Source organism: Micromonospora sp. LOL_025 (assembly GCF_048060285.1).
Lineage (GTDB): Bacteria > Actinomycetota > Actinomycetes > Mycobacteriales > Micromonosporaceae > Micromonospora.
This window is the reverse complement of record NZ_JBHMIR010000003.1, coordinates 170,013-226,780: the sequence shown is the minus strand read 5'-3', so window position 1 is coordinate 226,780 and position 56,768 is coordinate 170,013. Positions and strand designations below refer to the sequence as shown.

49 protein-coding genes and 2 tRNA genes (2 of these 51 cut by a window edge) are annotated in these 56,768 nt (G+C 74.4%); 19 read left to right on the top strand and 32 right to left on the bottom strand.

Features of this window, described 5'->3' with window-relative positions; genetic code table 11:
• Nucleotides 1-159, top strand: the 3' portion of a protein-coding gene (glpK, locus tag ACFHW0_RS05960; RefSeq protein ID WP_416605983.1) for a glycerol kinase GlpK. 1,326 nt of this gene lie to the left of the window's left edge; 159 of the gene's 1,485 nt are visible here — the last part of the coding sequence; its start codon lies off the left edge, out of view; it ends in the stop codon at nt 157-159.
• Nucleotides 160-228: 69 nt separating this feature from the next.
• Here the strand turns inward: glpK and ACFHW0_RS05955 are convergent, their stop codons facing one another.
• A complete protein-coding gene (locus tag ACFHW0_RS05955) occupies nt 229-1,062 on the bottom strand; it encodes a phosphoribosylaminoimidazolesuccinocarboxamide synthase (RefSeq protein WP_416605982.1) in 834 nt (277 codons plus the stop codon).
• A 166-nt stretch (nt 1,063-1,228) separates the two neighbouring features.
• Here ACFHW0_RS05955 and ACFHW0_RS05950 point away from each other — a divergent pair, with 166 nt between their 5' ends.
• Complete coding sequence (locus ACFHW0_RS05950; RefSeq protein WP_416605981.1) at nt 1,229-2,560, top strand: ABC transporter substrate-binding protein; 1,332 nt, start codon at nt 1,229-1,231, stop codon at nt 2,558-2,560.
• Nucleotides 2,561-2,670: 110 nt separating this feature from the next.
• Here ACFHW0_RS05950 and ACFHW0_RS05945 read toward each other — a convergent pair whose 3' ends face one another.
• The 7 genes from ACFHW0_RS05945 to ACFHW0_RS05915 form a co-directional block, all read right to left on the bottom strand.
• Nucleotides 2,671-2,919: a hypothetical protein gene (locus ACFHW0_RS05945; protein WP_416605979.1), complete on the bottom strand. Its 249-nt coding sequence runs from the start codon at nt 2,917-2,919 to the stop codon at nt 2,671-2,673.
• Between the two features lie 261 nt (nt 2,920-3,180).
• Nucleotides 3,181-3,257, bottom strand: a tRNA-Met gene (locus tag ACFHW0_RS05940).
• A gap of 613 nt (nt 3,258-3,870) precedes the next feature.
• A tRNA-Met gene (locus tag ACFHW0_RS05935) sits at nt 3,871-3,947 on the bottom strand.
• Between the two features lie 96 nt (nt 3,948-4,043).
• On the bottom strand, nt 4,044-4,982 hold the full coding sequence (locus ACFHW0_RS05930) for a hypothetical protein (protein WP_416605978.1): 939 nt from the start codon (nt 4,980-4,982) through the stop codon (nt 4,044-4,046).
• Nucleotides 4,972-5,481, bottom strand: a complete 510-nt coding sequence (locus ACFHW0_RS05925; protein WP_416605977.1) for a SigE family RNA polymerase sigma factor — start codon at nt 5,479-5,481, stop codon at nt 4,972-4,974. Before ACFHW0_RS05925 ends, ACFHW0_RS05930 begins: the two co-directional genes overlap by 11 nt.
• Nucleotides 5,482-5,645: 164 nt before the next feature.
• On the bottom strand, nt 5,646-8,672 hold the full coding sequence (locus tag ACFHW0_RS05920) for a UPF0182 family protein (protein WP_416605975.1): 3,027 nt from the start codon (nt 8,670-8,672) through the stop codon (nt 5,646-5,648).
• Between the two features lie 178 nt (nt 8,673-8,850).
• Nucleotides 8,851-9,864, bottom strand: coding sequence for a PDZ domain-containing protein (locus ACFHW0_RS05915; RefSeq protein WP_416605974.1), 1,014 nt, complete (start codon nt 9,862-9,864; stop codon nt 8,851-8,853).
• 182 nt (nt 9,865-10,046) lie between these two features.
• Between ACFHW0_RS05915 and ACFHW0_RS05910 the strand changes: the two genes are divergently transcribed.
• Nucleotides 10,047-11,282: a zinc-dependent metalloprotease gene (locus ACFHW0_RS05910; protein WP_416605973.1), complete on the top strand. Its 1,236-nt coding sequence runs from the start codon at nt 10,047-10,049 to the stop codon at nt 11,280-11,282.
• Nucleotides 11,283-11,534: 252 nt separating this feature from the next.
• Here the strand turns inward: ACFHW0_RS05910 and ACFHW0_RS05905 are convergent, their stop codons facing one another.
• Nucleotides 11,535-12,149 (bottom strand): hypothetical protein, encoded by a 615-nt coding sequence (locus ACFHW0_RS05905; protein WP_416605971.1) that lies wholly within the window; start codon nt 12,147-12,149, stop codon nt 11,535-11,537.
• 226 nt (nt 12,150-12,375) lie between these two features.
• Nucleotides 12,376-12,906, bottom strand: coding sequence for a M48 family metallopeptidase (locus ACFHW0_RS05900; protein WP_416605970.1), 531 nt, complete (start codon nt 12,904-12,906; stop codon nt 12,376-12,378).
• A gap of 551 nt (nt 12,907-13,457) precedes the next feature.
• On the opposite strand from ACFHW0_RS05900, the gene ACFHW0_RS05895 reads away from it, so the two are divergent.
• From ACFHW0_RS05895 to ACFHW0_RS05885, 3 genes are all read left to right on the top strand, one after another.
• Complete coding sequence (locus ACFHW0_RS05895) at nt 13,458-13,625, top strand: DUF5679 domain-containing protein (protein WP_012014940.1); 168 nt, start codon at nt 13,458-13,460, stop codon at nt 13,623-13,625.
• 218 nt (nt 13,626-13,843) lie between these two features.
• Nucleotides 13,844-14,896, top strand: coding sequence for a TOMM precursor leader peptide-binding protein (locus ACFHW0_RS05890; RefSeq protein WP_416606150.1), 1,053 nt, complete (start codon nt 13,844-13,846; stop codon nt 14,894-14,896).
• A gap of 78 nt (nt 14,897-14,974) precedes the next feature.
• Entirely contained in the window at nt 14,975-16,342 is a 1,368-nt protein-coding gene (locus tag ACFHW0_RS05885; protein WP_416605969.1) for an ABC1 kinase family protein, read from the top strand.
• Nucleotides 16,343-16,699: 357 nt separating this feature from the next.
• Here the strand turns inward: ACFHW0_RS05885 and ACFHW0_RS05880 are convergent, their stop codons facing one another.
• The 3 genes from ACFHW0_RS05880 to ACFHW0_RS05870 form a co-directional block, all read right to left on the bottom strand.
• Nucleotides 16,700-17,065 carry a WhiB family transcriptional regulator gene (locus ACFHW0_RS05880; RefSeq protein ID WP_088998544.1) on the bottom strand — a complete coding sequence of 122 codons (366 nt, stop codon included), beginning with the start codon at nt 17,063-17,065 and terminating at the stop codon, nt 16,700-16,702.
• 129 nt (nt 17,066-17,194) lie between these two features.
• Nucleotides 17,195-17,452, bottom strand: coding sequence for a hypothetical protein (locus ACFHW0_RS05875; RefSeq protein WP_416605968.1), 258 nt, complete (start codon nt 17,450-17,452; stop codon nt 17,195-17,197).
• Between the two features lie 127 nt (nt 17,453-17,579).
• Complete coding sequence (locus ACFHW0_RS05870) at nt 17,580-19,742, bottom strand: ATP-dependent DNA helicase UvrD2 (RefSeq protein ID WP_416605967.1); 2,163 nt, start codon at nt 19,740-19,742, stop codon at nt 17,580-17,582.
• A gap of 92 nt (nt 19,743-19,834) precedes the next feature.
• Between ACFHW0_RS05870 and ACFHW0_RS05865 the strand changes: the two genes are divergently transcribed.
• Nucleotides 19,835-20,077: a mycoredoxin gene (locus ACFHW0_RS05865; protein WP_121399716.1), complete on the top strand. Its 243-nt coding sequence runs from the start codon at nt 19,835-19,837 to the stop codon at nt 20,075-20,077.
• 148 nt (nt 20,078-20,225) lie between these two features.
• Here ACFHW0_RS05865 and ACFHW0_RS05860 read toward each other — a convergent pair whose 3' ends face one another.
• Nucleotides 20,226-21,521 (bottom strand): MFS transporter, encoded by a 1,296-nt coding sequence (locus ACFHW0_RS05860; protein ID WP_416605966.1) that lies wholly within the window; start codon nt 21,519-21,521, stop codon nt 20,226-20,228.
• A 227-nt stretch (nt 21,522-21,748) separates the two neighbouring features.
• On the opposite strand from ACFHW0_RS05860, the gene ACFHW0_RS05855 reads away from it, so the two are divergent.
• From ACFHW0_RS05855 to ACFHW0_RS05845, 3 genes are all read left to right on the top strand, one after another.
• Nucleotides 21,749-22,729, top strand: coding sequence for a helix-turn-helix domain-containing protein (locus tag ACFHW0_RS05855; protein WP_416605964.1), 981 nt, complete (start codon nt 21,749-21,751; stop codon nt 22,727-22,729).
• A gap of 72 nt (nt 22,730-22,801) precedes the next feature.
• On the top strand, nt 22,802-23,038 hold the full coding sequence (locus tag ACFHW0_RS05850) for a DUF397 domain-containing protein (RefSeq protein WP_416605962.1): 237 nt from the start codon (nt 22,802-22,804) through the stop codon (nt 23,036-23,038).
• A 214-nt stretch (nt 23,039-23,252) separates the two neighbouring features.
• Complete coding sequence (locus ACFHW0_RS05845) at nt 23,253-23,528, top strand: hypothetical protein (RefSeq protein WP_416606148.1); 276 nt, start codon at nt 23,253-23,255, stop codon at nt 23,526-23,528.
• A gap of 171 nt (nt 23,529-23,699) precedes the next feature.
• Here the strand turns inward: ACFHW0_RS05845 and nudC are convergent, their stop codons facing one another.
• The 3 genes from nudC to ACFHW0_RS05830 are packed head-to-tail and all read right to left on the bottom strand — an operon-like array spanning nt 23,700 to nt 27,285.
• Nucleotides 23,700-24,638 (bottom strand): NAD(+) diphosphatase, encoded by a 939-nt coding sequence (nudC, locus tag ACFHW0_RS05840; RefSeq protein WP_416605961.1) that lies wholly within the window; start codon nt 24,636-24,638, stop codon nt 23,700-23,702.
• Nucleotides 24,635-25,978, bottom strand: coding sequence for a M16 family metallopeptidase (locus ACFHW0_RS05835; RefSeq protein WP_416605960.1), 1,344 nt, complete (start codon nt 25,976-25,978; stop codon nt 24,635-24,637). Before ACFHW0_RS05835 ends, nudC begins: the two co-directional genes overlap by 4 nt.
• A complete protein-coding gene (locus ACFHW0_RS05830) occupies nt 25,975-27,285 on the bottom strand; it encodes a M16 family metallopeptidase (protein WP_416605959.1) in 1,311 nt (436 codons plus the stop codon). The genes ACFHW0_RS05835 and ACFHW0_RS05830 overlap by 4 nt, the downstream gene beginning before the upstream one ends.
• Before the next feature lie 263 nt (nt 27,286-27,548).
• Here ACFHW0_RS05830 and ACFHW0_RS05825 point away from each other — a divergent pair, with 263 nt between their 5' ends.
• The 4 genes from ACFHW0_RS05825 to ACFHW0_RS05810 are packed head-to-tail and all read left to right on the top strand — an operon-like array spanning nt 27,549 to nt 30,714.
• Nucleotides 27,549-28,613: an ABC transporter substrate-binding protein gene (locus ACFHW0_RS05825; RefSeq protein WP_416605958.1), complete on the top strand. Its 1,065-nt coding sequence runs from the start codon at nt 27,549-27,551 to the stop codon at nt 28,611-28,613.
• A complete protein-coding gene (locus ACFHW0_RS05820) occupies nt 28,610-29,389 on the top strand; it encodes an ABC transporter ATP-binding protein (protein ID WP_416605957.1) in 780 nt (259 codons plus the stop codon). Before ACFHW0_RS05825 ends, ACFHW0_RS05820 begins: the two co-directional genes overlap by 4 nt.
• A complete protein-coding gene (locus ACFHW0_RS05815) occupies nt 29,379-30,263 on the top strand; it encodes an ABC transporter permease (protein WP_416605956.1) in 885 nt (294 codons plus the stop codon). The genes ACFHW0_RS05820 and ACFHW0_RS05815 overlap by 11 nt, the downstream gene beginning before the upstream one ends.
• A gap of 1 nt (nt 30,264) precedes the next feature.
• The gene (locus ACFHW0_RS05810; RefSeq protein ID WP_416605954.1) at nt 30,265-30,714 is read left to right on the top strand and encodes an RrF2 family transcriptional regulator; all 450 of its coding nucleotides are present in this window, start codon (nt 30,265-30,267) and stop codon (nt 30,712-30,714) included.
• 49 nt (nt 30,715-30,763) lie between these two features.
• On the opposite strand, the gene ACFHW0_RS05805 is transcribed toward ACFHW0_RS05810, so the two are convergent.
• The 7 genes from ACFHW0_RS05805 to ACFHW0_RS05775 form a co-directional block, all read right to left on the bottom strand.
• The gene (locus ACFHW0_RS05805) at nt 30,764-30,952 is read right to left on the bottom strand and encodes a hypothetical protein (protein WP_416605953.1); all 189 of its coding nucleotides are present in this window, start codon (nt 30,950-30,952) and stop codon (nt 30,764-30,766) included.
• Nucleotides 30,953-31,131: 179 nt separating this feature from the next.
• Complete coding sequence (locus ACFHW0_RS05800; RefSeq protein WP_416605952.1) at nt 31,132-32,463, bottom strand: DEAD/DEAH box helicase; 1,332 nt, start codon at nt 32,461-32,463, stop codon at nt 31,132-31,134.
• Between the two features lie 221 nt (nt 32,464-32,684).
• Nucleotides 32,685-32,888, bottom strand: a complete 204-nt coding sequence (locus ACFHW0_RS05795; protein ID WP_007464836.1) for a cold-shock protein — start codon at nt 32,886-32,888, stop codon at nt 32,685-32,687.
• A gap of 205 nt (nt 32,889-33,093) precedes the next feature.
• Complete coding sequence (locus tag ACFHW0_RS05790; RefSeq protein ID WP_416605950.1) at nt 33,094-36,549, bottom strand: ATP-dependent helicase; 3,456 nt, start codon at nt 36,547-36,549, stop codon at nt 33,094-33,096.
• Nucleotides 36,550-36,599: 50 nt separating this feature from the next.
• Entirely contained in the window at nt 36,600-40,193 is a 3,594-nt protein-coding gene (locus tag ACFHW0_RS05785; RefSeq protein ID WP_416605949.1) for an ATP-dependent helicase, read from the bottom strand.
• 193 nt (nt 40,194-40,386) lie between these two features.
• Nucleotides 40,387-40,932 (bottom strand): TIGR00730 family Rossman fold protein, encoded by a 546-nt coding sequence (locus ACFHW0_RS05780; protein WP_121399730.1) that lies wholly within the window; start codon nt 40,930-40,932, stop codon nt 40,387-40,389.
• Nucleotide 40,933: 1 nt separating this feature from the next.
• Nucleotides 40,934-41,794 (bottom strand): TIGR00730 family Rossman fold protein, encoded by an 861-nt coding sequence (locus tag ACFHW0_RS05775; protein WP_416605948.1) that lies wholly within the window; start codon nt 41,792-41,794, stop codon nt 40,934-40,936.
• A 246-nt stretch (nt 41,795-42,040) separates the two neighbouring features.
• On the opposite strand from ACFHW0_RS05775, the gene ACFHW0_RS05770 reads away from it, so the two are divergent.
• Nucleotides 42,041-42,202 (top strand): hypothetical protein, encoded by a 162-nt coding sequence (locus tag ACFHW0_RS05770; protein WP_199729509.1) that lies wholly within the window; start codon nt 42,041-42,043, stop codon nt 42,200-42,202.
• Nucleotides 42,203-42,290: 88 nt separating this feature from the next.
• Here ACFHW0_RS05770 and dapE read toward each other — a convergent pair whose 3' ends face one another.
• Nucleotides 42,291-43,364, bottom strand: a complete 1,074-nt coding sequence (dapE, locus tag ACFHW0_RS05765; RefSeq protein WP_416605946.1) for a succinyl-diaminopimelate desuccinylase — start codon at nt 43,362-43,364, stop codon at nt 42,291-42,293.
• A 118-nt stretch (nt 43,365-43,482) separates the two neighbouring features.
• On the opposite strand from dapE, the gene dapD reads away from it, so the two are divergent.
• Nucleotides 43,483-44,439: a 2,3,4,5-tetrahydropyridine-2,6-dicarboxylate N-succinyltransferase gene (dapD, locus tag ACFHW0_RS05760; protein ID WP_416605944.1), complete on the top strand. Its 957-nt coding sequence runs from the start codon at nt 43,483-43,485 to the stop codon at nt 44,437-44,439.
• Between the two features lie 51 nt (nt 44,440-44,490).
• On the opposite strand, the gene ACFHW0_RS05755 is transcribed toward dapD, so the two are convergent.
• Complete coding sequence (locus tag ACFHW0_RS05755; protein WP_416605942.1) at nt 44,491-47,859, bottom strand: S8 family serine peptidase; 3,369 nt, start codon at nt 47,857-47,859, stop codon at nt 44,491-44,493.
• Nucleotides 47,860-47,957: 98 nt separating this feature from the next.
• Here ACFHW0_RS05755 and ACFHW0_RS05750 point away from each other — a divergent pair, with 98 nt between their 5' ends.
• Both ACFHW0_RS05750 and ACFHW0_RS05745 read left to right on the top strand, forming a co-directional pair.
• Nucleotides 47,958-48,515 (top strand): sugar O-acetyltransferase, encoded by a 558-nt coding sequence (locus ACFHW0_RS05750; RefSeq protein WP_416605940.1) that lies wholly within the window; start codon nt 47,958-47,960, stop codon nt 48,513-48,515.
• Between the two features lie 102 nt (nt 48,516-48,617).
• Nucleotides 48,618-51,239 (top strand): hypothetical protein, encoded by a 2,622-nt coding sequence (locus ACFHW0_RS05745; RefSeq protein ID WP_416605938.1) that lies wholly within the window; start codon nt 48,618-48,620, stop codon nt 51,237-51,239.
• Nucleotides 51,240-51,282: 43 nt separating this feature from the next.
• Here the strand turns inward: ACFHW0_RS05745 and ACFHW0_RS05740 are convergent, their stop codons facing one another.
• From ACFHW0_RS05740 to fdxA, 5 genes are all read right to left on the bottom strand, one after another.
• Nucleotides 51,283-51,933 (bottom strand): nucleoside/nucleotide kinase family protein, encoded by a 651-nt coding sequence (locus ACFHW0_RS05740; RefSeq protein ID WP_416605937.1) that lies wholly within the window; start codon nt 51,931-51,933, stop codon nt 51,283-51,285.
• A complete protein-coding gene (locus ACFHW0_RS05735) occupies nt 51,933-52,580 on the bottom strand; it encodes an SIMPL domain-containing protein (protein WP_416605935.1) in 648 nt (215 codons plus the stop codon). Before ACFHW0_RS05735 ends, ACFHW0_RS05740 begins: the two co-directional genes overlap by 1 nt.
• Before the next feature lie 89 nt (nt 52,581-52,669).
• On the bottom strand, nt 52,670-53,695 hold the full coding sequence (locus ACFHW0_RS05730; RefSeq protein ID WP_416605933.1) for a prephenate dehydrogenase: 1,026 nt from the start codon (nt 53,693-53,695) through the stop codon (nt 52,670-52,672).
• Between the two features lie 19 nt (nt 53,696-53,714).
• Nucleotides 53,715-54,821, bottom strand: coding sequence for a succinyldiaminopimelate transaminase (gene dapC, locus ACFHW0_RS05725; RefSeq protein WP_357577850.1), 1,107 nt, complete (start codon nt 54,819-54,821; stop codon nt 53,715-53,717).
• Nucleotides 54,818-55,144 carry a ferredoxin gene (gene fdxA / locus ACFHW0_RS05720; protein ID WP_091422126.1) on the bottom strand — a complete coding sequence of 109 codons (327 nt, stop codon included), beginning with the start codon at nt 55,142-55,144 and terminating at the stop codon, nt 54,818-54,820. Before fdxA ends, dapC begins: the two co-directional genes overlap by 4 nt.
• 79 nt (nt 55,145-55,223) lie before the next feature.
• On the opposite strand from fdxA, the gene ACFHW0_RS05715 reads away from it, so the two are divergent.
• On the top strand, nt 55,224-56,183 hold the full coding sequence (locus ACFHW0_RS05715) for a GNAT family N-acetyltransferase (RefSeq protein ID WP_416605930.1): 960 nt from the start codon (nt 55,224-55,226) through the stop codon (nt 56,181-56,183).
• A gap of 194 nt (nt 56,184-56,377) precedes the next feature.
• Here the strand turns inward: ACFHW0_RS05715 and ACFHW0_RS05710 are convergent, their stop codons facing one another.
• Nucleotides 56,378-56,768 carry the 3' portion of a hypothetical protein gene (locus ACFHW0_RS05710; RefSeq protein ID WP_416605928.1) on the bottom strand. Its footprint extends 77 nt past the window's final position, so the window shows 391 of its 468 coding nt (coding positions 78-468); its start codon lies beyond the right edge, outside the window; its stop codon occupies nt 56,378-56,380.

Sequence of the window (56,768 nt, the reverse complement as noted above, 5' to 3'; positions counted from 1 at the left end):
GCCGGCCTGGCGGTCGGCTTCTGGCCGGACCTGGCGACACTGCGCGCCCAGTGGCGCTCCGACGCGCAGTGGGAGTCGACGATGGAACCGGCGCACCGGGAGCGGGAGCTGCGCAACTGGCGCAAGGCCGTCCAGCGCACCCTCGACTGGGTGGACTGACCGCCGCGCCGCCCGCCCGCCCGGCTGGCCGCGAACGTCGTCGCGCCCCCGGTGTGGCGGCCCCGGGGATCAGTCCCAGCGGTTGCCGGTCAGCTTCTCGTAGACGTCGACGTAGCGGGCCCGGGTCGCCTCGACCACCTCGGCCGGCACCTCGGGCGCCGGGGTCTGCTTGTCCCAGCCGCTCTCCACCGCCCAGTCCCGGACGTACTGCTTGTCGTAGGAGAACTGCGCCCGACCCGGCTGGTACGACTCCGCCGGCCAGAACCGCGACGAGTCGGAGGTGAGCAGCTCGTCGCCGACGGTCAGCGTGCCGTCCGGCGCCCAGCCCAGCTCAATCTTGGTGTCGGCGATCAGGATGCCCCGGTCGGCGGCCAGCTCGGCCCCCCGGCGGTAGACGTCCAGCGTGATCCGGCGCAGCCGCTCGGCGGTCTCGGCGCCGACCTTGTCCACCACCTCGGCGAAGGTGATCGGCTCGTCGTGCTCCCCCACCGGCGCCTTGGTCGACGGGGTGAAGATCGGCTCGGGCAGGATGGACGCCTCGACCAGCCCGCGCGGCAGCTCGACGCCGGAGACCGCGCCGGTGCGCTGGTACTCCTTCAGGCCGCCTCCGGTCAGGTAGCCCCGGGCGACGCACTCCACCGCGACCATCTCCAGCCGCCGGCAGCGGATCGCCCGACCGGCGAACTCCGCCGGCACGTCGGTGGCGGAGATGACGTGGTTCGGCACCAGATCGGCCAGCTGCTCGAACCACCACAGCGAGAGCGCGGTGAGCAGCTTGCCCTTGTCGGGGATCGGCGTCGGCAGCACCACGTCGTAGATCGAGATGCGGTCGGAGGCGACCAGGATCAGGTCCTCGCCGTCGGCGTAGACGTCCCTGACCTTGCCCGAGTGCAGAAGTTCCACGCGCCCTAGTACACCATGCGGGCCGCGTACGGCCTCCGCCGGTGGCTGCGGGCATCGATGCGTACGCCTGGGGTGTGCTGGTGTGGCCGGACGTACGTTGACACCCTTCCGCGCGCCTGCGTGAATGATCCGGCCGCCCGCCCCACCGGTCCGCCAGGAGTTCTTCGTGCCCGTCGCCCGATCCCCGCTGTCCCGCGCCGAGGCGGACCCGGGCCGGCGTCGGGTGCTCGCCGCGATGCTGGGTGCGCCGGTGCTCGTGACCGGCGGGCTCACCGGGTGCACCGAGGGCCAAGCGGCCCCGGTGGAGACCGGGCCGGTCGAGCTGTCGGTGTTCTGGTACGGCGGGGCGAAGCGGGCCGAACTCACCGAACGGGTGCTGCGGCTCTACACCGACCGCAATCCCCGCGTCGGTTTCCGGGTCACCTGGCAGGGCGCCGGCGGCTACTACGACCGGCTGGCCACCCAGGCCGCGGGCGGCAACGTGCCCGACCTGATCCAGCTCGACGACAGCATGCTCACCGAGTACGCCCGCCGCGAGATCGTCCTGGACCTCAGCGGGTACGTCGCCGACCACCGCCTGGACCTGCGCACCCTGCCCCCGGGTCTGGTCCGGTACGGGCAGGTCGACGGCCGTACGGTCGGCGTCGCCGCGGCACAGACGGCCGCCGCCGTGGTCTACGACCGCACGCTGCTGCGCCGCCTGCGGCTGCCCGAGCCGCGCACGGGAATGTCCTGGGCGGAGTACGTCGCCTGGGCGCGGCGGGTCACCCGGGTGAGCGAGGGCCGGGTGGCCGGCACGATGGACCCGTCCGGCGACTCCCGGGCGTTCTGGCTCTGGCTGCGCGGCCGGGGCGGTGAGTTCTACCGCGGTCGACAGCTCGGCTTCGACGCCGACTCCCTCGTCGAGTGGTTCGAGCTGTGGCGGCGGGCCCGGTCCGGCCGGGCGACCCCGAGCGCCGCCCTGGTGGAGCAGGCCGACGGCGGCGAACTGACCCGGCAGCTCGTGGTCACCGGCGCGACGGCCGCCTCCTTCGCCTGGTCGCACCAGTTGCCGGAACTCCAGCGCCTCACCGACGCCGAACTCGGCATGGCCGCCATGCCGGGTCCCCCGGAGGCACAGTGGCACCGGGCGTCGATGTACTGGACGGCCTTCCGGGGCACCCGGCATCCCGCCCTGGTCGCGGACGTGATCAACTTCCTGACCGGCAACGGCGAGGCGGGGAGCGTGCTCGGCCACGAACGCGGGCTCAGCCCCAGCCTCGCCGTACGCAGCTACGTCGAGGGCAACATCACCGATCCGGCGCAGCGGCGCGCGGCGGCCCTCGGCACCGCGCTGGCCGCCCGGCTGGGACCCGCGCCCAGCCCACCGCCGCAGGGCCACCCCCGGGTGCGGGCGCTGCTGCTGGAGGCCGCCGAGAGCATTCGCGGCGGCGACACCGGCCCCCGGGCGGCGACGGCCCGCTTCATGGCCCAGGCGAACGCCGCGCTGGCCGGCTAGGGCCGGTCACCGCGAGGCTGCCTCCGGCGGGGATGCCGGGTGGGCTGCTCCGGCCTCCACCGAGGCGGGACACCGTCACGCAAGCGGCCGCCTCAGCGCGGCGGGCCGCCTCAGCGCGGCGGGCCGCCCCGGCGGTTGCGCATCATGCGCATCAGGAGGAAGACGACGCCGGCGACCACGACCAGGCAGCAGAGCAGGCCGATGAAGCCGAAGCCGCCACCGCGTCGCCGCCGTGCGGCCTCCACCACGAGCTCACCAGTGCCGGTGGACGCCCAGGCCGCGACAGGCACGAACACCGACAGCACGACCGCACCGAGGACGGCGGTCAACCGGCCCCACCACTTACCGAAGGAAGACATGTCCACATCTTCGCCGACAACTGCAACCTCGGCACGTCGGTCGACGAGGAACGCACCTTGCCCAGGCGCGCCCGGCGCCGTTCCTTCGGTCGACCCGCGCCCGGCATCCTTCCGCCGATCGGGCGGCGTCCGGGTGCCGCTCCGCCGGGGCGGTCCGTCCGGGCGCACCTCGACGGGGGCGCGTCGACCGGTGCGACACGGCGACGCCGGGGGCCGAGATGCGGAGAGGCCCCGGAGACAATCTCCGGGGCCTCTCCGACGTGGTAGCGGGGACAGGATTTGAACCTGCGACCTCTGGGTTATGAGCCCAGCGAGCTACCGAGCTGCTCCACCCCGCGTCGGCTCGTTAACTCTAGCGCACTTGGTGCCACGATGATCAGCGGACCCCCCGATCCCGCGGTGGCTCCCGTCCTGACCAGCGCAAACCGACTCCGGAGGCCGGCGCGAGGCGCCCGGCACCCGGCGTCCGGCGTCCCGCGTCGGCGGCCGGCGTCCGTCGCACCCGACGCCCCAGCCGGGCTCCCGCCGCGCCCGACCGCGGTGGCGGTGATGGAACATCTCGGTCTGCTTCCGAGCTACCTCCTTCGGCGCGAACGCGTCGCCTTCTCTCGCCCGAGCGCCCGGTGATCAGGACGCCATGGACGTTATCCAGGCTCTTTAGGGTCCATGACGTCCTGATCACCGTTGGCTGGACCGGCGCTCGCGGGTTGTGGCGGTGGACGCGCCGTGTCCCGGACGTCCACCGTGCCGGTGATCGGGCGGAGTGGCCGGCGTCACGCGATCCGTCCGGCCCACACCGGGCGGGGGCGGCATCACCGACGGCGAGAACCGCGAGCGGTCACGCCGGGACGCGAACGGCCACCACGGCGACGGACGCACGCCCGGACGGCGGACGGCGGGTGGCCCGAAATTCGGAACGGCCCCGGATTGAAGTCCGGGGCCGTTCCGACGTGGTAGCGGGGACAGGATTTGAACCTGCGACCTCTGGGTTATGAGCCCAGCGAGCTACCGAGCTGCTCCACCCCGCGTCGGTTCGTATACCGTAGCCCACCGACCCCCGTCCCCGCAAAACGACCCCGGGGACGGCCGCCCGGACCCGCGTCCGGGCCCGGGCGGCGTACGCCTCAGCGCAGCCAGCCCTCGATCGCGTCCACCGCCCGCCGGCTGTCGGCGTCGACCTGCGACCGGGTCGAGGAGGTGCCCTCCCAGCCCTGCTCCCAGAGCACGGTCACCACGTCGCCGATCCGGATCGCCCGGACCAGCCGGACGTCGTCGCCGCCCGTGGGGTTGCCGTCGACGTCCCGGGCCGGCGTGCGGATCTCGAACAGCACCGACCCGTCGCCGAAGCCGGCGTCGGCCAACAACCGCAGTCGGGAGGTCGACGCGTTGCCGCCGCCCACCCCGGGTTGCGCGGGGCAGTCCCGGACCGCCGCCCGCAGCTCGCGGAGGAAGTCGTCGGCCCGGCCCGGCCGGTAGAGGGTGACGGTGTGCGCGTAGCTGCCGTCCGGGACGTACCCCTGTGGGGTCTGTGGCAGCTTGTAGGCCAGGTTGCGGGTGCGGCGCTGCACGATCCCGGCGTCGCTGCGGTAGCGGGCGTCGCAGAGCGCCGGCAGCGCGTCGGTGTCCCGGAAGACCGGTTCCATGCCCGTCCGGTTCGCGGCCGCCTGGACGAAGAACGCCCGGTCCGGGACGTTGCCGGGCACCCGGGGCGGCGCCGCGCCGGTGCGTCCCGGCGTGGCCGCCGGCGTACGCGTCGCCCTCGGCGAGGCGGTGGCGCTCGGCGCGGCGGTGACGGTCGGCACGGCGGACGCGGCCGGCGGGGCCGGTACGGTCGCCGGCGGCGGGGCGGCGGCGGGCGGCAGGGGGTCGCGCTCCTCGGCGAGCACCAGTCCGGTGCCGGTGGCCAGCCCTCCGACCAGCAGGACCGTCCCGAGCACGGCGCCGGTGATCCGGAGCCGCGCCCGCCGGTCGGCGCGCCGCCGCAGGTCCTCGGGGACGGCCAGGGTACGACCGTCGGCGTCCTCGGCGAGGAAGCGGTAGAGATCGGACAGTTCACGCGACATCGTTCGCCTCCAACTCCTCTGCGGGCAGGTCGGGCAGCAGCGTGGCCAGCCGCGCCCGCCCCCGCGACAACCACGACTTGACGGTGCCTGCGGGCACCCGCGTCTCCCGGGCGATGTCCTGCACCGACATGTCGAGGAGGTAGTGCAGGGCGAGCGCCTGCCGCTGGGCGGCCGGCAGCCGGCGCAGCGCGCCCGCCAGCAGCACGGCGTCCTCGTTCGGCGGCGGCACCGGCTCGGGCGGCCCGCTGCGGCTCAGCGCCGCGCGCCAACCCTGCAACCGGCGCCACCGGTCGGTGGCCAGCCGGGCGACCACCAGTCGCAGCCACGCCTCCGGCGCCGGGTGGGCGGCCAGTCCGGCCCATTGTCGCCAGGCCCGGGCGTACGCCTCCTGCACCAGGTCCTGCGCCTCGGTGTGGTCACCGGCCACGGCGTAGCCGTAGCGGAGCATCCGTCGGGAGGTGCTCCGGTAGAACTCGTCGAAGCTCGTCGCGTCTCTCATGTCTCCGACCCACGCTCCCCGGTCGATGCCGCATCTTGCAGGAGAGACGGCGCCACGGGGCGGCGGGTTGCGGGTGCCCGGCCGGTGGTCGCGAACGCGACAGCGCCCCCGGCGTCGGGACCGGATCGGTCCGTCGGCCGGGGGCGCCGCGAGGGTGGTGCGGGTCAGCCGCCCGGGGTGGGTGTGGCGCTGCCGCCCGGCGTCGGGGAGGCCGGGGCGCTGGCGCCGGGCGTCGGGGAGGCGTTGGCACCGGTGGCGGCCTGCTGGGCCCGCTGGAAGGCGGTGAGCGCCTCGTCGAGCGCCTTCAAGGCGCGCCCGTACCGCTCGAAGTCGCCCGAGGTCTGCGCGGCCCGGACCTCCGCGATGGCGGTCTGGACGCGGTTCGCCGCCTCGGCCAGCTCGCCGGTCAGCGGAGGTGCGGTCCCACCCGGCGGCGTGCCCCCGGCCGGCGGCGGGGTACCACCGGCGGGCGGCGGGGTGCCCGGGGCGGCGGCCTGCTTGCCCTGCTCGATGAGCTGCTTGATGCCGTCGGCCACGTTGTTGGCCAGCACCACGTAGGAGCCGCCGTCACCGTAGGACATCAGCACCCGCTGCAACAGCGGCGGCGCGTTCTGCGCGGCGGTCTTCACGTAGACCGGCTCGATGTAGAGCATGCCGTCGCCGAACGGCAGGGAGAGCAGGTTGCCGTACTGCACCTGGGCCTGCTGGGACTGGAGCAGGTTGAGCTGCTGCCGGATGTTCGCGTTGTTGGTCATCGACTGGTGCACCTGCACCGGGCCGGAGACCCGCGTCTGGTCGGGCAGGTCGAGCACCTCCAGCCTCGGCTGCCCGTCCACGTACGAACCGGAGATCAGCGCGGCGAGGTTCTCCCGGCCGTTCGGGGTGACCGCCGAGGTGAGCTGGAAGCGTGCCGACTCCTGGCCGGGGAACTGCGTGTAGAGGTAGTAGGGCGGCTGCTTCTGGCCGGTGTCGGGGGCGTCCGGCACGTTCGGCACCTGCCAGAAGTCCGTCTCCGAGTAGAAGGCGCCGGGGTCGGTCACGTGGAACCGGGTCAGCAGGTTGCGCTGCACCTTGAACAGGTCGGCCGGGTAGCGGAAGTGCTCGGCCAGCTCGGCCGGGATCTCCGCCTTCGGCACCACCAGGTCGCCGCCGAACGCCTTGTTCCACGCCTTGAGCACCGGGTCGGTCTCGTCGAACTCGTAGAGCCGGACCGTGCCGTCGTACGCGTCGACGGTGGCCTTCACGGAGTTGCGGATGTAGTTGACGTTCTCGCGGGCGAGCTGGAAGGTGCCCCGCCCGGTCAGCTCGTCGGCCGTCTGCTCCTGGAGGTTGACGCGCTCGGCGTACGGGTAGGTCGCCGCCGTGGTGTAGCCGTCGATGATCCACTGGATCCGGCCGTCGACCACCGCCGGGTACGGGTCGCCGTCGAGGGTGAGGAACGGGGCGACCTTCTCCACCCGGTCGCGGGGGTTGCGCACGTAGAGCAGCTTCGAGGTGTCGTTGACCGCGTCGGAGAGCAGGAAGTTCGACTCCTGCTCCTTGATCGCGTAGAGCAGCCGCCGGGTGAAGGAGCCGATCTCGACGCCGCCCTCACCGGTGTAGGTGTAGGACTCGCCACCCTCGCCGACCGGGCGGTCGAACTCCGCCTTCCGCGCCGGGTCGGTCTGGCCGACGATCGCGTAGTCGCTGGCGTCCATCCGCTCGCCGTAGTAGACGCGGGGCTGCTTCGCGGCGATCTGCTCGGTCTGCGAGGCGCACTGCTCGGTCGTCTGCTGGCCCTGCTCCTTCTGCTGCTCCTGCGGGTCGCCGAGGAAGCCGGAGACGAAGAAGGGCTGGCCGCCGCAGACCACCCGGTTGCCGGGTGCCGCCACGAGCCCGTAGCCGTGGGTGTAGACGGTGTGCCGGTTGATCCACGTGTTCTGCTGGGGGGTCAGCTGCCGGTAGTTGACCTCGCGGAGGCCCACCACGTAGTCCTGCACCTTGCCGTTGACCCCGTACCGGTCGACGTCCAGCTTCTCGCCGAAGTCGTAGAACTGCCGGACCTGCTGGCGCTGGGTGTACGTCTCGGAGACCAGTTGCGGGTCGAGCAGCCGGATGTTCGGCACCACGGAGGTGTCCGTGGAGAGGGTCGCCGGCGGGGTCAGGTTGCTCGCCGCGTACGGCGTGGTGGTGGCCGCCTCCAGGCCGAACGCCGAGCGGGTGGCCTTGATGCTCCGCTCGATGTACGGCGCCTCCTTCTCCTTCGCGCTGGGCTTGACCTCGAAGGTCTGCACCGCCCAGGGGTAGATGCCGCCGATGGCGACGGCGGAGACGCCCAGCAGGGCGAGCGAGATGCCCGGCCAGACCAGGTTCCGCATCCAGGCGTTGGAGAAGACGATGATCGCGATCGCCACGACGATGGAGATGTAGGCGAGGATCTCCTTGGCCGGCAGCAGCGCGTTGACGTCGGCGTAGCCGGCGCCGTAGACGGGGCCGTTGCCGTACTCCAGCAGCATCGCGCGCCGGTCCAGCACGTACGCGAGCGCCTTCAGCAGGACGAAGACCGCGACGAGCGTGCTCAGGTGGGCCCGGGCGGCGTTGGTCATCCGGTCGCCGACGCCCTGGAGGCGGACGCCGCCGAAGACGTAGTGCACGGCGAGCGCGCCGATCACGGACAGCACCACCGCGGTGAAGCCCACCCCGAGCAGGTAACGCAGGAACGGCAACTGGAAGACGTAGAAGCCGACGTCGATGCCGAACTCCGGATCCTTCACGCCGAAGTCCCCGCCGTTGCGGAAGAGCAGCCACTGGTTCCACCGGCTCTGCGCCGACAGCCCGGCGAAGAGGCCGACCACGGCGGCGACCAGTGCGATCCACAGGCCGAGCCGGGGGCTCAGCAGCATCCGGTAACGCTCCAGGGTGGCCTGCTCCGGCGAGTGCGGACGCATCCGGGGGCGCAGCCGCTGGGCCAGCCAGAGGTTGCCGCCGACGAACAACGCCATGCCCAGGCCGACGACGAAGAAGAGCAGCAGCCGGGTCGTCAGCACCCCCGTGAAGACCCCGGTGTAGCGGACCTCGTCGAACCACAGCCAGTCCGTCCACCCCTGGACACCCCAGCCGAGCAGGGTGAAGAGCACGAACACCCCGACCAGGACACCGATCGTGACGCGTCCGCGTCGGCTCATCCTCGGCAGGGGGCTGCTGCTCTTCATGACCACTGTTGGCTCCGCACGCTCGATGTGATCGGCTCCGACCAGGCACCCAGAGTACGGGGTGTTCCTGAACGTGTCGGTCCAAGGTCGCACGGCGTCGTGCCGCGCGGCGGAAGCGTCGATGGACGGGCGGCCGGTGCGGGCCCGCCACGTACGCCGGGAACGCCCGCGCCCATGGTCAGCAGCGGGTCGGCTGTCCCCCGGCGCGCAGCGTCTCCAGCGCGGTCAGTGCCTCGTCCAGCGAGCCGACCTTGAGCAGCGGAAGCCCGGGCTGCGGGTTGCGTACGGCCTCGGCGCAGTTCGCCGCCGGCACCAGGAACGCCACCGCCCCGGCCTCCTTCGCGCCCACCAGCTTCTGGGCGATGCCGCCGATCGGGCCGACCCGGCCGGCGTCGTCGATCGTGCCGGTGCCGGCGATGACCTTCCCCCCGGTCAGGTCCTCCGGGGTCAGCTTGTCCACGATGCCGAGGGCGAACATCAGGCCGGCGCTCGGCCCGCCGATGTCCTCCAGGTCGATGCTCAGGGTGAACGGGTGCGGCTGCTGCTGCTCGATCTCGACGCCGATGCGGGGCCGCCCGTCCTGCTCCCGGCTGGTGACCTTCGCCGTCGCGGCGGCGCCGTCGCGGGTGTAACCGATCTCCAGCGCGGTCCCGGCCGGCTTCGCCCTGATCAGCTCCGTGAGTCGCGCGGCCAACGGGACCGCCTCCCCGTCGACCGAGGTCAGCACGTCGCCGGGCTTGAGTACGCCGGCCGCGGGACCGGCCGCGGCGACGGTCTTGACCACCACCTGCACCGGGTACCCCAGCTCGCGCAGCGCCGCGGTCTCCGCGCTGGTCTGCGAGACCTTGAAGTCCTCCGCGTTGCGCTCCTCGACCTCCTTGCGGGTCTCCCCGGGCGGGTACACCAGCTCGCGCGGCACCACCGCCTCGTCGTCGGAGAACCAGCCCTGGATCGCCGAGCGCAGCTTGACCGAGGGCTGCACCCCGACCGTGGTCAGCCGGAGCTGGCCGGCGGAGGTGGACGTCTCCCGGCCGGTGACCTGGATGACCTCCCTGCCGTTCTCCTTGCCGAGCGTGTTGACGGTCGGCCCCGGGCCGAGCACCACGTACGGGATGGGCGCGCCGAGCACGCCGATGCTGAGCAGAGCGGTGAGCAGAGCACCGAGCAGGACGGTCACGCCGCGACGTCTCATGCGGCAGAGCGTACCGACCGGGATCGGGGCCTCCGGCGGGTGAATCGCGACTTCGCCCTCAGCGCAACGCCAGCGGCAGCTACCTGGGGCGCGGCGCGCGTACCGTAGACGTCGTGCCTGATATTCCGTTCGGTTTCGCGCTCCCGGGTGGGCAACCACCAGACCCCAACGATCCCGCGCAGATGCAGCAGTTCATGTCGCAGTTGCAGCACCTGCTCTCCGCGTCGGGCAGCGGGCCGGTCAACTGGGACCTGGCCCGGCAGGTGGCCGCCAGCCAACTCGCCGCCGCGGGCGACCCGGCGGTGTCGCCCTTCGAGCGCAACGCGGTGGAGGAGGCGTTGCGGCTCGCCGACCTGTGGCTGGAGCCGGCCTCCGCGCTGCCCTCGGGCATCCAGACCTCGCTGGCCTGGAACCGCAACGAGTGGATCTACAAGACGCTCGACGTCTGGCGCAAGCTCTGCGACCCGGTCGCCAGCCGGATGGTCGGCGCGATGGGCGACCTGGTGCCGCCGGAGGCGCGCGCCCAGCTCGGCCCGATGCAGTCGATGGTCGCCACCCTCGGTGGCGCGCTCTTCGGCGGCCAGCTCGGCCAGGCGCTCGGCTCGCTCGCCGCGGAGGTGCTCTCCGCCGGCGACATCGGGCTGCCGCTGGGCCCGGCCGGCACGGCCGCGCTGATCCCGGCCAACATCCGGGCGTACGGCGAGGGCCTGGAGCTGCCCGAGGACGAGGTGCGCCTCTACGTCGCCCTGCGCGAGGCCGCCCACCAGCGGCTCTTCCAGCACGTGCCGTGGCTGCGCGGGCACGTGCTCAACGCCGTGGAGATGTACGCCGCCGGCATCCGGGTCAACCGGGAGGCGATCGAGGAGGCGATGGGCCGGGTCGACCCGACCGACCCGGAGTCGATGCAGGCCATCGCGCTGGAGGGCATCTTCACTCCGGAGGACAGCCCGGCGCAGAAGGCGTCACTGGCCCGGCTCGAGACCGCTCTGGCCCTGGTCGAGGGCTGGGTGTGCCACGTGGTCGACAGCGCGGCGAGCGGCCGGCTGCCCAACGTGGTGAGCCTCGGCGAGGCGTTCCGCCGCCGCCGGGCCGCCGGTGGCCCGGCCGAGCAGACCTTCGCGGCGCTGGTCGGCCTGGAGCTGCGTCCGCGCCGGCTGCGGGAGGCGGCGGCGCTCTGGGCGGCCCTGACCGAGCACCGGGGCATCTCCGGCCGGGACGCCCTGTGGGGCCACCCCGACCTGCTCCCCTCCGACGACGACTTCGCCGACCCGGTCGCCTTCGCGATGTCCGAGTGGGACCTCGGCGAGTTGGAGAGCTTCGACTTCAGCGCGCCGGGCGGCCCGGAGGAGAAGGCCCCCGGCGAGGCGGAGCAGCGGCGCCCGGACGACGAGCCCGAGGACGGCGACGCCCGCCACTGACCTGCCCGACGGCGGATGCCGCCCGACCCGCCCGGGTCGGGCGGCATCCGCTGGCGATCGACGGGGTCGTGACCGGGTGCCCGGTCAGGTCCCGATCGGCGCGGGTCGCTTCCGGTTCGCGGTCGGTCGCCACGACCGGGTCGCCGTCGGCCACGACCGGGTCGCCGTCGGCCACGACCGGGTCGCCGTCGGCCACGACCGGGTCGCCGTCGACGGCGCGCCGGGACCGCCGGGTTGGCCGTCCGCAGCAGCTCAGCGCGGCTGTGCGGTGCCGGAGAGCAGGGCGCGGGTGGTCTCCCAGCCCTCCACGGCCGGGTCGAGGAAGGCCAGGTCGCCCGGCCCACGCAGGCGTCGCCAGGCCGGGGTCACCGCCAGGTCGCCCGGTCGCGGCGCCGCCGCGCGCACGGCCGCGGGCCGCGTGGTGTCCAGGTCCAGCGCCGGCAGCCACGCCGGTACGGGCAGCCGCGTGGCCACGCCGAGCAGCCCCGGTCCACCGCCCTCGACCGGGGCGACCGCGACCGGCCGGGTGGTGAGCGGGCGCAGCAGCTTGCCGATGGTCAGGCCCGGCACGTCCGGCGCGTCGCCGGCGATCACCGCCACCTGGTCGTAGCCGGTGTCGGCGAGGGCGGCGAAGACGGCGTTCGGGGTCGCCTCGGGGACCTCGTACACGGCCGTGTCCGGCCAGACCACCGCGTCGGCCAGTCCCCGGTCCGCCGGGGTGACGGCGACGGCCGTCTCCACCTCGTTGAGCGTGGCGAGCAGGTCGACCACGTCCTCGGCGAGCGCGGCCCGCCAGTCCACCGGATCGGTGCCGGGCGGCGCCCAGGTCACCGGTCCGAGCAACGCCACCACCACACGTCGGGCCACCCCACGACCCTAGCCGGGCGCGCCCCGACCCACGACCGACGGGCGCGGGAGGGGGCGTCGAGATCTTGGTAGGAACGGGCCGTTGGAGGGGCCGCTTCCTACTAAGATCTTGCCGGCCTCGTCGGCCCGGTAGCGCCGGGCGCAGGCGGTAGCGCCGGCAGGAGGCGTTGGCGGGGGTCGGGGGGAGGGGGTTGGGACGGCGGGTGCCTGGTGGGGTGCCGAGGGGTCAGTCCGTCAGCGGGGTGCCGGAGGCCGCCGCGACGCCCTCCAGGTAGCCGCGCGCCCGCTCGGACTTCGGATAGCGCGCGACGAGGGCCCAGAACCGGGCGTTGTGGCTGGGCACGATGAGGTGCGCGAGCTCGTGCATGAGCACGTAGTCGATGACCCAGTCGGGCATGTCCCGGACGCGGTGCGAGATGCGGATCGTGCCGTCGTCCGGGGTGCAGGACCCCCACCGGCCGTTCTGGTTGGTGACCCAGCGGACGCTCGTCGGTACGGCCTGCGTGCCGTGTTCGGCGAGGTAGAGCTTGATCAGGCGGGTGGCCCGGGCGAGCAGCTCGGCGTCGGACCGGGCGAGGCGCCCCTCCCGGGCGGCGAGCCGGGCGAGCATCCGGTCGACCCATTCGCTCTCCTCGGCCCGGGAGAACTGGTCCGGGATGAGGACGACGACCCGTTCACCGTCGCGGTACGCGGACACCGTGCGTCGCCGGCGCTGGCTGCGCCGCACCTCGACGACCGGCTTCCGCACCCCTGCCATCAGCGGGCCGCGCAGCCTCGGATTCCTGTCACGAAGGAAAGCTAATGCGTACTGACCAGGGGTCCGCAAGGGTCAACACCCCGACACTCGCCCGGAAAATGGTGATTGGTCGGCAGGAGTCCCAAAAAATCTTTGCCGGGCCACGGCGATTCGTCGCCGTCACCCTTCGTGGCGGCCGTCCGCGGGTGCGGGAGGCGTGGCACCGGCGGCCCCCGGCCGGATGCGGCGGGACGCCCCCTTCACGTTAGGTGATCTCCGTGGCGGGCGCAGCTCGGGGTGCCCCGCACGGGGCATCTGACCGGGTTCGGTCGGCGTGTCCCCGCCAAACTGACTTATCCGACGTAATTCGCCATGCACACTCTCGACGTCGACTTGCTCACAGTGACGAAGCACAGCTGACATGGAACCGCCCGCACCTGGGTAGGGTCCGCGGACCAGCGGTCACGAGCGTGGCCGTGGGAGAACGACCCCAGCGCCGGTGCCCGAGTGGCCCGCCGCCGGGAACCCCCGCCGGGACGGCATCGGCCGGCGGACGAGACGAGGAGGGCACCGTGGCCGACCAGGCCCAGACCTACAACGGTTACTGCGTCAAGTGCAAGGAGAAGCGGGATTTCGAGGGCCGCGTCGAGGTCTCGAAGACCGGGATGAACATGGCCAAGGGCAAGTGTCCGGTCTGCGGCACAACAGTGAACCGCATCCTGGGCAAGGCGAAGGTCTGACCCGTACGGATGCGTCGGAGGGGGTGGCCGTCGGCCGCCCCCTCCGGCATCACCACACCTGATCCGCCCGCCGCACCCGGCGCGCGCTGTCGGCTCGCCGACATGGTTACCGCGGGTTGTGGATATCCCGGAATTTCCTGTGGACAGCCCTGGACAGGGCACCGCGCACCTGTGGACAACGATCGACGGTGAGCACGGACACGGTCACGATCGGTGTCATGCGCCGTGCCACGCTCCCCCGTCCCACCCTGCTGCCGGGCCTCACCAGACTCTGGCGGGACCGCCACACCCTCCAACTCGGCGTCGAGCCGGGCCGCGCCGTGCTGCTGGAGATCGCCGATCCCCGGGCCGCCCGCCTGCTCGACCTGCTCGACGGCACCCGTAGCGAACGGCTGGTCCTGGCGCACGCCGTCACCGCCGAGGTGGCCCCCGACGAGGCCCGCGCCCTGCTCGACGCCCTGCGGGCCGCGGGCCTGGTCGTACCCGCGCACACCCTGCTGCCGAAGGACCTGGCCGGCCCGTCCCGGGCCCGGCTCACCGCCGAGGCGGGGGCGCTCGCCCTGGCCGCGGCGCGGCTGCCCGGCACGCCCGCCCAGGTGCTGCGCCGGCGGCTGGCTGCCCGGGTGGTGGTCAGCGGCACCGGCCGTCTCGGCGCCCCGGTCGCCCTGGCGCTGGCACAGGCCGGGGTGGGGCACGTGCACCCGGACCTGGCCGGCCCGGTGCGGCCGGCGGACCTGGTCGGCACGGGCATCCCGGCCGCCGCGCTCGGCCGTCCGCTCGCCCGGGCGGTACGCGACGCCGTCGAGCGGGCCGCCCCCGGCACGGGCACGGGCCCGCTCCGGCGGGGCCGGGTCGACCTGGTCGTCCAGCTCGGTACGGACCGGCCGGCCGCCCTGCTCGCCGCCGGTCACGCCCAGCGCCGCCAGCCGCACCTGCTGCTCGGCCTCCGGGAGGGCGTGCCCGTGGTCGGCCCGCTCGTCCGCCCGCCCGCCGGCCCCTGCCTGAACTGCCTCGACCTGCACCGGGCGGACCGGGACCCGGACTGGCCGGCGCTGGCCGCCCAGCTCGCCACGGGTGCCGGCGAGGAGGCGTGCGCCACCGCGACCCTGCTGACGGCCGGGGCGTACGCGGCGGCCGAGGCGCTGGCGCAGCTCGACGGGGGCACCCCGGAGACCCTGGGCTGCGCGGTGGAGATCACCGGGGCGGGACGGTTCCGCCGCCGGACGTGGCCGCCGCACCCCTCCTGCGGATGTTCGCGACGGCGCCGGTGACGCCCCCGAAGGCGGGGACGGGCACCCAGCCCGGCGGCAGAGCAGCCGTGGGCCCCCGGAGTCGGTAACAATGGCCGGGTGACCGACATCCCGCGCCGGGCCGTGTCCCGGACCGCCAAGCTCGCCGCTCTGCCGCTCGGCTTCGCCGGTCGGACCGTCCTCGGCATGGGTAAGCGCGTCACGGGGCTCGCCTCCGACGTGATCTCCGCGGAGATCCAGCAACGCACCGCCGAGCAGCTCTTCAGCGTGTTGGGGCAGCTCAAGGGCGGTGCGATGAAGTTCGGCCAGGCGCTGTCGGTCTTCGAGGCCGCCCTGCCCGAGGAGATCGCCGCCCCCTACCGGCAGGCCCTCACCAAGCTCCAGGAGGCGGCGCCGCCGCTGCCGGCGGCCAGCGTGCACAAGGTGCTCGCGGAGCAGCTCGGCCCGGACTGGCGGGACCGGTTCGTGGAGTTCGACGACACCCCCGCCGCCGCGGCCAGCATCGGCCAGGTGCACCGGGCGGTGTGGCGGGAGCCGGGCTACGGGCCTTCCGGCGCGCCGCAGTCCCGCGACGTGGCGGTCAAGATCCAGTATCCGGGCGCCGGCGACGCCCTGCTCGCCGACCTCAAGCAGCTCTCCCGCCTCGGTGGGATGTTCCGGGCGATCCAGCCCGGGCTGGACGTCAAGCCGCTCCTGGCGGAGCTGCGGGAGCGGATCACCGAGGAACTCGACTACGAGTTGGAGGCCGAGTCGCAGCGCGCCTTCGCCGCCGCGTACGCGGACGATCCGGAGATCCACATCCCGGCGGTGGTGTCGGCGTCGCCCCGGGTCCTGGTCACCGAGTGGGTCGAGGGCACCCCGCTGGCCGAGATCATCCGCGAGGGCACGGAGGAGCAGCGCGACGAGGCCGGCCGGCTGATGGCCATCCTGCACCTGTCCGCGCCGCAGCGGGCCGGGCTGCTGCACGCCGACCCGCACCCGGGCAACTTCCGGCTGCTGGCCGACGGCCGGCTCGGCGTGATCGACTTCGGTGCGGTGGCCCGGATGCCGGAGGGCACGCCCGAGCCGATCGGCCGCATCGCCGCGCTCGCGTTGCGGGGCGACGCCGACGAGGTGGTGGCGGGCCTGCGCTCGGAGGGCTTCATCGGCCCCACCGAGGAGATCGACGCCGAGGCGGTGCTCGACTTCCTGCGTCCGATGCTGGAGCCCATCGCCGCCGAGGAGTTCCGGTTCACCCGGGCCTGGCTGCGCACGGAGGCGACCCGGTTGGCCAGCCCCCGCTCCCCCGCGTACCAGTTGAGCCGGCAGCTCAACCTGCCGCCGTCGTACCTGCTCATCCACCGGGTGACGCTCGGCTCGATCGGCGTGCTCTGCCAGCTGGAGGCGAAGGCGCCCTACCGGGGCATCCTGGAGCGCTGGCTGCCCGGCTTCGCCCCGTCGGCCGGGCGGCCCTCGGCGGGCGGCTGAGCGGCCGGCGGCTGGGTGGGCCGAGCGGCCGGCCGGCGCGCGGCGGCGCGGGCCAGGAACGCGTCGAGAGGCGGTGGCCGGATTCCGGCCACCGCCCCTCGACAATCGGTGGGGTACTAGAGAACGCCCAGGTCGCGCGCCGCTCGGTTGCGGCTGTTCATGGCGACGGTACGGGCGGAAAGGGTTGCCTCAGTGCTCGTGGTGGTACGACCGGCCTGAGGCCGGCGCATTCGAGCCCGGGACAACGCTTCGTGAAGTAGTTGCATCTCGGCGACTCCGTCCAGAACGTTCAGCATCGTGGTCAGCTCTCTCGTCGCCGGCGTGACACCGGCGTGGGTGGGTTGGATCGGGTGCATGTCAGGCCGCCAGCCGGACCGTGGTGCGCGACTCGGACAGCCCACTGGCCGCCAGTCGTGCCTCGGCCTCGACCCGGAGCGCCGCGTCGCGGGCGAGGTCCTCCTTGCGCGGACGGCCACGGGGCCGCTTGCGCGGGACGACCGCGCCACGCTCGAAGATCTCGCCGCCCCAGACGCCCCAGGGCTCGGCCCGCTCCACCGCCCCGGCCAGGCACTCGACGCGCAGCGGGCAGTCCCCGCAGAGCGACTTGGCCAGCTCGAGCTCGGCGGGCGAGTCGGAGAACCACAGGTCGGGGTCGAACTTCCGGCAGGGCAGGTTCGCCTCCACCTCGACGCTCACGTCGAGCGGGGCCAACGCCAGACTCATCGCCCGGTCACCTCTCTCTCACTTCGATCTCGTGGATCGCATTTCCGACGTACTTGACGGGCAAAAAACTGAGGCCGCGGATCCCGGTAGCGGGTTCCGCGGCCTCGAGGTGAGCCGTTGGTCTGAGGATCAGACCGGTCTACCTCGAGGTGGAACTCCGCGGACGTCCATGTGACGCTTGACAGCATCGACGCCCTTGCCCGTGAAGCCACTGGTCCCCTGGATTCCGTTCGGCGCGGTGGCGAGAATCAGCTCGGCCTGAGTCTCGACCCGGTGCACCTGGGAAACCGACGGTCGCGCAGCGGCGAGGGCCACCCGGACAGCCGACAGCGGAGCGACGGCAGCGGGCAGCGCCGCCGGACGCTCGCAGATGTTGATGCTCTCCATTGGGGCCACCTCCTCTGACGTTCACTCGTGCCGATACGGTCTCTACCCCTCGTGAGCAGCCCGAATGGCGCCGCTCGCGAGGTGTGCCATGAGGCTATTCCTCGCCACGGGGCGAGGGCAAACGAATTTACGGCGAGATTTCGAAAGTTTTCTCCGGGCAGACGTCGTCGACCGCCGCGCCCGCCACCAGCGCCAGCACCGCCTCCCCGTAGAGGCCGAGTTTCCGGGGCCCGATGCCGGCGATGGCGATCAGCTCCTCCGCCCGGCCGGGGCGCCGCTCCGCGAGCGCGACCAGAGTGGCGTCGGTGAAGACCACATAGGCCGGTACCCGCTGCCCGCCGGCCACCCGCTGGCGCCACTCGCGCAGCCGTTCGTGCAGCTCCTCGTCGATGTCCGAGGGGCAGGTGGGGCAGCGCCCGAGCTTGCGGTCCGGCCCGGCGAGCAGGGTGGCGCCGCAGATCCGGCAGGAGACGATCTGGGTCCGGCGACGCTCCGGCCGGCGCGCCGCCGGCGCGGCCCCGGCCCGCTCCGCCCCGCCGGAGCGGTCGAGCTGCGGCAGGAACCGCGAGGGCCGCCGGGCCCGCCCGCCCGGGGATCGGGCCGAGGCGTACGACAGCCAGAGCCACTCCCTCGCCCGGGTGACGCCGACGTAGAGCAGCCGACGCTCCTCCTCGACCTGTTCGACGGTCTTGGCGTACGTGGTGGGCAGGGTGCCCTCGGAGAGGCCGACCAGGAAGACCGCGTCCCACTCCAGACCCTTGGCGGAGTGCAGCGAGGCCAGGGTCACCCCGTCGACCGTCGGCACGTGCTGTGCGGCGGCCCGGCGGGCCAGTTCGTCGTTGAAGTCGGCCAGGGTGACCGGGCGCTCGACCGAGGCGGCGGGCCCGATCGGCAGCACCTGCGGCGTGGCCGCGTACTCCTCGGCGAGCTGCACCAGCGCGGCGAGCGCCTCCCACCGCTCGCGGGCCGCGCCGCCGGCCGGGGCGGCGTCGGGGGCCCAGCCGACCGCGGTGAGCGCCTCCACCACGGCGGCGGGCAGCGGGGTCTCCCCCGGGATCGACCGCGTGGCGGCCCGTAGGGCGACCATCGCCTGCCGGACCTCGGCCCGCTCGAAGAACCGCTCCGCCCCCTGCACCACGTACGGCACCTGCGCCTCGGTCAGCGCCTTCTCGTACGCCTCGGACTGCGCGTTGGTCCGGAACAGCACGGCGATCTCCTTCGCCGGGGTGCCGGCGTCGACCAGGGCGCGGCAGCGGGCGGCCACCGCGTTGGCCTCGGCCGGCTCGTCGGTGAAGATCCGCAGCTCCGGTTCGGGGCCGGGCGGGCGCTGGCCGACCAGTTCCAGGCGCAGCCGGGCCTCGGCGCCCCGCGCCTGGGAGATCACCGCGTTGGCCAGCCCGACGACCTGCGGGGTGGAGCGGTAGTCGCGGACCAGCCGGACCACCGTCGCGCCCCGGTACCGGCGCGGGAAGTCGACCAGGTACGACGAGGTGGCCCCGGTGAACGAGTAGATCGTCTGGCTGGCGTCGCCGACCACCGTCAGGTCGTCCCGCCCGCCCAGCCACGCCTGGAGCAGCCGCTGCTGGAGGGGGTTGACGTCCTGGTACTCGTCGACGACGAAGTGCCGGTACTGGGCGCGGACCTGCTCGCCGACGTCCCGGTGCTCCTCGATGCCCCAGACCGCGGCGCGCAGCATGTCCTCGAAGTCGATCACCCCGTTGGACCGCTTGAGCCGCTCGTACGCCGCGAAGACCTCGGCGACCCGGGCCGGCTCGTGCGGGGTGTCCCGCATCGCCTTCGCCGCCGCGACGACGTACTCCCCCGGTTCCACCAGTGACGACTTCGCCCACTCGATCTCGCCGGCGAGGTCCCGGGCCGCCGCCCGGTCGGTGCGCAGGCCGGCCTTGGCCGCGGCGAGGGTGACCAGCCGGACCTTGCTGTCCAGCAGCTCGGGCATGGCCCGCCCCGCCAGCAGCCGGGGCGCGAAGTAGCGCACCTGGCGCAGGGCCGCCGCGTGGAAGGTGCGCGCCTGGACGCCGCCCACCCCGAGCGCGGTGAGCCGGGCGCGCATCTCGGCGGCCGCGCGGGCCGTGAAGGTCACCGCGAGCACGTGCCGGGCGGAGATCTCCCCGGAGAGCGCCCGGTGGGCGATCCGGGAGGTGACCGCGCGGGTCTTGCCGGTGCCGGCGCCGGCCAGGATGCAGACCGGGCCGGCGGGGGCGGTCACCGCCGACCGCTGCTCCGGGTCGAGCCCGGCGAGCACGCGTTCGGATGCTGAGTGAACCACCACAGCGAGGAATTGTCTCAGCTCCGCCGGACGTTGCAGCGGTTAGCCTGGGCTTGATCGGCAAGCCGCCACGCGGACCGTTGGAGGACCTGACCATGCTGACGATGTATTCGACCCCCTGGTGCGGCTACTGCCACCGGCTGAAGTCGCAGCTCGACCGGGAGGGCATCGGCTACGAGGTGGTCGACATCGAGCAGGACACGAAGGCCGCGGAGTTCGTGATGAGCGTCAACGGCGGCAACCAGACCGTCCCGACGCTGCGTTTCGCCGACGGCAGCGCCCTGACCAACCCCTCGATCACCCAGGTCAAGCAGCACCTGGCCACGATCGACGCCTGACCCGCCGCACCACCGCCGACGAGCGGCCGCCCACCCGGGCCGGCCGCTCGTCGCGTCCTCCGCGTCGACCCGGCGACGGCGTCGCGGCAGGGGCCACCCGACGCGCCGACCGGCGCGGGCGCCAGGGGCGCTGCCGGCGGCGCGGCCCTCAGCGCGCCGGGCCCGGTGGGATCGTGCCGACCACCTCCTGGCCCGCGACGTCGACCGGGTCGACGGCGGCGGGCACCCCGGCGGGCCGGCGTTGGGCGGGGATCCGGACGGGCGGCGGCGGGCTGAGCGTGCGGCCGTGCCAGAGGAAGCCGCCGGCGAGCAGGGTGGCCACCCCGATCAGGGCGAACAGGACGCGGTAGTCCAGCACCCCGACGAGCAGCGCCCCCGCGCCGATCGAGAGCGCCTGCGGGCCGCTGACCACGGCCTCCGAGGCCGCGGCGACCCGGCCGAGCAGCGCCTGCGGGGTGCGCCGCTGGATCAGCGTGTGCAACCCGACCATGGTCAGCGGCAGCGACACCCCGGCCAGCAGCACCGCGACGAAGCCGAGCCAGAGGTTCGGGTACACCAGCGCCAGCGAGGCCGGCCCGAAGAACGCCACCCCGGCGGCGAGCGTGCCCACCTCGCCGGCGCGGCGCACCACGGCTGGGGAGAGCAGCCCGCCGACCAGTCCGCCGATGCCCTGAACGGTGACCAGCACGCCGACGAACGCGGCGTCCCGGCGCAGCCCCTGGTCGACGTACGCGAAGATCAACGACTCGCTGAAGCCCATGGCCAACGAGCCCAGCCCGTAGCCGAGCAGCGCCCGGCGCAGCGCCGGCTCCCCGGCCAGGTGTCGCAGCCCGGCGCCCACCTCGGCCGGCCAGCGCAGCCCGGGTCCGGTGGGCGGCGTCTCCGTCGTGCGGATCAGGCCCACCACGACGGCCGCCGACAGGAAGCCGACCATCCCGATCACGGCCAGCATCCAGCCGCCGACGGCGGCGTAGAGCCCGGCGCCGGCCAGCGGGCCGATCAGCCGCAGCCCCTGGCGCACGGTCTGGAGCACCCCGTTCGCCTCGGCCAGCAGTTCCACCGGCACGAGCTGGCGGATCAGGCCGCTGAGCACCGCGCTGAGGGTGATGTACGACAGGCCGTACAGGGCCGCCACCACGTAGATGATCCACACGTCGGTCCGGTCCCGCACCACGAGGAGCGGGGTGAGCAGCACGGCCGTCACCAGGTTCGCCGCCACGAAGAACGGGCGCCGGGGGTAGCGGTCGACGATCCACCCCACCAGCGGGGCCAGGGTCATCGGGGCGATGACCGCGAAGATGGTGGCGCCGGCCAGCCCGTCCGACCCGGTCAGGTCCTTCACCCAGATGGCGAGGGCCAGCAACAGGATCGACTCGGCGGCCATGCTGGCGAGCAGGCCGCCGAAGAGCAGGCGGAAATCCGGGCGGCGCAGGACGGTGCGCATGGGGGTCCCTCCGGCGGGGGTGGTGCGCGGCGTGGCGCGGTCTGGGGTGGTGCGGTCGTGCCGACGGCGTCGTACCGGACGCCGTGCCCTTCCACGGTCCTCTTTTCTTCGAGACACGCCCCCGCCGGGACCTCCGGCGGGAGGCGCGCCGTCCATACTGACCGTGGGGGGCGAATTTCATACAGTTACCGTCGCGTCTGCGGCGGTCCACGGGAAAAGAGGACGTCGTGCCTCCTGCCTCACCCAGCCCGATCCTGCGCCGCCGCAGGTTGGGCACCGAGCTGCGCCGGCTGCGCGAGGCCGCGGGCCTCACGGGAGACCAGGTCATCGAGCGGATCGGCTGGGCGTCCGCGTCCAAGTTGTCCCGGCTGGAGAACGGCCGCAGCCGCCCGGACCCGGAGGACGTCCGCGTGCTGCTGGACCTCTACGGCGCCGACGAGGCGCTGCGCCGGGAGCTCCTCGGCATCACCCAGGAGGCCGGCGACATCCGCGGCTGGCTGCGGAACTACCCGGTGATGACCCAGCAGCAGCGCAGCTTCGCCGAGCTGGAGGCGGGCTGCGCGGAGATCTCGGAATACAACCCGGTCCTGGTGCCGGGCCTGCTCCAGACGCCGGACTACGCGTCGGTACGGATCGCCTCGGCCCGGCGGGTCGACGAGGAGGCCGGCGACCCTGAGGCCGGTGAGGACATCGACACCGAGGTGCGGGCCCGGCTGGCCCGCCAGTCGCTGCTCACCCGCGCGACCGACGCGCCCCGCTACACGGCGGTGCTGGAGGAGGCGGCGCTCGGCGGCCGGACCGGGCCGCCGGAGGTGCTGCGCGCGCAGCTCGTGCAGCTCTGCGAACTGGCGATGCTGCCGAACGTCACGCTGCACGTGCTGCCGCGCGACACCCAGATCGGCGACTGGTACCTCCCGCCGACCGCGTTCTCGGTCTACCGGTTCGCCGATCCGCTCGATCCGGAGACGCTGGCGATCGAAGGGGGGTTCACCGACGTCATGTCCACCGAGGTAAACGCCCTAAATCGCTATAAAGTGGTGTTCGAGTGGCTATGCACGGCGGCGCTCTCCGAATCGGACACCCTCTCCTGGCTGATCGAGGCGACGGGGCGGCTGCCCGGCACGGCGACCGCGTCCACGGTGGCGTACGGGCCGGCAACGGCGCCGACCCAACGCCGCCGGCATTCCGGGCGCCTGACGGAGCGGTGATCACGGGGGCCCACCGTCGGGTCGTGCGGCGCCACTCGTTCCATCGGAGCAGTTCACCTCAGGAGTGGCACGATGAACGAGATCCGCAACACGCCGTCCGTACTCGCCCAGCTCGAGCACGCCCCGTGGCGTAAGAGCACGCGCAGCCAGACCTCGAACTGCGTCGAGGTCGCACCACTGAGGACCGGGCCGGCCGCGGTGGCCCTGCGGGACAGCAAGGACCAGGGCGGTCCGGTGCTGCTGTTCAACCGGGCGGGCTGGCTGGGCTTCATCGCCGGTGCGAAGAACGGACAGTTCGATCTGAACTGATCCGTCGATCGTCGCGGGGCCGCCGGCAGCCTGCCGGCGGCCCCGCCGCGTCTGCGCCGTTCCACCCCGCCGACCAGGCATCCGCTGATCGGACGAGCCTCCAAACCAATCGTCGCGTTTCACTTGATGAGACGACCACGCGGCGTAACATGACGACAGAGTGACGTGGAACTTCCACCCGTTCCCCACCCTCGCGATTCATCCGGAGACCCGCATGCGGTTCCTGATCGTTCGCACCGACATCCGCGCTGCCGCCGACGTCGACATCGCCGCCGCATGGGCGTGCGGTGGCCGACTGCGGGACGAGACCACCACGCCCGAGCCGCGCCGCCAGATCGTGCACGCCGAGGAGCGCGACGCCGCGCTGCTGCTGGCCCGGGCCCTCGCCACGGTCGGCGCGGTCCGCTCCGGAAAGCAACGGGTCAAGGTGCTCCCGCTCGACGAGCCGGGCCGCGCACTGCGGGCCGCACCCGACGACCGCGGCAGCTGACCCGCACCCAGACGTCCGTCGTGGTCGGACCGGCTCCCCCGCCGTGCTCCTTGCCCCAGCCGACCACGACGGGCCGTGCTCCCGGCCCGTGACCGTCGCGGCAACGGCGGCCACGGGCCGGGAGCGCACGGCCTCCCGCCCACCGGCACGCCCGCGCGCGGCGGGACCAGCTCAGCAGTGCCCGTCGAGCCAGCGGTGGATCAGGAAGAGCGCGATCGACGACGGCGGCGGCAGCACCAGCCGGGCCCCGCCGACCTCCACCGGCCGTCCCGCCAGCGCCGCGCCGATCTCCCGCCGGGAGAACCACCGGGCGTACGCGATCTCCGTCGGATCCACCTGCACCGGGTGCTCCGGATCCGCGGTGGCGAGGAAGCCGAGCATCAGCGAGCCGGGAAACGGCCACGCCTGGCTGCCCGCGTACGCGATGTCGTCGACCGGGACGCCGACCTCCTCCCGGACCTCGCGCAGCACCGCGGCCTCGGCCGACTCCCCCGGCTCGACGTAGCCCGCGAGGCAGGAGAACCGGCGCTCGCCGGCGGTGTGCGGCCAGGTGGCGTTGTTGCCGAGCAGGCACCGCCCGTCCAGACCCGGGACCCCGTCGTGCACCAGCACGATCATCGCGGGATCGGTACGCGGCCAGATCCGCTCACCGGCCGGGTCGACCCGGGACCAGCCGGCCTCGTCCACCTCGGTCGGGTGCCCGGTGGCCGACGAGTAGCGGTGCCGCAGGTGCCAGTTGACCAGCGCCAGCGCGGTGGTGAACAGCCCGGCGTCGCGGTCGCCGAGCAGGTGCCCGACCTCACGCAGGTGCGCCGCCCGGGCCCCCGACACCGCCGGCAGCGGGGCGTCCACGGCGAAGACCGGCACCCCGTCCGGCTCGACACCGAGGAACATCGGCGACGTCGGCCGGGGCAGCCCGGCCGGATCGACCAGCACCAGCGTCGGCGGCGACGTGTCCGTACGCACCAGCGCCCGGCCGCCGTCGGCGGAGTCGAGCACCAGCACCCGGGCCTGACTCCACGCCTGCGCCAGCCACTCGGGGTCGGTGCGCCGGTGGGCCGCCCGGTCCAGGGTGGAACGCGCCAACGGCGGCGCGGGCTCCCCGCTCACGGCCGTGCCGGCTCGGTGGTGACCGGGGCCAGCGCCGCCAGCTGCGGCCCGATCCGTTCGGCGTCGCCCAGCACCACGGTGACCGCCCGCGCCGGGGCGAGGTAGCGGGCCGCCGCCTCGGCCACGTCGGTCACGGTCGCCTTCGCCAGCCGGGCGGCGTGCTCGGCCAGGAACTCCAGGCGCAGCCCGCTGCCGGCGTACGCGCTGGTCAGCGAGGCGAGCCCGGCCTGGGTGGACATCCCGAGCTGAAGGGTGCCGAGGGCGTACTGGCGGGCCTGCTCCAGCTCGTCCTCGCGGGGCGGGAGGGTGGCCAGCCGGCCGAGTTCGTACGTCGTCTCCAGCAGCGCCGGCCCGGTGACCTCGGTGGCCACCTCGGCGGCGGCGACCAGCACCGACCCGGCCACCGAGTGCTCGACGAGCGAGTGCGGCCCGTACGTGTAGCCCTTGTCCTCGCGGATGTTCTCCACCCAGCGGGAGGAGAAGTAGCCGCCGAAGATCAGGTTGGCCAGTTGCAGCGCGGCGTGGTCGGGATGGGTGCGGGGCACCGCCGGCAGCGCCATCCGCAGCGAGGACTGCACCGATCCCGGCCGGTCGATCAGCAGCAGCGGCCCGGGCTCCAGCGGCGGGGCGGGCGGCAGCTCGGCGGTGTGCCCGGCGCCGTTCCACCCCGCCAGCGCCTTCTCGGCGGCGTCCAGCGCCCGGTCCGGCTGCACGTCGCCGACCAGCACCAGCACGGCGTCGGCGGGATGCACCCGCTGGGCGTGCAGGGTCCGCAGCACGCCCGGCCGGACCGCCCGGACCGCCTCCGGTTCGGGGGTCTGGACCGCGTACGGGTGGGTGCCGTAGACCCGCCGGAGCAGGGCGGTGCGGGCCAGGTGCGCCGGCTGGCTCCGCGCCACGTGGATCCGGTCCACCAGCCGGTCCCGTTCCGTGGCGACGTCGTCGTTCGGGTAGCTCGCGTCCGTCAGCACCTCGGCGAGGATCTCCAGCATCCGGTCCAGCCCGGTGACCAGCCCGGCGCCGGAGAGCATCAGCCGGTCCGGGTCGATCCCGGCGGAGAGCCCGCCGCCGACCTTCTGCAACTCGGCCGCGATCTGCACGCTCGACATGGTTTGCGTGCCGGAGAGCAGGGCCTGCGCGAGCATGGCGCCCCGGGCGAGGTGGGCGCGGCCGAACGGCATCCACAGCCGCACCTCCACCAGCGGCACCGCCGGCCGGCGTACGGCGATCACGGTCAGCCCGTTGCCCAGCGTGCGCTCGGCCTGCTTCGGCAGCTTGAGCCTGCGGTTGGGGCCGAGCGGCGGCAGCGCCCGGGGCGCGGCCGGTGCGGTTGCCGTCACCTGTTACCTCCGGGGATGACCTCGATGGACGCGCGGCGCTCGGGCCGCAGGGTGGCCGCAGCGGCGCGGATCCGCTCCTCGGTGACCTCGCCGACGAGCCGGGGCAGGTCGTTGAGCAGCCCCGGCTCGCCGCGCTGCTGCTCCAGCACGGCCATCTGCAACGCCCGGCCGAGCACCGCGTCGGTGTCGCGCAGCAGGTGGGTCGCCATCCGGGCCTGGGTGCGGGCCAGTTCGCCCTCGGCCACGCCGTCGGTGGCCAGTCGGTCCAGTTCCTCGTCGATGGTGCGCAGCACCTTGTCCACGTCCCCGCCGGGTGGCAGGTGCGCCTGGAGCAGCAGCGCCGTCGGGTCCCGCACGTCGAACGGGTCCCCCATGAAGCCGACGTAGCCGCCGAGGCTGGTCACCGCCCGGTCCCGCTGGACCAGCCGCTCGACCAGCCGGGACGCGTCGCCGTCGGTGAGCACCTCGGCCAGCACGACGTACGGCAGGTAGGCGGCGAAGTCGGTGATCGGGTCGGGCACCCGCCAGGCGCCGGCCACCGCCGGCAGCGGGGCCAGCTGGTCGGTGTACGAGGTGCGCCGCTCCCCGGTCAGGTCGGGCTCGGTGAAGTCGGGCCGTTCCGGGGCGGGACGCGCCGGAACGTCGCCGAAGTGCCGCTCGATCAGCGTGGTCGCCTCCGCGACGTCGATGTCGCCGCTGACCGCCAGCACCGCGTTGCCGCTCGCGTAGTAGCGGCGGAAGAAGTCGGCGGCGTCGGAGACGGTGGCCGACTCCAGGTCGACGAAGGAGCCGTAGCCGTCGTGCGCGTTCGGGAAGGTGTCGAACATGACCGGCGGCAGGGTCAGCCAGGGAAAGCCGCCGTACGGGCGGTTGAGCACGTTGACCCGGATCTCCTCCTTGACCACGTCGACCTGGTTGCGCAGGTTCTCCTCGGTCAGCCGGGGGCCGCGCATCCGGTCGGCCTCCAGGAACAGCGCCCGCTCCAGGGCGTTGCTCGGCAGGGTCTCGAAGTAGTCGGTGTAGTCCAGGTGGGTGGAGCCGTTGAAGGTGCCGCCCGCCCCCTGCACGTGCCGGAAGTGCGCCAGCTTCTCCAGGTTCTCGGAGCCCTGGAACATGAGGTGCTCGAAGAGGTGGGCGAAGCCGGTGCGCCCCTCGGGTTCGGAGCGGATGCCGACGTCGTAGACGACCGCCACCCCGATCACCGGGGCGCTGCGGTCGGGGGTCAGGACCACCCGCAGGCCGTTGTCGAGGGTGAACCGCTCGACCGGGTACTTCGTCGCTGGAATTCTCGATCTCCGCGCCGCCACGGGATCGACCCTAGCGCGTCGGCACCCCCGCCACCTGCGACCTCTCGCCAGCGGCCCCGACCGGCGCCCGGGCCGTGGCGCGCAGCCGCCCCGGCGGCCGGGGACGACGCGGGGAACACCTGCCGCAAAGCCCACCCAACCAATAGAGATTGCCGCTTTTGCCGGGACGACGATCCCGACATGCGGTTGGCCCTTGACGCCAGTTCACCGTCTGCCCCAGTCTTCCTACCAACTAAGTAGGAATACTGCGGATTGGATGGACGATGAGACGGCTCCCCATGCGTCGGTGGATCTCCCTGGCCACCCTCGCCGTCGTCGGCGTGGCGACCCTGGGCACCGCCGCCGCCTGCGGCGACGACAGCGAGGGCGCGGGCGGCGGCTCCGGCCCGACGACGCTGCGGCTCGGCTACTTCCCCAACATCACCCATGCCCCGGCCGTGGTCGGCGTGGAGAAGGGCATCTTCGCCGAGAAGCTCGGCGGCGACGTCAAGCTGGAGACGAAGACCTTCAACGCCGGTCCCGCCGCCATCGAGGCGATCTTCTCCGGCGCGCTCGACGCCACGTACATCGGGCCGAACCCGACCGTGAACGCCTTCTCGAAGTCGAAGGGCGAGGCCGTCCGGGTCATCTCCGGCGCGGCCTCCGGCGGCGTCGCGCTCGTCGTCAAACCCGAGATCACCTCGGTGGAACAGCTCCGGGGCCGCAAGATCGCCACCCCGCAGCTGGGCAACACCCAGGACGTGGCCATCCGCCACTGGCTCAAGGAGAAGGGCCTCACGACGACCAAGGAGGGCGGCGGCGACGTCAAGATCATCCCGCAGGAGAACGCCCAGACGGTGGAGACGTTCAACAGCGGGGCCATCGACGGCGCCTGGGTGCCCGAGCCGTTCGTGTCCCGGCTGGTCAACGCCGGCGGCAAGGTGCTCGTCGACGAGCGCGACCTCTGGCCGGACCGCAAGTTCGTCATCACCAACCTGATCGTCAGCACCAGGTTCCTCAAGGCCCACCCCGACGTGGTGAAGAAGCTGGTCGAGGGCCAGGTGGCCGCGAACGAGTTCGTCAACGGCAGGCCGGACGAGGCGCACCAGGCCATCTCCGACCACATCGGGAAGATCAGCGGCAAGCCGCTCGACCTCAAGCTGATCAAGCAGGCCTGGCCGACGCTGGAGTTCACCAACGACCCGATCGCCTCGTCGCTGAAGACCGGGCTCGACCACGCCGTCGCGGTCGGGCTGACCCAGCCGGTGAGCCTCGACGGCCTCTACGACCTCACCCACCTCAACGAGGTGCTCAAGGACCAGGGCAGGCCCGAGGTCGGCCAACCATGACGTCGACCACGACGACGCCACGCAGCGCGACCGGCTCGGTCGCACTGCACGGCGTCTCCAAGGTGTACGGGCGCGGGCCCAACGCCGTCGTCGCCCTGGACGGGGTCTCCCTCGACGTCGCGCCCGGCGAGTTCGTCTGCCTGGTCGGGGCCTCCGGCTGCGGCAAGAGCACCCTGCTCAACCTGGTCGCCGGCCTCGACCGGACCAGCGGCGGGCGGGTCACCCTCGACGAGGGCGTCGAGCCGGGACTGATGTTCCAGGAGCCCGCCCTCTTCCCCTGGCTGACCGTCGAGGGCAACGTCGAGGTGCCGCTGAAGCTGCGCGGGCTGCCCCGGGCCGCGCGGCGGGACCGGGTCGCCGGGCTGCTCGGCACGGTGCACCTGGCCGACTTCGGCCGCAAGCGCCCGCACGAGCTGTCCGGCGGCATGCGCCAACGGGTGGCGCTGGCCCGCACCCTCGCCCTGGACACGCCGGTGCTGCTGATGGACGAGCCGTTCGGCGCGCTGGACGCGATGACCCGGGACATCCTGCACGACGAGCTGGAACGGATCTGGACCGAGCGGCGGCTCACCGTGCTCTTCGTGACGCACAACGTCCGCGAGGCGGCCCGGCTCGCCGACCGGATCATCCTGCTCTCCAGCCGGCCCGGCCGGATCATCTGGTCCACTCCGGTCGACGTGCCCCGGCCGCGCCGCATCGACTCCCCCGAGGTCGCCGCGATCGCCGCCGAGGTCACCGGCCGCCTGCGTACGGAGGTGGGCCGCCATGGCCGGTGACACCCTCGCCGTCGTCCCGCGTACCGACGCGGAGATCTCCGGGCTGGACGCCCTGGAGCTGGCCGGTCGGGAGAACAGCCGCACCCGGGCCAGCCGGCTCTGGGCGGCGAGCTGGCCGAAGCTGGCCGCCCTCGCCCTCGCCGTCGGCGCCTGGCAGGTCGTGGTCTGGACCGGCTGGAAACCCGAGTACTCGTTGCCGGGCCCGGTGGCAGTGGGGCAGGAGCTGCTCCGGCAGGTCAGCGGCGTTCAGCTCTGGGAGGGGCTGGTCACCACCCTGCGCCGGGCCGCCCTCGGCTACCTCTTCTCGGTCGCCGTCGGCCTGCTGCTCGGCCTCGCGGTGGCCCGGTCGCGGATCCTGCGGGCCGCGATCGGCTCGATGATCACCGCGTTGCAGACGATGCCGTCGATCGCCTGGTTCCCGCTGGCGATCCTGCTGTTCGAGCTGAGCGAGAAGGCCATCTTCTTCGTGGTGGTGCTCGGCGCCGCGCCGTCCATCGCCAACGGCGTGATCGCCGGCGTGGACTACGTGCCGCCGCTGCTGCTGCGCGCCGGCCGCAACCTCGGCGCCCGGGGACTGAACCTGTACCGGTACGTCATCGCGCCGGCCGCGCTGCCGGCCATCGTGGCCGGTCTCAAGCAGGGCTGGGCGTTCTCCTGGCGCAGCCTGATGGCCGGCGAGCTGATCGTGGTCGGCATCTCGCAGACCTCGCTGGGCGCGCAGCTGACCTACTCGCGGGAACTCTCCGACTCACCCTGGCTGATCTCCACGATGATCGTGATCCTGCTGCTGGGCCTGGTGGTCGACGCCGCGTTCGGGGCGGCGGACAAGGCGATCCGGCGTCGGTGGGGCGTGCTGGAGCAGGCGGGTCAGTGACGTGTACGTCTCCGCGCGCAGTGACTACGCGCTCCGGGCCATGCTCGCCGTCGCCGCCACGACCCGGGTCGGCGGCGGCGGGCTGGTCAAGGCGGGGACGCTGGCCGACAGCCAGGGCATCCCGCTGAGCTTTCTCCAGGGCATCCTGGTCGACCTGCACCGGGCCGGTCTGCTGGTGAGTCACCGGGGCACCGAGGGCGGGTACGCCCTGGCCCGCCCCGCGGTGGAGATCAGCGTCGGCGACGTGCTCCGCGCGATCGGCGGCTCCCTGACGACCGTCCGCGGGCTGCCGGCCGAGCGGGCCGGCTACGCGGGTGTGGCGACCGGCCTGCGGGACGTCTGGCTGGCCGTCCACGGCGCGATCGCCCTGGTGGTCGACCGGACCACCCTCGCCGACCTGCTGGGGGCGGAAAACTCTCCGGCCGGTGCCGGGGAGACCCGCGCCCGCTGACCGCGCACCGGCTCGTCCGGCCGACGGGCAGCCGGGGCCCCGGTGACGGTCAGCCGACGGTGGCCACCGGCCGCTCCGTCGGGCTGCGAAGCTCGACCGGAGCGGCCGGCGCGGCCCCGTCCGGGGTGGCGTGCCACGGCGTGAACACCGCGACCACGGCGAGCAGCAGCCCGGCCAGCGCCACCGCGAGCACCAGCAACAGTTCCCGCGCCGCGCCCGAGCCGGCGTCGCCCACCATGGTCACCCCTCCCACGCCGGGCGGTCCCGCCCGGATCTTCCCCCGTCCTCAGCTTTCACCACCCCCGGCGGCGGAAACAGTCGCCGATCGGACGTAACGTCCGCTGATTCCAGACGCAGCCACCGGCTCCGGGCACGGGTGCCCGGAGCCGGTGGGAGGAGCGGAACGTGAAGGGTCGGTCAGGAGGCGTGCGGGGCGCGGGGGCGGCGCGAGCGGCGGGGCCGCCCCGAGGCGCGGTGCGGAGCCCGGCCACCCTCACCGGCGCGTCCACCCGACCGGCCGCCGGCGGAACCCGCGGAGGCGGCCTGCGGCGGGGGCGGTGCGATCGTCACCGGCACGCCGGACGGCTCCCGGGCACCGGTCACCCGGGCCAGGGCCTCGTCGCCGGGGCGCACCTGGACGGACTCGGGACGGATGCCGGCGGTCGACATCAGCCGGGACACGTCCCGGCGCTGCTCCGGCAGGACCAGGGTGACCACCGTGCCGGACTCCCCCGCCCGGGCGGTACGCCCACCACGGTGCAGGTAGTCCTTCGCCTCGGTGGGCGGATCCACGTTGACCACCATGTCGAGCCCGTCGACGTGGATGCCCCGGGCCGCCACGTCGGTGGCGACCAGCGCCGTCACCTGCCCGGTGCGGAACTGCTCCAGGATCCGGGTGCGCTGCGGCTGCGACTTGCCGCCGTGCAGCGCGGCCGCGCGTACCCCCTTGGACAGCAACTGGCGGGCGAGCCGGTCGGCGCGGTGCTTGGTGCCCATGAACAGGATGGTGCGGCCCTCGCGGGCGGCGATCCAGGTCAGCGCGGTGGGCTTGTCCACCGCGTCGACGTGCAGCACGTGGTGGGTCATCGCGGTCACCGTGGCGGTGCCCGGGTCCACCGAGTGCGAGACCGGGTTGCTGAGGAAGCGGCGCACCAGCTTGTCCACGCCGCCGTCGAGGGTGGCCGAGAAGAGCATCCGCTGCCCGTTCGGGGCGACCTGCTCCAGCAGCTTGGTGACCTGCGGCAGGAAGCCCATGTCGGCCATCTGGTCGGCCTCGTCGAGCACGGTGATGCCGACCTGGTCCAGCCGGGCGTCGCCGCGGTTGATCAGGTCGTGCAGCCGGCCGGGGGTGGCCACGACCAGCTCGGCGCCGGCGCGCAGGGCGTCCGCCTGGCGTTGCAGCGAGAGCCCGCCGACGACGGTGGCGCAGCGCAGGCCGACGGCGCGGGCGTACGGGTCGAGCGCGGCGGTGACCTGCTGGGCCAGCTCGCGGGTCGGCACCAGCACCAGGGCCAGCGGTCGGCCCGGCCGGGCCCGGCGGCCGGCGGTGCGGGACAGCAGGGGAAGCCCGAAGGCGAGCGTCTTGCCGGAGCCGGTGCGGCCCCGGCCGAGCACGTCCCGGCCGGCGAGCGAGTCCGGCAGCGTCGCCGACTGGATCGGGAACGGCTCGGTGATGCCCTGGGCGGTCAGCTCGGCGAGCAGCGCCGGGGCCAGCCCGGTGAGGGCGAACGAGGGTACGACGGTGGTCATGCAGAAGCCTTCCTCGACGCGGCACGTGTCGAGGGAGGGCGCCGGAGGCGGCGCTGTCACCGGCGGACCAGGCCGCGGGTGACTCACAAGCACGAACCGAAAGGGGTACGGGCCCCGGCCCGCCGCCGTTCGCCGCCTGCTCACGCAGGTCGACGGTGCGGCGGGCCGGTCCCGTCACCGCGCCCGGAGGGCGCGGTGGGTGTTACCTGAAGATCCGAAGATCAGAGCGGACGGATGTTCTCCGCCTGCGGGCCCTTCTGGCCCTGGGTCACCTCGAACTCGACCCGCTGGTTCTCGTCCAGGCTCCGGTAGCCGGAGGACTGGATCGCCGAGAAGTGGGCGAAGACGTCGGCGCCGCCGCCGTCCGGGGTGATGAAGCCGAAGCCCTTGTCAGCGTTGAACCACTTGACGGTGCCAATAGCCATTTTTGTTTCGTCTCCTTGACGGAACGTCGAACCCGCACTTGTTGCGGGCTCGAAGAGGAGCGCGCCACGCGGAACTGCCTGGCTCGCTTGTCGCTTCTGGTCGCCCCGCCCGGAGAACTCCGGACACAACAAAGAGCGCCTGGGCCACAATCCTCCAGGCGCACACAGAGTCTCTGGGAACCATAACTGCAACGCGACCAACCTATCACGGATTCGGCCCGGCACCACCGTCTGCCGGAATTTCCGGTACGGAGGCGATCAGCGCGGTCAGCCCGTCCGCGTCGAGCAGGTCCGTCGGGCGGACCGTGACCCCGTCCCGCACGTAGTGGAACGCCGCGCCGACCCGCTCCACCGGCACGCCGGCCAGCTCCGCCCAGGCCAGCCGGTAGACCGCGAGCTGCACGGCGGCCACCTCGGCGGCGGCGCCCGCGGGTTGCCGGCCGGTCTTCCAGTCGACCACGTCGAACCGCCCGCCCGGCCGGGCGAAGACGGCGTCCATCCGCCCCCGGACCACCACTCCGGCGATCACTGTGGCGAAGGGCACCTCCACCTCGACCGGCACCCGCTCGGCCCACTCGCTGGCCAGGAAGCGCTCCTGGAGCTCGGCCAACGCCTCGTCCGGCGCCGCGTCCGCGTCGGCCGCACCCGGCAGCTCGTCCAGGTCGAGCAGCCGGTCGGCGCCGAACCGCTGCTCCAGCCAGGTGTGGAAGGCGGTGCCCCGGCGGGCGTACGGATTGGGTTCGGTGGGCACCGGGCGGCGCAGCGCGCGGGCCAGCGCCGCCGGATCCCGGCGCAGCGCCACCAACTGGGTCACCGAGAGCTGGCCGGGCAGCGCCACCTCGACCGCGCCGGACTGCCGGGTCAGCTCGGCCCGCTCGGCGAGCAGCAGATCGGCCTCCCGCCGCCACCGCGCCACGTCCGCGTCGTCGGCCGGCCCGTCCGGACGCTCGCCGTCGGTGTCGTCGCCGTCGCCCGGCGGTCGCCCGGCCGAGTCGCCGACGGCCGGCGGGCGCCCGGCCCGCCCGGTCGAGTCGCCGTCGGCGAGGAAGCGGCGGACCAGGGCTGCCGCCTCGGCCAGCGCCGGCCGGCGGGCGCCCAGCGGGTCGGCCGGCCACTCGGCGCGCAGCACCACCTCCGTGGTCGGGTTGACCGCGTCGCCCGGCGGCTCCGGCGCCCACTCGTCGACCAGGTGCCCGGCGCGGGCGTCCAGGCAGGCGTCGTGCACCTCCCGCAGCAGCACCGACGGGCCGCGCGGCCGTTTGGTGCCCTCCCCCCACCAGTAGCCGGAGCAGAGCAGCAGCCGCCGGGGCCGGGTCACCGCCACGTACGCCAGCCGGCGCTCCTCCCGCTCGTCGTGCGCCCGCCACGCGTCGGTGAAGTCCTCCAGCGCCCGGGCCACCCCCCGCTGGTCCTCGGCCTCGGCCAGGCCCAGCTCGGGCAGCCCGTCGGCATCGCCGCGCAGCGGGAACGGCAGCACGCCCAGCCCGCCGAGCCAGTGGTCGGAGTTGCGCACCGGCCCCGGCCAGACGCCCCGGCTCAGCCCGGCCACCGCGACCACGTCCCACTCCAGGCCCTTCGCGGCGTGCGCGGTGAGGATCTGCACCGCGCCCTCGACCACCTCCACCTCGCCCGGCGTGAGGCCGCGCTCCTCGTCCTCGGCGGCGGTCAGGTAGGCCAGGAAGCCCGACAGGGTGGCGCCCGGCGTCTCCCCGCTGAAGCGGGCGGCGACGTCGCCGAGCGCGTCCAGGTGGCCCCGCGCCAGGCCGGCGTCCCCGGCCCCGTCCCGGCCGGCCCGCACCGCCACCTCCACGTCCAGGCCGATCGTCCGCTCGATGTCGGCGATCAGCTCCGGCAGCGACTGGTCCAGCCGGTAGCGCAGCAGGCCCAGCTCCCGGGCGTACGCCCGCAGCCGCGCGTAGCCCTCCGCCGAGTACGCCTGGGCCGGCCCCAGGTCGGCCAGCGCCTCGACCAGGGTCGCCTCGTCCAGTAGGTCCGGGCTGATCTCCGGGGTGCCGTCGTCGGCGAGCCTGCGTCGGGCCGCCGCGATGGACTTCGCCCGGCGGTGCAGGGCCACCAGGTCACGGGGCCCGATCCGCCAGCGGGCGCCGGTCAGCAGCCGCAGCAGCGCGGCCCCGTCCGTCGGGTCGGCCAGCACCCGCAGCGTGCACACCACGTCGCGCACCTCGGGGGTGTCCAGCAGGCCGCCGAGGCCCACCACCTCGACCGGCAGGCCGCGCTCGCGCAGCGCCGACTCGATCGCCGGGATCTGGCTGCGCAGCCGTACGAGCACGGCGGTCGTGGGCCGCAGCGGCACCGGGATGTGCTCGGGCAGCACGCCGGGCATCCCCGCAGCGCCGCGCCAGGCGTGCAGCACGCTGTCGGCGATCCAGTCGGCCTCGTCGGCGTACGTCCGCAGCAGGGCGCAGTGGACGGTGCCGCCGGCGGCGCCGCGGGCGCTGCGGTGCGGGACGGGCTCCTTGACGCTCATCGCCGCCCGCAGCTCCGGCACCCGGGCGCCGGCGGCCCGCAGCGGGGTGGCCAGGGCGTTGGCGACGCCGAGGATCTCGGGTCGGTTGCGCCAGCTCGTGGTGAGGCTGAGCACCTCGGCCGGCGCGCCGCCGACGCGGGCGAACTCCGTGGGGAAGCGGTCCAGGGTGCCGGCGCTCGCCCCGCGCCAGCCGTAGATCGACTGGCACGGGTCGCCGACGGCCGTCACCGGGTGCCCGCCGCCGAAGAGCGCGTTGAGCAGCACCACCTGGGCGTGGCTGGTGTCCTGGTACTCGTCGAGCAGCACCACCCGGTAGCGGTCGCGCTCGATCGCGCCGACCCCCGGGTGGTCCCGGGCCACCCGGGCCGCCCGGGCGAGCTGGTCGGCGAAGTCCATCGCCTCGAAGTCCTCCTTGCGCCGGGCGTACGCGCGCACCAGCGGAAGCAGCTTCAGCCGGGTCTGCTGGAGTTGCAGCGCCTTCCGCACGTCGGCGTAGACCCGGCCGGGGCGCGCCTGCACCTCGGCGAAGAAGCGGCCCGTCCACGCGGCCAGCGCGTCCGGATCGACCAGGTGCTCGTCCAGCTCCCCGGCGAGCGCCAGCACCGCGTCGGTGACCGTGCTCGGCATCCGGTCCACCTCGGACATGTCGCCGTCGTAGTTGCGCACCAGCAGGTCGACGAGCTGCCAGCGGGACGCCTCGGTGAGCAGGCGGGTGGACGGCTCGTAGCCGGCCCGCAGCCCGTGCTCGGTGACGATCCGGCCGGCGTACGAGTGGTAGGTGGAGACGGTCGGCTCCCCGGCCAGCGGGTCGTCGAGCGGGTCGCGCCCCCGCCGCCCGAGCCGGCGCACCAACTGGTCGAGCCGGGTACGCACCCGGTGCGCCAGCTCCCCGGCGGCCTTGCGGGTGAAGGTGAGCCCGAGCACCTGCTCCGGCCGCACGTACGAGTTGGCGACCAGCCAGACCACCCGGGCGGCCATCGTCTCGGTCTTGCCCGACCCGGCGCCCGCGACCACCAGCAGCGGCTCGACGGGGGCGGCGATGATCGCCGCCTGTTCCCGGGTCGGCGCGGGCAGCCGCAGCAGCTTCGCCAGCTCCACCGGGGTGTACCGGGGGCCGGCGTCGGCGACCCGGGGCGCCGGGGTCGCGCTGCTGAACAGGGCGGGCTGCGTCACTGTGCCAGCTCAGTTCGCGACTGCGGGGCTCGCAAGCTCACTCCTCGCGCTCACGGGTGCTCCGGGCGGCGGGCGGTCGGCGGCTCGACCACCTGGCGGCCCTGCCCCGACACCGGGCAGCTCGTACGCACCGGGCAGACCCGGCACTTGGAGTTGGCGACCGCGGCGAAGGTGGCGGCAGCCATCGTATCCGCGGTGCGCCGCACCAGCGCGGTCGCCCAGCCGGCCTCCGGGCCCTCCCCCGCCGGCGGTTGGCTCTGCTCCTTCGCGTCCTTCGCGCCCGTGCCGAGCTGCACCAGGGCCGCGCCGCCGGACTCGTCGCCGAAGTCGGCGAAGGCTCCCGCCTCCACCGCCGCCTGGTAGGCGCCGAGCTGCGGGTGCTCGGCGAGGTCGTTGGCCGTGACCGCGGTGGACTTGCCGGTCTTCAGGTCGATGACGACCAGCCGGCCGTCCTCGTCGACCTCCAGCCGGTCCACCCGGCCGGCCAGCTCGACCGGCCGGTTCGGGTCGTCGAGGCGTACCGCGAACTCGTGCTCGATGGCGAGCAGCCGGCGCGGGTTCGCGGCCAGCCAGCGGAGCAGCTTGTCCACCATCGCCTCGGCGCGGTTGCGCTCCGGACCGACCATCCAGCGGGCGGCCAGCTCGATGACGTCGAACCGGGCGGCGACGTAGTCCAGCAGGGCTCCCCGGTCGGCGCTGGCGTCCTCGGCGAGCATCGCGGCGGCGTGCACCAGGTTGCCGACGCCCTGGGCGGCGCTGGCCGGCGGGCTGCCGCCGTGCCGCTCCAGCAGCCAGCGCAGGCTGCACCGCAGGGCGCTCTCCATCGCCGACGGGGTGACCCGGACCGGCTCCCCCTCGTCGACCAGCGGGCGGTCGTCGGAGAGCTGCCGCAGCCCCCACCAGTCGTCCGGGTGCGCGCCGGCCACCCCGGCGGCGGCGAGCCGGGCCAGCTCGGCGGCCGCCCCCTGCCGCCGGGCGTAGGGCACGGCCGGGTCGCTGACGGCGGTACGCAACTCCGCCACCAGCGCCGGCAGGGTCAGCGCCCGGGGCGGCCGGCTCACCGGCAACGCCCCCGGCCGGTCCGTCTCCTCGTCGGCTCCGGCGGGACCGTCGTCCCCCGGCCGCTGGGGCGCGTCCCGGTCCGGCCTCGCCGCACCCGGGCCGGCCGGGGCCGCTCCACCCGTGCCCGGCCCGCCGGCTTCCGACCCGCCGTCGGGGGACGCAGGGCCGTCGCCCGGGAGCGGAGGGCCCCCGTCGGGGGACGCAGGGCCGTCGCCCGGGGTGGGCGGGTCGGTCGGGCCCAGCTCGTAGAGGAAGCGGCTCGGCTGCTCCTCGTGGTCGTCGCCACCCACCGCGGCGGAGGCGACCGCGCTGACCAGCAGCCGTCGCCGGGCCCGGGTGACCGCGACGTGGAACAGCCGGCGTTCCTCGTCGAGCAGCGCCGAGGTCTGCCCGACCAGTGCGGCCACGGCCCCGGCCCCGGCCGTCCTACCGGCGAGCACGTCGACCAGGCGCTCCGAGCCGAGCAGGCTGCCGCGCAGCCGCAGGTCGGGCCAGACGCCCTCCTGCACCCCGGCGACCGCCACGAGATCCCACTCCAGCCCCTTCGCGGCGTGGGCGGTGAGCAGCCGCACCGCCTCCCCCCGGTCGGCGGTCGGGGCGAGGGTGTCGGCCGGCAGGTCCTGGCCGAGGACGTGGTCGAGGAAGACCTCCGTACGCGCGCCGGGCAGCCGGTCGGTGAACCGGGCCGCCGCGTCGAAGAGGACCATCACGGCGTCGAGGTCGCGGTCGGCCGCCTCGGCGCGGCGGCGCCGCGCGACGTCGCCCTCGCCGGTCACCGTCTGGCCGCGGCCGGTCGCCGCGGACCACAGCTCGGCGAGCCCGCTGGCCCGCCAGACCGCCCAGAGCACGTCCTCCGCCGTGGCGCCGGGCCGCGCGGCGGCCTCCCGGGCGACGGCCAGCAGACCGGCCACCGTCTGCGCCGGCTCCGCCCAGTGCCGCTCGATCCCGGCCAGCTCGGCCGGGTCGCGCAGCGCCTCCACGATCAACTCGCCGGAGGGCCGGCGGTCGCCACCGGCCAGCGCCAGGGCGCGCAACCCCTGCCGCAGCCGCCGCTCGGCCAGCGGATCGGCGCCGCCGAGCGGCGAGTGCAGCAGGGCTACGGCGGCCTCCTCGTCGAGCCGCTCGGGCTCCAGGGCGCAGCGCAGCAGGAGCAGCAGCGGCGCGACCGCCGGTTGCAGGTGCAGCGGCAGGTCCTCGCCGTGCACGACGGTGGGCACCCCGGCGGCGTGCAGGGCGCGTTGCAGCGAGGGCAGTTGCCGCCCGGTGGAGCGCACCAGCACGGCCATCTCCGACCAGGGCACGCCGCCGAGCAGGTGTGCCTCGCGCAGCGCGTGCGCCAGCCAGGCCGCCTCGCTGGTGGCCGAGCGGAAGGTGCGTACTTCGACCGAGCCGGGCGGCGCGTCGGGCAGCGGGTGCAGCCGGCGGTGCGCCGCCGGGCCGCGCAGCCGTCGCGCCAGCCGGCCGGACGCGGCGAGCAGCCGGGCACCGGCCCGGTAGGAGGCGGTGAGCACGACCTGTGCCGCGGGCGCCCCCGAGGCGGTGCGGAAGCGGTGCGGGAACGTGGTCACCCCCGCCGGGTCCGCGCCCCGGAACGCGTACGTGGAGGAATCCGGGTCGGCGAACGCGACCAGGGGCTTGCCGCCCCCGGCCACCGTCGCGAGCAGGTCCTGCTGGGCGGGGTCGGTGTCGGCCAGCTCGTCGACGTAGACGTACGCCAGCCGCCGGCGCTCGGCCGCGAGCAGGTCGGGGTCGTCGAGCAGCATCCCGGTGGCGGCCCGGACCAGCTCGGCCGGGTCGTACGCGACGGAGCCGCGGTTGCTGACGTCGCGCAGGGCGAGCACGGCCACGTACTCCCGCAGGAAGCGCGCGGCGGCGAACCAGTCGGCGCGGCCGAGCTTCTCGCCCAGCCGGGCCATCTCGACGGGGCCGACGCCCCGCTCGGCGGCGCGCATCAGCAGGTCGCGCAGCTGCGCCGCGAAGGCCCGGGTGCGCAGCGCGGGGCGCAGGTCCTCCGGCCAGCCGACCGGGTCGTCGTCGGGCGCCTCGCCGACCACGTCGAGCAGCTCGCGGATGATCAGATCCTGCTCCGGCCCGGTGAGCAGCCGGGGGGACGGCTCGCCACGCTCGGCCGCGGCCCGGCGCAGCAACCCGAAGGCGTACGCCGGAAGGGTGCGCACCAGCGGCTCGCGCAGCACGCGGTGCCCGTCCTCGGCGACGCGGGCCTCGATCCGCTGGCGCAGCGCGATGGCGCCCCGGCGGCCGAAGGTGAGCACCAGGATCCGTTCCGGGTCGACGCCCTCGGCCACCCGCGCGGCGACGGCCTCGACCAGCGTGGCCGTCTTGCCCGTGCCGGGGCCGCCGAGCACCAGCATCGGCCCGTCGGTGTGCGCCACGATCTCGACCTGGCGCGGATCGGTCAGCCGCGCCACCCCATGGTGCGCGCCCCCGTCGGCGGGCCCCCCGGACCGCCGCTCACCCTCGACCGGCCCTCCGGACCGACCGTCCCCCCGGGCCGACCCGCCGGGCCGTTGGTCCCCCCGGACCGCCTCGGCAGGCCGGCGCACCAGCCGGTACGCCTGCATCCGTCCATCCCACCACGCCGGTACGACACCCCCACCCCGCCACCCCGCCACCCGGAACCACTCCCCCACTCCCCCCGAGGCCCCGGGGGACGGCGATCATGAGGTTGGCGGGGACGAAAGGGGCGACCCGCGCGGCCAACCTCATGATCGACGCGGCGAGAGGGGGGCGGGGAGAGGGAGGGGAGGGGGTGGGTCAGAGGAGGTGGAGTTCCAGGGTGTCCAGGGCGGCGGGGACCGTGTCGGTGACCTTGAGCAGGCCCAGGCCGGCGGGCTTGAGGAAGGTCTGGTCGGCCAGCGCGCCCAGCCAGTCGAGCACCGGGCGGTAGAAGCCGTCAGTGTCGACCAACACCATCGGCTTGGCGTGCAGGGCCAGGGTGGCGGTCGTCCATACCTCGAACAGCTCGTCGAGGGTGCCGAGCCCGCCCGGCAGGGTGAGGAACGCGTCCGACTTGTCGATCATGAGGGTCTTGCGGGCGGCCATCGAGTCGGTGACGAGCAACTCGTCCGACGCCAGGTCGGCGACCTCCAGGTCGACCAGCGACTGCGGGATCACCCCGACCGTCCGGCCGCCGGCGGCCCGCGCCCCGTCCGCCAGCGCGCCCATCATGCCGACGCACCCGCCGCCGCTGACGAGGGTGTGCCCGCGCCGGGCGATCTCCGCGCCCGTCTCGGCCGCGAGGTCCAGCCAGCGCTGGTCGAGGGTACGGGAGGAGGCGCAGAACACGCAGATCGCCGCCACGTCAACGCTTCCGGTTCTCGTCGCCCGCCTCGGCGGCGGCCCGCTGGTCGGCGGCGGTGACGGCGACGGCCTCCTCGCGGACCGCCTCCTGCTCGACGTTGAGGGCGGCCTCGGCCTTCACGATGTGCCGGACCGCCGCGTCGACGTCGTCGGTCACGCAGATCAGCTCCAGGTCGACCGGGCCGATCTTGCCGTCGGCGGCCATCGTGTCGCGCAGCCAGTCGAGCAGGCCGCTCCAGTAGTCGGCGCCCATCAGCACCACGGGGAACCGGGTGACCTTGCCGGTCTGCACGAGGGTCAGCGCCTCGAAGAGCTCGTCCATGGTGCCGAACCCGCCCGGCAGCACGACGAACGCCTGGGCGTACTTCACGAACATGGTCTTGCGGGCGAAGAAGTAGCGGAAGTCGATGGCCAGGTCGACCCAGTCGTTGAGCCCCTGCTCGAAGGGCAGCTCGATGCCGAGGCCGACCGACAGCCCACCGGCCTCGCTGGCGCCCCGGTTGGCCGCCTCCATCACGCCCGGCCCGCCGCCGGTGATCACCGCGTAGCCGGCCCGGGCCAGGGCCGCGCCCAGCGCCTCGGCCAGCCGGCACTCCGGGCTCTCCGGGTGACTGCGGGCGGAACCGAACACGCTGACCGCCGAGGGCAGGTCGGCGAGGGTGTCGAAGCCCTCGACGAACTCGGAGAGGATGCGCAGCGCCCGCCAGGCGTCCTTGGTCTTCCAGTCCTCGCGCCCCCGCGAATCGAGCAGGCGCTGATCGGCGGTGCTGCCCGTCATCACCTGTCGACGCAGCGTCACGGCCCCCCGGTGCCGTTCCTGTCCCGGCTCGCGGCCGGCCTCCCGCCCGTTGCTCTGACCCATGGGAGCAACCGTAGTGGAGCCGCACCCGCCAGGTGCGCGCACCGTGAGCCGGGCCGTCCGCCGAGCCCATGGACGGCGTGAACTCGGGCGACGGACGGCGTGACCTCGGGGGCGATGAGCGGAGACGGGCCGGGCGACGATCGAAAATATTTTTCCGGATCATGGGCAACTAATTCGGTCGCACGGACGTCTTACTATTCACATACCGGGTATGCCCCGGCGCGCGCCTTCGGGGGAGGAGTCAGCGTGATCAGCAACAGCGAGATGATCCGGATCCGGCGGCAGATGCAGCGCCGCATCCGCGACGTGGTGGCCGAGCGTCGCCGCGCCCGCCTGATGGAACCGTCCACCGACCAGGGCGGCCAGACCGACGCCCGGCCCACCGCCGACGCGTCCACCACCGTCTGACCCGCACCGACGACACCGTGCACGGAAGGTCCGCGTCGGCCGACGCGGACCTTCCGTCCATGCGGAGGGCGCCCCGCCTTCGCGATCGTCAGGCGGAGGCGAGCCAGCGGCGCAGTATGACCGCGCCCTCCCGGATCTTGCTGATCTCCACGTGCTCGTCGGGGTGGTGGGCCAGGTTGGGGTCGCCGGGGCCGAAGTTCAGCGCCGGGATGCCCATCGCGGCGAACCGGGCCACGTCCGTCCAGCCCAGCTTGCCGATCGGCGCGGCGCCGACCGCGGCGAGGAACTCCTGGGCGGGCGCCGCCTCCAGCCCGGGCGGGGCGCCTGCCGCCGAATCCGTGACCCGCACCTCGAAGCCGGCGAAGACCTCGCGCAGGTGCGCCTCGGCCTCGGCCGGGGTCCGGTCCGGCGCGAACCGGTAGTTGACCTCGACCTCGCACCGGTCGGGCACCACGTTGCCGGCCACGCCGCCGTGGATGCGGACCGCGTTCATCCCCTCCCGGTAGTCGCAGCCGTCGATGGTCACCCGCCGCGCCTCATAGTTGGTCAGCCGGTCGAGCACCTCGCCGGCCGCGTGGATCGCGTTCACCCCGTGCCAGGAACGGGCCGAGTGGGCGCGTACGCCGGTGGTGGTGACGACCGCGCGCATGGTGCCCTGGCACCCCGCCTCGACGATGCCGTGCGTCGGCTCCAGCAGCAGCGCGAAGTCCGCCTCCAGCCACTCCGGGTACGCGTCGGCGACCAGGAAGAGGCCGTTGTACTTCGACTCGATCTCCTCCGCCTCGTAGAAGAAGTACGTCACGTCGTAGCGCGGGTCCGGCAGGCTCACCGCCAGGTTCAGCGCGAACGCCACCCCGGACTTCATGTCCGAGGTGCCGCAGCCGTACATCAGGTCGCCGCGCGTGGTCGACGGGAAGTTGTTGTTCAGCGGCACCGTGTCCAGGTGACCGGCGAGCACCACCCGCTGGTCGCGGCCCAGGTCCGTCCGCGCCATCACGGTGTTGCCGTGCCGGTACGTGGTCAGGTGCGGTACGCCCCTCAGCACCTCCTCCACGCAGTCGGCGATCGCCTTCTCGTTGAGGGACACGGACTCCATGTCGACCAGCGCGCGGGTCAGCGCCACCGGATCGGCCAGGACCTCGGGGGTCAGCGGGTTCTCCATGGTTCGCACGGTACCGTCAGATCCGGCGAGCGCGAGGAGCGAGCGTTCCGGGGCGGTCCGCGCGGGACGCGGGACGCGGGGGGCTCGCCGGCCCGCAGCACGAACGAGAGGTGAATCAGTGACGTCCGAATCCGCCTGGGGCATCGGCCTGGCCACCGTTACCGCTGACGACCAGGTGCTCGACACCTGGTATCCGACGGGCAAGCTGGGCCTCGGCGAGCTGCCGCTGGTCGCCGGCGAGGACGAGGCGGACGTGCTGGACCTGCCGCCGGGGGCGGTCGGCGACCGGGCGCTGCCCGGGCTGCGTACCGTCCAGGTGGTCACCGTGATCGGCTCGCTGGACGACCCGATCAAGGATGCCGCCGACGCGTACCTGCGGCTGCACCTGCTCTCCCACCGCCTGGTGCGACCCAACGAGCTCAACCTCGACGGCATCTTCGGCAAGCTGGCGAACGTGGCCTGGACCTCCGCCGGGCCGTGCCCTCCGGAGCGCGTCGACGAGCTGCGGGTCATCGAGCGGGCCGCCGGCCGCCACCTGGCCGTGTACGGGGTGGACAAGTTCCCCCGGATGACCGACTACGTGGTGCCGTCGGGCGTGCGGATCGCCGACGCCGACCGGGTACGGCTCGGCGCGCACCTGGCGGCCGGCACCACGGTCATGCACGAGGGCTTCTGCAACTTCAACGCCGGCACGCTCGGCACCTCGATGGTCGAGGGACGGATCGTGCAGGGCGTGGTGGTCGGCGACGGCTCCGACATCGGCGGCGGCGCCTCGATCATGGGCACCCTCTCCGGCGGCGGCACCGACAAGGTCCGCATCGGCGAGCGCAGCCTGATCGGCGCGAACGCCGGCGTGGGCATCTCGCTCGGCGACGACTGCAAGGTGGAGGCCGGCTGCTACGTCACCGCCGCCTCCAAGATCACGCTGCCGGACGGCCGGGTCGTCAAGGCCCGCGAGCTGTCCGAGGTGGACGGCCTGCTGTTCTGGCGCAACTCCGTCACCGGCGCACTGGAGGCGAAGCCGCGCAGCGGCCGGGGCATCGAGCTGAACGCCGCGCTGCACGCCAACGACTGACGGTCGCCCCGCCGGGCCCGCGGTCGGTCGCGGGCCCGGCGGGGGTACGCCTCAGCGCAGGCGGTACGCCTGGATCACGCGCTGGGTGACCGTGTTGCCGGCGGTGTCCCGGGCGGTGGCCCGCAGCGAGACGTGCCCGGTGCCGGCGGGGTGCCGCACGGTGGCCGTCCAGCCGTCTCCGCCGCCGCGGACCCGGGCCCGCTGCCAGGTCTCACCGCCGTCGTAGGAGGCGTCGACGGTCAGCGCGGCGACCCGGGCCGAGGGCGCGCCCGGCTGCCGCTGCACCTGGACCGGGATCGTGAAGCTCCGGCCCGCCGGGGCGGCGTTGTCCCGGGCCAGCCGGGGCGCGAACCGGATCGCCGCCGCCGGCAGCGCGACCGGGTCGTCCCCGGCGACATGCCGGGACCGGAACGTCCACGTGGCCGCCACCTCGGTGGCGAGGTCGGTGAAGCTCCGCTTCGACGACACCTCCAGCCGGTAGTCGGCCGCGCCCGGCGGCACGTCGAACCCGCCGTACGCCGGCTCCTCGCTCTCCCCGACCAGCACCCCGTTGCGGTAGAGGGCGGTGCGGGCGGTGTCGGCGACCGAGCCGCCGGGGTGCCCCTCGGCGTCGCTGTGCAGCGGCAGGCTCACCTCGATGCGGTCGCCCTGCCGGGTGATCCCCGCCGTCGGGAACGACGGCCCGTACGGCGCGCTGTTCCAGCTTTCCCGGTAGTGCCGCCCGGCGCGCAGGCTGCGTGCCTCGGAGAAGAGGATCGCCTTGAGATCGGCCCAGCCCTCGTCGGTCGGCACCCCGAAGTCCAGCTCGGAGTACCAGCGCACGCCCCGCGCGTTGTAGTGCTCGACCCGCTGCCCCGGCGTCGCGGTACGCAGGCCGACCGCCCAGCCGCCGACGTCGGGCTCGCGCTGCGCGAAGACCAGGCGGTCGGTGACCAGCCCCGGGCTGCCGCCGTTGAACCGGTGGGTGACCGTGGCCAGGTCCTTCGTGCGGTAGTGCCGGACGAAGCCGGTCGGCATGCGGCCCGGCACGGCCTCGCTGAGGGCGTAGAGGTAGGGGCTGCTCGCCGCTTCCAGGTCGGCCCACTGGCTGCTGACCGTGGCGATGAACCGCTCACCGGACGCGGGTTGCCCGAGCCCGAGGGTGTGCAGGCCCTCGAAGTCGGAGCCCAGCATGCCGAAGGTGTAGCTGCCCGTCTCGGCGAGGAAGATCGCCTCGGTGACGACGAGCGCCGGGGTGGCCGAGCGCTGCGGGACGCTCATCCGGACCGGCTTGCCCCGGCGGGCGTCGAGGGTGATCCGCGTGTCCCCGGCGACCACCAGCTCCGGCTGGACGATCTGGGTGAGCGCGGTGACCTCCTCGCCGGCCACGTCGTACACGAAGCTGACCAGCCCGTACCGGCCCTTGGGGACCCGCAGCTCGGCGGTGCCGTCCGGGTCGTACAGGTCGTACGGGTTCAGCCCGTCCAGCGAGACCAGCGTGGTGCCGTGCTCGCCGGCGAGCTCGCCGGCGCGGTTCAGGTGCCGGGCGGCCACCGTGTAGCTCTCCACCTCCCGGTGCACCGCCAGCGGGGTGACGGCCACCACCGCGCCGCCTGAGCGGGCGACGATCCGGCCGGTGTAGTGACCGTCCGGGCCGTCGACCCGAGTGTCGGCGGTGACGGTGGCACTCGCCGTACCGCCGCCCGGCACGGCGATCCGGCTCGCGCCGAGGGTGAACATGCCGGCCGGGGCCGGCCTGCCGTCCGGGCCGGTCGCCTCCACGGCCAGGTCCAGGTCGGTCGGGGTCGCGCCGTCGTTGCGCCAGGTCACCGTGCGGGTGATCGGGGTGTCGTCGCCGTGCGGCCAGAGCGCCCGCCCGAGTGACACGCTAGGCGGGTCGCTGGTCACGGTCTGCCGGATCGAGTGGGCCACGTCGACCCGCCCGGCCCCCTGCTCGTACGCGGTCAGCTCGGCGTGCGGCTTCGCCGAGGACATCAGCAGGGCCTTGAGCCGGTCGGCCTTCCCGCCGTGCTTCTGGGCGAGCAGCGCCGCCGCGCCGCTGACGTGCGGGGCCGCCATCGAGGTGCCGGAGAGCGAGACGTACCCGTCGCCGGCCGGGTCGCCGATCACCGCGTCCCGGCTGCGCGCCGCCACGATCCCCACCCCCGGGGCGGTGATGTCGGGCTTGAGCGCGTCGTCACCGGTGCGGGGACCACGGCTGGAGAAGTCGGCGAGGCTGTCGTCCCGGTCGACGGCGCCCACCGAGAGGGCGGCGTCGGCGGTGCTGGGGGAACTGACCGGCGCGAACCGGCCGGAGTTGCCGGCGCTGATCACGAAGAGGGCGCCGGTCTGCGCGGTGAGCGTGTTGACGGCCTCCTCCAGCGGGTCGACCTCCGGGGTGTCGAAGCCGCCGAGGCTGAGGTTGATCACGTTGGCCCGCTGCTCGGCCGCCGCCCACTGCATGCCGGCGAGGATCGCCGACTCGGGACAGCCGTTGGTCTCGCAGACCTTGCCGTCGAGCAGTGTCGCGTCCGGGGCCACGCCCCGCATCCGGCCGCCGGAGGCGGCGCCGCCGCCGGCGACGATCGAGGCGACGTGGGTGCCGTGCCCGACGATGTCGCCCGGCGCGGACTCCTCGGTGAAGTTGCGCACCTGCGCCACCCGGCCGGCCAGGTCCGGATGTGTGGCGTCGATCCCGGTGTCCAGCACGGCGACCCGCACGCCCCGGCCGGTGTAGCCGGCCCGGTACGCCTCCGGCGCGCCGATCTGCGGCACGCTGCGGTCGAGCGTGAGCTGCCGCCGGCCGTCGAGCCAGATCCGGTCGGCACCCCCTGCCGCGCCGACCCTCGCGCCGGCGGCGGTGACCGCCGCCCAGACCTCGGCGGCCCGCCGCTTGCTCGCCGTGGCGGCGAGCCCGCCGACGGCGGGCAGCTCACGGGTGACCGTCACCCCGGCGGGCACGGCGGAGCGCCGGGCCGCGCCGGTGCCGCCGGTGATCAGCAGGGGCAGGTCGTCGCGCCGGGCGTCGTCGTAGCCGGCGGCGACCAGTTCGGTGACGTCGAACAGCCGCCGGTCGATCCGCCCGTCCCGGATGGGCGCCACGGCGTCCTCGGGTACGACGGAGACGTGGCCCCGCTCCCGTCGGGTCAGGAAGCGGACGTCCTCGCGCCCGGGTGCGGGTTGGACGCTGGCCCGGGAGCCGTTGACGGTGACCCGGTCGCCGGTGAGCAGGGTGACGGTGACCGGTCGGCCGCCGGTGCCCCCCAACCGGGACGACGGGGTCGCGTCAGGACGGACGGTCGGTTCGGTGGGCTTCTGGGCGGCGGCCATGCCGGGGGTGCCGAGCACCATCCCGAGCACCAGACCGAGACCGACCAGTTTTCTTCTTCGCTGCAACGGATCCTCCTCGTCGGGCGTTACTACCTGTAGGGAGAGACGCATTGACAGTCATCAGAGTTGCATACCGAGTATGCAAAGTGAAGACACGAAGATGACGGAGCAGCCAACGAACAGGACCGATCCTCGGAGATGATCGACCGGTGACATCCATGAAGGAACGCATGCTGGCCGGCGAGCCCTACATCGCCGACGATCCGGAGATCGCCGCCGACCTGGACCGGGCGGCGCAGCTGATGGAACGCTTCAACACCGGCCCGGCCGCCGACCCCGAGGCCCGGCTCGCGGCCCTGCGCGACCTGCTCGGCGAGGTGGGCGAGGGAGCCTGGGTCCGACCGCCGCTCTACGTCGACTACGGCTGGCAGGTCCGGATCGGGCCGCGCAGCTTCGTCAACTTCAACGCGGTCCTCCTCGACGTCGCCCCCATCACCATCGGCGCCGACGTCCAGATCGGACCGAACGTGCAGCTGCTCACCGCCACCCACCCCGTCGAGCCCGGGCCCCGCCGCGACAAGTGGGAGGCGGCCAAGCCGATCACCATCGGCGACAACGTCTGGCTCGGCGGCGGGGCCATCGTGCTCGCCGGCGTCACCGTCGGGGAGAACACCGTCGTCGGCGCAGGCGCCGTGGTGACGAAGGACCTGCCGGCGAACGTCGTCGCCGTGGGTAACCCCGCCCGCGTCGTACGCCAGCTCGACTGAACCACCATCACGCCCGCCACCTGCACAAACACCCTCCACCACTGGCGCGCCCACCCGAAGACACGGCACCGTGGGTGGTGGCGTCGTCACCGGGAGGCGGGGATGGTCGGTCGGGTGCTCGAACTACGCGTGCACGGGGTCTCCAACACGCCCCCCGGTCAGATCCTCGGCCTGCGCCCGGCACCGGGCGCCGACGCGCCGGCCCCGCCGTGGCTCGTCGCGGGCGGCCCGGTCACCGGCTTCTACCGATCCCCGACGGCCGGGCCGGCCGACCCGGTCGTCGTCGAGGCGTACAGCTGGGGGCAGTTGACCTCCGGCGCGCGGACCGCGCGGGACGTCGAGCGCGCGCTGTGGACGCTGCTGCTCCCGTTCACGCTGGCCAACGTCGCGCTGCACGCCCGGCCGTCCGTCCCGGCCGACCCCGCGACCGAACGCTGGCACAGCACCTCGGGGATCACGGCGTGGCTGATCCGGCTGTTCTGCCTGAGCCTCACCGGCAGCTTCGCCCTCACCCTCACCGCCGTCGGGGTCGACCTCGTGGGCTGGCAGTGCGTCGACGACGACTGCCTGCGCCGGATCCCCGGCCCCTGGGAGTTCCTGGGACACGGCTGGTGGAGCGAGGGCGCGCGGTCGTTGGCCGTCGGCCTGCTCGTGCCGCTCGGCGTGCTGGCCCTGCTCGGACTGGTGAGCTGGCGGACCTACCAGTACGAGGCGCAGATGCCCGCCGAACCTGTTCCCCCGGCGGATGCCCCGCAGCCGGTCGGGGCTCCGACGGACCGGCGCGAACGACCCGAGGCGGATCCGGTCGCACCCGACCCGCCGCCCGGCAACCCGTTGCAGGACCGCACCTTCTGGACCGGCGAGGGCCAGTTGCGCAGAGGCGCCGTGCTGCACCTGTGCACCGGGGTGGTCGTCGCCGCCGCCGTACCGCTGGGTGCGGTCCTCGCCCTGGACCCGCCCCGGGGCGGCCGGGCGGCCGTCGCCTGGCCCACCGTGGCGGCGCTCGCCGCCGTCGTGCTGGTCGCGGTCGTGGCGCTCGCGCGGCCCGGGCTGACCCGGCGCGCCGGGGCCACCCCGCTCGGCGGATGGAGCGTCACGGTCGCCGTGCTCACCGCCGTCGGGCTGGCCGGGACGGTGCTGGTCCTGCTGCTGCCCGACGGCCCCGCGGGCACGCCCCTGGCCGGCCTGCGCCCGACGCCCGGGTGCGCCCGGCAGGCCGTCGCGCCGACCTGCCCCGCGGACCGGTCGCTGCCCGGCCTCGACTGGATCGTCGCCTGGCTGGGCACGGGGCAGTTGCTGCTGCTCATCGCGATCGGGTCGGTGGCCCGGTCCGGGCGGCGGGCGCTGGCCGCGCCGGCGGCGGCCGCCCTGCTGCTCGTCCTCGGGTTCGCCTGGTTCACCGGCTGGCTGCCCGGGCCGCCGCCGCCCGCGGCGCTGGAGTTCTGGACGGTCGTCGTCCCGGTCGTCGCCCTGGCCGCCACCGGCCTGCTGCTACGGCGCGTCCCGTCGCCGGCCGGGCGACCGTCACCGGAGCGCCAAAGCGACCTGGCCTGGGGCGGCCGGGCGCCGGCGGTCGTCGCCGGCTTCGGCTGGATGCTCTCCGTCTCCTACAGCGCCGGACTGCTCTACTGGGTCACCGGCCGGCTCAACGGCGACCCGGCACCGGGCGGGCGCTCCCCCGTCGTGCCCCCGGTTCCGGTGCTGTGGGCCGGGCTCGTCTTCGCCGTCGCCCTGCTCGCGCTCGCCGCCACGGTCGCCCGGGCCGGCCTGCTCCACCTCCGCCTGCGCCGGCACGAGTACGCGCGGGCGACGGCACGGACCGGCGACCCGTTCTCCGCCCACGACCTGCGGCGCTGCCGTGACGTCAGCACGTGGCGGGCGCTGCACCGGCTGGTCGGCGAGCACGCCGTACGGCTGGTCGGCGGCTACGCCGCCGCGTCGGCCGTGCTGGCGACCCTCGGCTGCGCCGCCCTGCTCTCCCGCAGCCCGCCGCACCCCACGGTCGCGACCGGCGGCGCCGCGGTGGTCGAGTGGGTCTCCGAGGTGGGCGGTCGGCTGCTCGGCTGGCTGCCGGTGCTGATCGCCACGGTGGGCCTGCTGGTCTACCGCAACGACCTCGTCCGTCGCACCGTCGGCGTGGTCTGGGACGTGGGCACCTTCTGGCCCCGCACCGCGCACCCGCTGGCCCCGCCCAGCTACGCCGAGCGGGCCGTACCCGAGTTGCAGACCCGCACCGCCGGGCTGCTGGCGCTCGCCGAAGACGACCCTCGCAGCGTGGACGGGATCATCCTCTCCGGACACAGCCAGGGCACGGTGATCTGTGCGGCCGTGCTCCTCCAACTGCCCGCCCGTTCGCGCCGGCGGATCTGGTTCTTCTCGTACGGCTGCCAACTCACCCGGCTCTACGGGCGGGTCTTCCCCGGCTACTTCGGCCCGGACCGGCTGCCGGTGCTGGCCGAGGCGCTGACGCCGCCCGGTGGCCGGATCCGCTGGACCAACTTCTGGCGGGACACCGACCCGCTCGGCTGGCCGGTCAACGCCGGGGCACGGAACCTGGCCGTACGCGACCCGGAGGCGCTGCACCCCGACGACGGGGAGGTGGCCGATCCCCCGATCCGCAACCACAGGGGCTACCCGGAGGCGCCCGAGTTCCACCGGGAACGCTCGCGGGTGGCGTGGCTGCTGCGTCGGGGCGTACCGGCACCGAGGCGCGGCACCGGCTGACCCGGGCGGCAGGCCACCGGCACGCGACGGGCTGCCGCCGCCCTCAGGGTGACGGCGGCGGCTCGGCGAGCCGGACGACCAGGTCGGCGCGGTGCGCGGTGCCGGCCACCAGTGCGGCGTTGGCCTCGTCGCTGCCCGTCGCCCACGCCCGGGCCTGTTCCGCCGACCGCCCGTACGCCTCGTGCCGGGCGGTCAGCCGGCGCAGCCGCAGCTCGGCGTCCAGGTCGAGGAACCACGCCTCGTGCAGCAGCGGCCGCACCTCGTCCCAGGGCGTCCCGGTCAACAGCAGGTAGTTGCCCTCGGTGACCACCAGCCGCACCGACGGCGGCACCTCGATCGAGCCCGCCACCGGCTCCTCCAGGTCCCGGTGGAACGCCGGCGCGTAGACCGCCGTCGGCTCCAGCCGGTGCAGGCGGCGCAGCAGCGAGACGTAGCCGTTGGCGTCGAAGGTGTCCGCGGCGCCCTTGCGCTCCGCCCGCCCCAACCGGCGCAGCTCGGCCTGAGCCAGGTGGAAGCCGTCCATCGGCACCAGCCGGGCGGTCGGGCCGACCGCCTCGACGATCCGTACCGCCAGCGTCGACTTGCCCGCGCCGGGCGGCCCGGCGATGCCGAGCAGCTGCCGCGGGCCGGCCTCGGCGAGGGTCCGCGCCCGCGCCACCAGCTCGTCGGTGCCGACGACCCGGGCGCCGGCCATCACCCGAGGACCGGCTCGCTGATCGCGAACCGCGCCTGCACCGCGGCGTGCACGGTCTGCGGCTGCGGGTCGAGTTCCAGCTCCGGCGGGCCGCTCTCGGCGCCGTCGCCCATCGCGTACGCCATCCGGCTCATCATCGGCTGCTCCGCCGCGCCCGCGTCGGCCAGCTCGATCAGGGCGGTCACCCGGGCGCCGAGGGCCTCCGCGTACTCGCGGGCGCGCAGCAGGGCGTCGGCGAGCGCGGCGTGCCGGGCCTCCCGGTGGGCCGGGCTGTCCGGCCGCAGCGACCACCACGGCCCGGCCACCTCGATCTGGTCCTGGTCGGCGAGGCACAGCATCAGCTCGCCGAGCGCGGTGAAGTCGCTGACCGTCACGGTGGTGGTCACGCTGCCGCTGTACGCCACCACCCGCTCACCGGAACGCCGGGTCTCCGGCCTGACCTGCAACTCGCCGGTCTCCCGCCGGTCGATGCCGGGGCCCTCGCCGCCGAGCAGCACCCGGACGGCGGCGGCCCGCTCGGCCAGCCGTGTCAGGGTGGCCTCCCGGTCCCGGTCACGCGCCCTGGCCGTCACCGTGAAGCGGGCGATCTCCGGAGCCACCTCCCGGTACGCCTCGCCGCGCACCGCCACCACCGGCCCGTCCACCATGCCCTCACCCTAACCGCGCGTCCGCCGGCCCGCCCGCCGTCCCACGGCACGCCGACGGGGCCGCGGCGCCCCTCCCGGGACTGTCCGGCTCAGGCGGCGTGGACCGTCGCCGGGAGATGGCCCGTGTAGCCGACCCGGTCGCCGTCGACCCGGCACTCGGTGAGATAGCCGCCGGCGGCCCCCAGCTCCAGCAGGAACTCCACCTCGGCGCGGTGGTCGCCGTCGGCGGGGAACTCCCGCCGGTGGGCGAGCAGGTCCCGGTCGAAGAGGACGGTACGCAGGTCCCGCGCCTGCTGGATTCGACCGACCAGGGCGTCGACGTCCTCGGCGCGCAGCGCGGCGGCCAGCCCGTCGAGGAACGCGCTGACCTGACCGAGCTGCCGTACCACCTGCTCGCGGTTGTCGAAGAGCATGTCGGCCGTACGCCGGGCCGGGGTGCCGGCGACCCGGGTGCCGTCCCGGAAGCTGCCCGCGGCGAGGCCCAGCACGGCGTCCCGGAGGTCCGACTCCGCCACCGCGCCGGCGAGGCTGCCGGCGAGCAGGTGGGGGATGTGCGAGGAGAGCGCCACCACCGAGTCGTGCACCGCCGGCGACATCGGCACCACCCGGGCGGCGAAGACGTCCACGATGAGGCCGGACAGCATCCGGAACGGCCCGATGCCCTCGGCCGCCGGGCAGAGCACCCACGCGGCCCCCTCGAACAGCGCCGGCACGGCGGCGGCGAGCCCGGAGCGTTCGGTGCCTGCCATCGGATGGCCCGGTACGAACCGGTCGGTCAACCCGGTGGCGGCGGCGAAGGCCGCCACGGCGCCCTTGGTGCTGCCCACGTCGGTGAGGACGCAGCCGTCCCCGGCGTGCTTCGCGACGGTGAGCAGGGTCTCCGGCAGGCTCGGCAGGGGGCCGCAGAGGAACACGACGTCACGGTCGCGGACGGCCCCGCCGATGTCGTCGGGGAAGGCCACCCCGCGTTCGCGCCCGGTCGCCCGGGTGGCCCGGTCCGGATCCCAGCCGACGACGTCCAGCCCCGCCTCGTGCAGCCGGAGCAGGACCGAGCCGCCGATGAGGCCGGTGCCCACCACGGCGACCCGGGGTCGCCCACGCGAACTGTCCACCATCACGCACCTCGGCGGTCGCTCAGGCGCGCAGCCGGCCGGCGACCGCCGCCACGTGCTCGTCGGACTCGGTCAGCGCCACCCGGACGTGCTGCCGGCCGCCCGGGCCGTAGAAGACGCCCGCCGCCGCGAGGATGCCCCGCCGGGCCAGCCAGTCGACCGTCTCCCAGCAGTCCTCGCCCCGGGTCAGCCAGAGGTAGAGCCCGGCCTCGGAGTGCTCGACGGTGAAGCCGGCGTCGGTGAACGCGGCGTGCAGGGTGTCCCGCCGGGCCCGGTAGCGCTCCCGCTGCTCGTCGGCGTGCCGCTCGTCGCGCAGCGCGGCCACCATCGCCGCCTGCACCGGCGCCGGCACGATCATCCCGGCGTGCTTGCGGACCTTGAGCAGCTCCGCCACCAGCGCCGGGTCGCCCGCCACGAAGCCCGCCCGGTAGCCGGCCAGGTTGGACCGCTTGGAAAGCGAGTGCACGGCCAGCACCCCGTCGTACGATCCGCCGCAGACCTCGGGCGAGAGCACCGAGACGGGCTCGGCGGCCCAGCCCAGCGGCAGGTAGCACTCGTCGCTGGCGACCACCGCGCCGCGCTCCCGGGCCCAGTCGACCACCTTGCGCAGGTGGGCCGCCGGCAGCACCCGGCCGGTCGGGTTGCCCGGCGAGTTGACCCAGACGAGGCGCACCCGGGAGGTGGGCCCGACGGCGGTCAGCGAGTCGGCGCGTACGACGGTGGCGCCGGCGAGCCGGACGCCGTCCTCGTACGTCGGGTAGGCGATCGAGGGCACCACGACGACGTCGCCGGGACCGATCCCGAGCAGGGTCGGCAGCCAGGCGACGAGTTCCTTGGAGCCGATCGTCGGCAGCACGCCGAGGCCGTCGACGCCGGCACCGCAGGCCCGTGCCACCCAGGCCGCGATCGTCTCGCGCAGCACCGGCGTGCCGGCGGTCAGCGGGTAGCCCGGGGCGTTGGACGCGTCGGCCAGCGCCCGCCGGATCACCTCGGGCACCGGGTCGACCGGCGTACCCATGGAGAGGTTGATCAGGCCCTCAGGATGCGCCGCGGCCAGTGCGGCCGCGGCGTCCAGGGTGTCCCAGGTGAACTCCGGCAGCCGTGACGAGACCGGCGCGGGCCGGTTCAGTGGCCCTCGCCGCGCGGCGGCTGCGCGGCGACGAAGGTCGCGTCCTTCTCCACCTTGCCGATCTTCGAGGCACCGCCGGGCGAACCCAACTCCTCGAAGAACTCGTAGTTGGCGCCGGTGTAGTCCTTCCACTGCTCCGGGACGTCGTCCTCGTAGAAGATCGCCTCGACCGGGCAGACCGGCTCACAGGCACCGCAGTCGACGCACTCGTCGGGGTGGATGTAGAGCATCCGGTTGCCCTCGTAAATGCAGTCGACCGGGCATTCCTCGATGCAAGCCTTGTCGAGCACATCCACGCACGGTTCGGCGATGATGTAGGTCACCGGTCTTCTCCTCCGCAAGACACGCCGCGATCAACCGCGACGGTTAGAGCCTAGTATCTCGCCGGGGAGGGGGTCGATCGTGCTCCGACAGCAGGATGTGGGACACCGGATCGTGGTGCGCCGGATCGTGGGGATTCGCGAAGGTCGGCCGCTCTTCTCGGACGCCCTCGGCGAGCTGGTCGAGCTGAGCGAAACCCATCTCACACTCGCCACCGCGCAGGGCCGGCTCCGGGTTCCCGTGGCCGAGGTGCACCGGGCCAAGCGGGTGCCGCCGGCCCGCCGGCCCACCGCCGCCGCCGTGGTCGAGCTGGAACTGGCCGCCGACGAGGCGTGGCCCGCCGCCGTGCGGGGGCGGCTCGGCGACTGGCGGCTGCGCGCCGCCGACGGCTGGACGGGCCGGGCCAACTCGGCGCTACCCGTGGGCGACCCGGACCGGCCCCTGCCCGCCGCGCTCGACGCGGTGGAGCGCTGGTACACCGACCTCGGTCAACCGCCGATGGTCAACACCCCCCTGCCGCTCGCCGCCCCGGTCGGCGCGGAACTTGACGCCCGTGGCTGGGTCGGCCGGCCGCCCGTGCTGGTGCAGACCGTGCCGCTGGCGGGGCTGCCGCCGGCCGTGCCGGAGCGCGCCGGAGCGCCGCCGGTCGAGCTGGCCGCCGATCCGTCGGACGACTGGCTCGCCGTCGCCGCCGGCCGCAAGGGCGGCCTGCCGGACGCCGCCCGGCACGTGCTCACCGCCGTGGACCAGGTCCGCTTCGCCCACGTGTACGCCGACGGCGCGCTGCTCGCCATCGGCCGGGGCACGGTCACCGGGCAGGGGCGCTGGCTCGGGCTCAGCCTGATCGAGGTGCTGCCCGAGGCGAGGCGGCAGGGCCTGGCGGGCCGGATCATCCGGGCGCTCGCCGACTGGGGTGTGGCGACCGGCGCCTCGCGCGCCTTCCTCCAGGTCGAGCAGCGCAACACCCCGGCCGTGGCCCTCTACCGCACCCTCGGCTTCACCACGCACCACACCTACCTCACCCGCACCCCACCACCCTGACCCACCCGGACCCCCGCCCCGCCCCCTCCCCCGCCCCGCCTCGCGCCCTCCCGCCCACTGGCGTCGTCGATCATGAAGTCATTGCCCCGGGAAAGCGCGTTCCAGGGCGCCAACCTCATGATCGACCTCGCGGCGGAGGGCCGGGGGGCGCGGCGGAGCCGGGCGCAGGGTGGGGTGGGGCGGGGGTGGGGTGGTCAGCGGCGGACTACGCGGCGGGGCTTGGTGGCCCTCAGTTCGGCGTACCGCTGGAGCGACTGCGAGCGGTGGTCCAGGCCGAGCGCCGTGAGGAGCAGGTAGCCGAGCAGCACGCCCACGCCGGCCGCCGCGAGGTAGAGCCAGATCTGGGCGAAGAAGGTGCCCGCGCCCCCGCCGAACGGGTTGTCGCCCACCAGCAGCGGCCCGACCAGCACCGTCAGCAGCAGCGCGATCCCGACCGCGGCGGCCAGGTCGGCGCCCCAGGCCGAGACGGGTCGACGCCGGCCCCACACGAAGGCGACCGCCGCCAGGACCAGCCCGATCACCGCGAACATCCCCAGCGACACCCGGTCGGCGGCGGCCGTGTCGTCGCCGTCGAAGCCGAACCGG

Bases quoted from the DNA above. Each gene is read 5' to 3' on its own strand.
- ACFHW0_RS05900 (WP_416605970.1), bottom strand. From the start codon at position 12,906: ATGGCAGGGGTGCGGAAGCCGGTCGTCGAGGTGCGGCGCAGCCAGCGC.
- ACFHW0_RS05945 (WP_416605979.1), bottom strand. From the start codon at position 2,919: ATGTCTTCCTTCGGTAAGTGGTGGGGCCGGTTGACCGCCGTCCTCGGT.
- ACFHW0_RS05800 (WP_416605952.1), bottom strand. From the start codon at position 32,463: ATGACCACCGTCGTACCCTCGTTCGCCCTCACCGGGCTGGCCCCGGCG.
- ACFHW0_RS05735 (WP_416605935.1), bottom strand. From the start codon at position 52,580: ATGGTGGACGGGCCGGTGGTGGCGGTGCGCGGCGAGGCGTACCGGGAG.
- ACFHW0_RS05865 (WP_121399716.1), top strand. From the start codon at position 19,835: ATGCTGACGATGTATTCGACCCCCTGGTGCGGCTACTGCCACCGGCTG.
- ACFHW0_RS05850 (WP_416605962.1), top strand. From the start codon at position 22,802: ATGAACGAGATCCGCAACACGCCGTCCGTACTCGCCCAGCTCGAGCAC.
- ACFHW0_RS05795 (WP_007464836.1), bottom strand. From the start codon at position 32,888: ATGGCTATTGGCACCGTCAAGTGGTTCAACGCTGACAAGGGCTTCGGC.
- ACFHW0_RS05785 (WP_416605949.1), bottom strand. From the start codon at position 40,193: ATGCAGGCGTACCGGCTGGTGCGCCGGCCTGCCGAGGCGGTCCGGGGG.
- ACFHW0_RS05820 (WP_416605957.1), top strand. From the start codon at position 28,610: ATGACGTCGACCACGACGACGCCACGCAGCGCGACCGGCTCGGTCGCA.
- ACFHW0_RS05875 (WP_416605968.1), bottom strand. From the start codon at position 17,452: ATGGAGAGCATCAACATCTGCGAGCGTCCGGCGGCGCTGCCCGCTGCC.
- ACFHW0_RS05845 (WP_416606148.1), top strand. From the start codon at position 23,253: ATGCGGTTCCTGATCGTTCGCACCGACATCCGCGCTGCCGCCGACGTC.
- ACFHW0_RS05890 (WP_416606150.1), top strand. From the start codon at position 13,844: ATGCGCCGTGCCACGCTCCCCCGTCCCACCCTGCTGCCGGGCCTCACC.
- ACFHW0_RS05930 (WP_416605978.1), bottom strand. From the start codon at position 4,982: ATGTCGCGTGAACTGTCCGATCTCTACCGCTTCCTCGCCGAGGACGCC.
- ACFHW0_RS05860 (WP_416605966.1), bottom strand. From the start codon at position 21,521: ATGCGCACCGTCCTGCGCCGCCCGGATTTCCGCCTGCTCTTCGGCGGC.
- ACFHW0_RS05925 (WP_416605977.1), bottom strand. From the start codon at position 5,481: ATGAGAGACGCGACGAGCTTCGACGAGTTCTACCGGAGCACCTCCCGA.
- dapE (WP_416605946.1), bottom strand. From the start codon at position 43,364: ATGGAGAACCCGCTGACCCCCGAGGTCCTGGCCGATCCGGTGGCGCTG.
- ACFHW0_RS05745 (WP_416605938.1), top strand. From the start codon at position 48,618: ATGGTCGGTCGGGTGCTCGAACTACGCGTGCACGGGGTCTCCAACACG.
- ACFHW0_RS05775 (WP_416605948.1), bottom strand. From the start codon at position 41,794: ATGGGTCAGAGCAACGGGCGGGAGGCCGGCCGCGAGCCGGGACAGGAA.
- ACFHW0_RS05880 (WP_088998544.1), bottom strand. From the start codon at position 17,065: ATGAGTCTGGCGTTGGCCCCGCTCGACGTGAGCGTCGAGGTGGAGGCG.
- ACFHW0_RS05805 (WP_416605953.1), bottom strand. From the start codon at position 30,952: ATGGTGGGCGACGCCGGCTCGGGCGCGGCGCGGGAACTGTTGCTGGTG.
- ACFHW0_RS05910 (WP_416605973.1), top strand. From the start codon at position 10,047: ATGCAGCAGTTCATGTCGCAGTTGCAGCACCTGCTCTCCGCGTCGGGC.
- ACFHW0_RS05920 (WP_416605975.1), bottom strand. From the start codon at position 8,672: ATGAAGAGCAGCAGCCCCCTGCCGAGGATGAGCCGACGCGGACGCGTC.
- ACFHW0_RS05825 (WP_416605958.1), top strand. From the start codon at position 27,549: ATGAGACGGCTCCCCATGCGTCGGTGGATCTCCCTGGCCACCCTCGCC.
- ACFHW0_RS05740 (WP_416605937.1), bottom strand. From the start codon at position 51,933: ATGGCCGGCGCCCGGGTCGTCGGCACCGACGAGCTGGTGGCGCGGGCG.
- ACFHW0_RS05730 (WP_416605933.1), bottom strand. From the start codon at position 53,695: ATGGTGGACAGTTCGCGTGGGCGACCCCGGGTCGCCGTGGTGGGCACC.
- ACFHW0_RS05815 (WP_416605956.1), top strand. From the start codon at position 29,379: ATGGCCGGTGACACCCTCGCCGTCGTCCCGCGTACCGACGCGGAGATC.
- ACFHW0_RS05915 (WP_416605974.1), bottom strand. From the start codon at position 9,864: ATGAGACGTCGCGGCGTGACCGTCCTGCTCGGTGCTCTGCTCACCGCT.
- ACFHW0_RS05755 (WP_416605942.1), bottom strand. From the start codon at position 47,859: ATGCGTCTCTCCCTACAGGTAGTAACGCCCGACGAGGAGGATCCGTTG.